This window comes from Bradyrhizobium sp. AUGA SZCCT0158 (genome assembly GCF_018130065.1).
Lineage (GTDB): Bacteria > Pseudomonadota > Alphaproteobacteria > Rhizobiales > Xanthobacteraceae > Bradyrhizobium.
The window spans coordinates 1-53,916 of sequence record NZ_JAFCME010000018.1 but is presented as its reverse complement, the minus strand read 5'-3'; the positions used below and the strand labels follow the sequence as shown (position 1 = coordinate 53,916).

The window sequence follows — 53,916 nt, the reverse complement described above, 5'->3', positions numbered from 1 at the left end:
CAGGACCATGCCGGTGCGACTCTATCACAAGCTGGCGTTCGGCGCCGACGGCGTGCCCGGCGCGTCGCGGACGCTGGTGATCAGCCGCGCGCGCGACGAGCATTCCGACCCCGAGCGCGCCGCCGAAGTGCGCTTCATGCGGTTCTTCGACCATACGCCGATGGCGATCGCGACCGTTGACCGCGCCGGCGCGGTGGTGCGCGCCAATGCCCGCTTCGCCAAGCTGGCGCAAAGCCTGGGCGCGGACGGTGCCGCCAACAAATCGATCTTCCGCAGCGTGAACGCCCGCGACCGCAGCCTGCTGATCGCGGCGATCAACCAGGCCGCCGAAGGGCAGGGCGACATCGCGCCGGTGGAAGCCATGCTCGACGGTGCCAAGGAGCGCTGGGCGCAATATTTCGTCACCGCGGTCGAGGAGGACGAGCGCGAAACCGAAGCCGCCATCGTCTACATGCTGGAAACCACCGAGCGGCGCACGCTCGAGAACCAGATCAACCAGTCGCAGAAGATGGACATGGTCGGCCAGCTTGCCGGCGGCATCGCGCACGATTTCAACAACGTGCTCTCGGCCATCATGATGGCCAACGACTTCCTGCTGAACGCGCACAAGCCGACCGACCCGTCGTTCCAGGACATCATGCAGATCAAGCAGAATGCCACCCGCGCGGCGACGCTGGTGCGGCAGCTGCTCGCGTTCTCGCGCCGCCAGACCCTGCGCCCGCAGGTGCTCGATCTCGGCGACGCATTGAGCGACCTCACCATGCTGCTGCGCCGCCTGATCGGCGAGAAGGTCAAGCTCGACCTCGTGCACGGCCGTGATCTCTGGCCGGTGAAGGTCGACGTCTCGCAATTCGAGCAGGTGATCGTCAATCTCGCCGTCAACGCCCGCGACGCGATGGCCGATGGCGGCAAGCTGACGGTCAAGACCAGCAACGTCACGACGGATGAAGCCGCGCTGTTGTCCTATAAGGGCATGCCGGCTGCGGACTACGTGCGGATCGACGTCGCCGATACCGGCACCGGCATCCCCGCCGAGATCGTCGACAAAATCTTCGAGCCGTTCTTCTCCACCAAGGAGGTCGGCAAGGGCACCGGCCTCGGGCTGTCGACCGTCTACGGCATCGTCAAGCAGACCGGCGGCTTTGTTTACGTGGATTCGAAAGCGGGGGAGGGCACCACGTTCCGCATCTTCCTGCCGCGGCACCGTCCGGAACTGGAAGCCGCACCCGAACCGCAGGTCACCAATGGCGCCGCCAAGGAAGCCGCCGCCGAGCCGCCGAAGCCGCAGGCCGATCTCACCGGGCAGGGCACCATCCTGCTGGTGGAAGACGAGGACGGCCTGCGCTCGCTCAACGCGCGCGGTCTTCGTTCGCGCGGCTACAGCGTGATCGAGGCCGCCAACGGCATCGAGGCGATGGAAGCGCTGGAAGAGAAGAACGGCGCGGTCGATCTCGTCGTCTCCGACGTGGTGATGCCGGAAATGGACGGCCCGACGCTGCTCAAGGAAATGCGGCAGCGCAATCCCAACCTCAAGATCATCTTCGTCTCCGGCTATGCCGAAGAGGCGTTCGACAAGAGCCTGCCGGAAAACGAGCAGTTCGCCTTCCTCGCCAAGCCGTTTGCGCTCAGTGCACTGGTCGCGAAGGTGAAGGAGACGATGACGGCGTCGTGAGGCCGCTTTCGGTCTTCGGTCCGGATTTCAGGATTTGTTGCGAGGCCGGAACGGCCGCGTCCCCACCGTTTGGGCCGGAAAACCCGCGCCACCATACATTTGCCGTTCTGAACGGGGTTAAGGTGTCCGCTTACGGCACCGACGCTGCTCACGAAGGCAAGTTGCATGACCGATCCTGCCACGGTTCCCGAGACGGCTGACGCCGCGGAAACAGCGTATTTTCTGCGCCGTTTCGCCGACATGATGTCCAACGGGCAAAACGCCGAAAATCTGCTGCGTGCGGCCGATCTGATCGACGGCCTGATGGCGCGCGTTACCGGCGCCTTCGATGAGGAACAGCTGTGGCGCTACAAGTACGAAACCGTGAGCCACCAGAACGACGAGCTGGAAACCGAATGCGAAAGCCTTCGGCATGACGTCGAGAGGCACGTAAAGCTTTCCAGTTTCATCATCACCGAGCGCGATACGCTCAAGACGACGCTGCAGGGGCGGGAGGCCGAGCTGCTCGAACTCGGCGACACGCTGAAGCGAGCGCAGGAAACCTTGAAGAGTGCACAGGAGGAGGCCGCGACGAAATCGCAGGCGCATGAATCCGCCCTGGCCGAGCTTGGTACGAGCTTCGATCAGGAGCGTGTCGCGCTGAAGGCAAGCCTGGAAGCGAGCATCAAGCAAATCGAGCAGCAGCGCAGCGAGCATCTGCGCGAGCGCGACGAGCTCTCGGCAAAGCTGTCGCAGAGCGAGGCCGTCATGGCCGAGTTCAGACTTGCGTTTGATCGTGAGCGTGACGATTGGCAATCCAGGCTGCGATCACGCGAGGACGAACTTGCGACGATCCGCGTCGCGACCGCCAACGAACACGAGGAGCTGCAGCAAAGGATCGAGGCGCTCGAGGCCAAGCGGGAGGAGCTTCGGTCCGCCTTTGACCGGATCAGCCAGCTCGGCGTGGCCGCCACCGACCCGCGCGCGGAAGCCCAAGTCGGCTCGCCTCCGGTTCAACCGCAAGAGCGGGATTCAGCGCCCCGGGATTCTGCGCCCGGGGAAAACAGTGCGGTCGTGCCGAAAGAGACCCTGCGCCAGGCGCGGGCGCAATTCGAATTTCTGGCCAGGGAATGTGTTCGCCGCGGCGATGTCGCGACCCAGGCCATGTGCGAGCTCGGGGCCCACACCATGGATCAGGCCCTCGTGGCCGTCGAAACATCGCATCCATCGCCGGTCGGTGAGGTGGCGTTAAGCATCCTCGGGCCGATTCTTGGACCGGCCCTTGGACCGACCGCCGCCGATCCTCATCCGACTCGCCAGGTCAGCGCGGAAAACTTCTGAATTCCAACGGGTTCAAACCCACAACCGGCCTAATCGTCACATCCCCGCGACTGAGGGCCGCAGCGCTTGTTCCCGTTTACGGCTTCACTTTTAAGCAGCTCTGCCCATCTTAGGGGCTGCTTCCCCATGCCGGGGAATTGAGGAAACAGATATGAATTTCACGCAACGCACGCGCGGAATTGTTCGGGCCTTCGCCATCGTCCTGTCGCTGGCGGTTCCCGCCGCGATGGCCATCACGGCGGCTGACGCCCGGGTGGGCGGCGGCAACAGCTCCGGTTCGCGGGGGTCGAAGACCTATTCGGCTCCGCCCAGCACCACCACGGCGCCCAATGCGGCGCAGCCCATGAACCGTACCTTCAGCCAGCCGGGCGCACCGGCGGCCGCTGGGGCCGCCGCAGGGGCAGCCAAGGGCGGCTTCTTCAGCCGGCCCGGTATGGGCATGATGATGGGCGGTCTCGCCGCAGGCTTCCTCGGCGCCGGCTTGTTCGGCATGCTGTCCGGTGGCGGGCTGCTCGGCGGCCTCGGCGGGATTGCGTCGATCATCGGCCTGATCCTGCAGATCGGCCTGATCCTGATCGTGGTCAAGCTGGCAATGTCGTGGTGGCAGCGCCGCCATACCCCGGCGACCGCCTATGCCAATTCCGCTGCCGGACCGGCCGCGGGTTCAGCCCCGCCGCAGACCGGCTTCGGCTCAGGAATGGGCTTTGGTCTGGGATCGAGCGCCCCCGCGCCGCTTGAGATCGGGCCTTCCGACTACGAGGCGTTCGAACGGCTGCTTGGCGAAGTCCAGGCCGCGTGGTCGAACGAGGACGTCGCGAAACTGCATACGCTCGCAACGCCCGAGATGGTGTCGTACTTCACCAAGGACCTCGAGCAGAACAAGGCCAACAACGACCTTAACAAGGTGTCCGACGTCAAGCTGCTGCAGGGCGACCTCGCAGAAGCCTGGCGCGAAGGCCAAACCGATTACGCGAGCGTCGCGATGCGCTTCTCGCTGGTCGACAAGACCCTGGAGCGCGGCACCAATCGTCTGGTCTCGGGCAGCGAAACCCCGATCGAGGCCACGGAAGTCTGGACCTTCGCCCGGCAAGCCGGCGGACATTGGGAACTCTCGGCGATCCAGCAGACCAACTGATCTTCTGCTGAACGCTAAAAGATTGAAGGCGCCGCGGTTGATTCCGCGGCGCCTTTTGCTTTGCCGGTATGGATCCGGAATAACGATTGTCGCGGCGGGGAATCCTGGGATTCCCCGATGCGCGATGCGCATCTGAGATACGGTGCTTGTGCACCATTCCGGAATGACGGAACGAGTCCATGAAGATCATCGACGCGCAGGTTCATATCTGGTCGCAAACCGTGACGCCGACCTCCGGCCTGCACCGCAAAGTCGAAAAATTCACGGCCGAGGAAGTCTTGGCCGAGATGGACGAGGCAGGGGTGGACGCCGCGCTCATCCATCCGCCGGCCGGCTGGGATCCCGATTCCAACGCGCTGGCGATCGAGGCGGCCCGGACTTATCCAGACCGCTTTGCCATCATGGGCAATTTTCCGCTCGAAGATCCTGACAACCGCAAGCTGGTCCACGGCTGGCGCGCGCAGCCCGGCATGATGGGCCTGCGCTGGCCGCTGCTGCTGGAAGCGCACCAGAAATGGCTCTACGACGGCTCGCTCGACTGGCTGTGGCCCGCGGCCGAACAGGAGGGGCTGCCGCTGGCGATGATGGGCGGATTGTTCCTGCCGAAGTTTCGCGAGATCGCCGAATGCCATCCCGGCCTGAAGATGATCCTGGATCATTGCGGCCTGAACCGGCACGGACGGGACGCCGAGGCGTTCGTCCATCTCGATGAACTGGTGGCGCTCGCGCAACTGCCGAACGTCGCGGTCAAGGCGACCGGTGCGCCGCATTATTCGACCGAGCCCTATCCGTTCCGCAACATCCATGACGGGCTGCACCGCATCTTCGATGCCTATGGGCCGAAGCGGATGTTCTGGGGCACCGACATCACGCGGATGCCGTGCAGCTACCGGCAATGCGTCACGTTCTTCACCGAGGAGCTGCCGTGGTTGAAGGGCGCCGATCTGGACGACGTGATGGGCCGCGCGCTCTGCGCCTGGATCGGCTGGGATTATGCGAGCGTGCGCGGCTGAGACATTGTTCGGTTCGGTGGCCTCATGGTTCGTCCGGCGATGCCCAGCATCGTCCGGAGACGCGCGAAGACGCGCTCCTCACCTTGAGGAGCTGAGATTTCATCCTGAGCTAGTGGACCTCATCCTGAGGAGCCGCGCGCTTGCGCGGCGTCTCGAAGGATGCAAGCCCGGATCGCCTCGTTCAGGAAGCGTTAGCGATGTTCGTCAAGGTAAATATTCTTTTCAAGTTGACGCTTGGTGTTGCTCGGCTAGATCATTCAAACGGACGAAGTTGCGTGCAACTTCACGAATTTTCTTCAAGCCAGCAGGTATTGTCATGTCTCGCGTTATTGCCGCCGCCTTCGCCACCGCGCTCGCCGCCATTGTCGCTCCGACCGCCGCGTCGGCTGGCTGCTATTCGTGCTACCAGCCGCAGCCCTGCTGCGGTCCGCAATACGTGCAGCAGGTGATCCCAGCGGAGTACCGCACCGTGCAGGAAACCGTGATGGTTTCGCCCGGCCGCGTCACCGCGTATCGCACCCCGGCGCGCTATCGCACTGTGATGGTGCCGAAGACCGTGATGGTCTCGCCCGGCCGCGTCCACTATGAACGGATAGCCCCGCGATACGCCGTCCAGCAGCGCGTTGAAATGGTTGCGCCGGCCCGTGCCTATTATGCGCCGGTCGCGCCGCGCTGCGCCACCTGCGGCTATTGAGCCTCACGCCAGCCGCGATTCCCTGACACCGTCGCCCTGTCCGGCGACGGGCCTGCGCGATCGCGGCGCTGATGCTCGAAGAAAGCTATGCCCGGCTTTGAGGCCGCCTTTCAGGCGGCCTTTTTCTTTTACTTTTTCTTTGACGCCTTCCTGGCGCTCTTCTTTTTGGCCGTTTTCTTTTTCGCTGCCTTTTTGACGGTCTTCTTGACGGTCTTTTTGGCGGCTTTCTTCTTGGTCGTTTTCTTCTTGGCCAGATAGGCGCCGACGTTTCTCGACGAATGCCCGGCGGCAGCGACGGCAGCCTTCAGTTTCGCCGGGGTGACCTTGAATTTCTTCGACCAGTAGCGGACTTCGTGGGGCTGGCTGATGGCGATCAGGGCGCGGTCGGCGGCCTTGTGCTTCTGCTCCCCGATATAGGCTTCCACTTTCCTGGCTGAGTGGCCGACCTTCTTGACGGCGGCTTTCAGCTGGGCCGGCGTGATCTTCAATTTCTTCGACCAATAGGCGACTTCGTAAGCCTCGCTCATTGCGATCAGCGCGGCATCGGCACCGCCGCGCTTCTTCTTGTTATCCGCCATCCCATGCTCCTTCGTGTTGAGGAATCCGGCACCCAGCAAGAACCTAACACGGCCTCCCGCCTTCGGACAGATTCGCACCTGTGGAGAATTCAGGCCGTGCGAAACGCAGTTGTGTGGCGACGGGCGTCAGGACCGGCCGGCATTGCGACGAACGAAATACGGATTGATGTGTTATGGCTGCAAGCAGGGTTCTTGCTACAGGTCCTTGCTACAGGTCCTTGGAGATGCCGTCGATGCGCTATCAACTGTATTACTGGCCACATATTCAGGGCCGCGGCGAATACGTCCGGCTTGCACTGGAAGAAGCCGGCGCGGCCTATACCGACGTGGCGCGAAGCGGCAACGGCACCAGCACGATGATGAAGATGATGGAGACGGCAAAGGGCACGCCGCCGTTTGCGCCGCCGTTCCTGAAAGCGGGAAACCTCGTGATCGGCCAGACCGCCAACATCCTGCTCTATCTCGGCGCGCGCCATGGGCTGGCGCCGAAGGCGGAAGCGGCAAGACTGTGGGTGCACCAGTTGCAGCTCACGATTACGGATTTTGTGCTGGAAGTTCACGACACCCATCATCCGCTTGGTCCGTCGCTCTATTACGAGGAGCAGAAGGCGCCGGCCAAAAAGCGCACCGCCGAATTCTGGAAGTCACGGGTGCCGAAATATCTGGATTATTTCGAGGGGTTGCTGGCCGCGGGTGGCGGCGGCTACGTCACCGGCCGGCGCCTGACCTATGTCGACCTGTCGCTGTTCCAGATCGTGGAGGGGCTGCGCTACGCCTTTCCCAAGCGCATGAAAGCGTTTGAAAAGAACATTCCCGCCCTGGTCGAGCTGCATGACCGCGTGGCCGCGCGGCCGAACATCAAGGCCTATCTCGCCAGCGAGCGGCGGATCGCGTTCAACGAGGACGGGATATTCCGGCGCTACAAGGCGCTGGATGTGTGAGAGGCGCAGGTCTCGTCATGCCCGGGCTTGACCCGGGCATCCACGTCTTTCTTTTTGATCTGAGCGAAAGACGTGGATGGCCGGGGATAGGCGAGCGGAAGCGACGCCGTCCTTCAGACGGCTATGTCAGGCCATGACGGTGTTCATAGCCGTCACCTGCTCCGCCCGTCCACCGGCGTCATCGTCAGCTTCGATAGCTCGATGCCGTCGATGCAGCTCACATTGAGCGCCACCACGTCGCTGCCGTCGGGCCTGGTGCCGCGCGCAAAGACGTGGACGCCGCAATCGATGCAGAGCTGGTGGCGGATCGCGTGCTTGTTGAAGAGATATTCGCGCAAATTGTCCTCGCCGGCGCGGAGGTGAAAGCTCTTCGGATCCAGGAAGGTGATATGCAGGCCCTTCTTGGTGCAGATCGAACAATTGCAGGCGGTCACCATTGCGAGGTCGGTCGTGCATTCGAACCGAACCTGGCCGCAATGGCAGCCGCCCGTGTAGGTCTTGCTTTCAGGCATGTGTCCCTCACCAGATTCCCGGAACCAGACGATAGCGCACGCGGGCGGCGTAGTCAGCATATCCCGGCAGGCCCGCGATCAGCGTGCGTTCCTCAATACGGGCGCGTACCGCAAACAGGATGGCGAACAGCGGCGCCAGCGCCACGCCCCACCAGGATCCCAGCAGCAGCGGCACGCCGATGAAAAACAGCATGATGCCGCTGTACATGGGATGACGGACGAAGGCGTAGGGCCCCGTCGAGATCACATGATGGCCGCGCGCGGCCTGTACCTTGATCACGGGGGCCGCGAACGAGTTTTCGCGAAACACCCACATGATGAAGCCGGTCGAGAGCAGGTACATGACAAGGCCCAGCACCTGCAGGGCCAGGGGGACATCCGAGGCCTGCATGCGCCGGTCCAGCCCCATCGCGACGAACCAGATCAACCCCGTGGCGGCGAACACCAGCATAAATTTCTTGTCGGCGGCCGGCTGTTCCTCGCGTGCCGTCAGCCGCATCCGTTCGGAGAGCAGCGCGGGATCGGTTTTCGCAAGCCACAGGCCGCAGGCCGGGCCGAGCACCGCCGAGGTCGCAAGGCATGCCCACGCGCCGGGCCAATGCAGCGTGCCGGCGGAGGCAAACAGCAGCGCCCCCATCCCGACGACGAACAAAGCGTTCTGCAGCAACAGCTTCGCGATCATGCGGTATCCCCATTGCTGGGGCATCATGATCGCGCGATTTTTCGGCAAACTTGCGGCGTTTGGCCCGACAAGGCCAGGGCGAGCAGGCTCTAAGCGAGCTGGTCGACCCGCGTTCCCTGTCCGGGCGGCAGGGCGGCAAGCAGCGTCGGCTTGGGCAGGCGCGTGCCGTCGGCGGCGGCGCCGTTTTGTACGTCGGCGGGCTTCACTTCCGTGAGCTTTAGATCAGTTTTGGGCGCGCTGGCTTCAGGCGGCTTGATCTGCACCGGCGCGGACACAGCAGAGATATCCATCGGCATCATCCTTTTCGTTGCCTCCGACACTGGAGGCATTGAAGCGAACGATGTGTGAATCCCGGCCGGCGATCCCGCCTAATGGTGAACGGGGCGCTCGAAAATTCATTAGAACGCAGCGGATTCCCGAAGGGGCGCCGCTACTCGTCCTTGCCGCGGGTGACCGCAATCGAGGCCTCGGTCTTGGTCCGCGTGCATTCCATGTTGAGCCGGCGGAAGCGCATCGAGACCTTGTCGCCGCGCAGGATGCCCATCCGCTTCATGCAGCGCGTCGAGCCGGTCACGACATCGGGCTTTGGAATGGTGAAGACGAGCGCGCCGGCGTTGGCGACCAGTGCAAGGAATTCCGGTTTGAATTTCCGGTCGGTCTTGGCAAAGAGCTCAAGCGAGTAATTCTGGCCGCGGCAGCCGATCGAAAATTCCTTGGTGGCGGGATGCGTCAGATAGACGATGTTGCGGGCCTTGAAGTTGACCTTGACCCCGTCGATCTGGCCGGCGAGCTGCTTGGCGACGTCGTCGCAGCGGTCGGCGCGGGCCGGCGAGGTTGAGAAAGCGGCCAGCGCCAGCGCGCCTGCGAGCAGGACCGATCGGCGAAAGTGTCGTCGTGGTATCATTCGTAAATGCCCCTCTGGGCCCCATTGAAGCTTGCGCGGCAGCTTCCTGCAAGAGGCCTATTCGAATGTCAATCAGAAGCCGCGCGTAGTCATTGCGATAAAGAACGCCATCGTGGTGAACAGGTTGAGCAGGGTCGGCGTGCTGACCAGCGCCGTGGCGGCCCCGAGCCGCTGGTCGCGCGCCGCACAGGCGATGGCAAAGGCGGCCACCAGCGGGAACAGGATGATTTGCACTGATGTTTCCAGCGCCGCGTAAGGGCCGTTGAAAGCGAGCCCGTGCCTGATCACCGAGGGCATGTAGCTCAGCCAGGTCATGAGCATGACCGCGCCGAGCGCCATGACCGCGTGGCGCACGTAACCGATGGCCGCGAACAGCAGCGCCGACAGCGCCAGCACCGGATGGACGGCAAGGTGCAGCTTGACGATGGCCGCGCCGATACCGTGACCCGGGATTTTCGACATATCCTCCAGCAGCGTCGGCGCGCTCGACATGCCCCAGGAGAGCTCCAGCAGCGCGATCACAGACAGCGCGACGCGCAGGCCGATCCGGCGCGGCGCTGACGTGGCAGGCGCGGTCCCGGCCGCCGGGGCAGGCGCGCGCATCTCGGCCGTTGTCATCGGTTTCCCCTTCATCTTGCCGGCGTTGTGCATCAGGTCCCGCGCATGGCGAGGCCGATGACAATCGCAATGATGGCGGCGATGTTGAACAAAGTGGGAAGGCTCACCAGTGCGGTCGCAACGAGCAGGCGACGGTCGCGCGCTGCAAGGCCGATCGCACAGACAGCCACTAGCGGAAACGCGATGATCTGCGCAGGCGACCAGATCGCGCCGAGGCCGACCGCGTCTAATCCTGACGACATCACGGTTGGCATGTATTTCAGCCAGGTCACGATGATGACAGCGCCGAGCATGACAATCGCAGGCCGCACGCGCCCGAAGGCGGCGAATACCAAGGCCGCCAGCGCCAGCAACGGGTGGATTGCGCTGGCAGCGGCGCTGATGGCTGCCACCTCGATTTCAGGATCACCGAAGATCCCCCATGCCACCGAAATGCCGTCGAGGAGTTCGAGCACCGCGATGATGATCAGGGCGATGCTGAGGCCGGACAGGCTAGCAGCCGGCGGGACCGGGGGAAGGGCGGCCACTGTCTCGGTCGACACTGCGGTGGGAACAGTCGTCATTCTCGATTTCGATTGCTGATGGCCATTCGGGAACCTTCCTTTTGTGTCAAAAGTCCTTAGAACGGTTCAAATGCCGGGGTGTCCCGTGGACGCTTCCGCCCCCAAAAACCTTGCGAGCCAGCCATGAACGCCCCGACCGCTTTCCCCGACCAAAAGCCCGTTCCGCCCTACAAGCACACGCCGCTGTTTCCGCTGGGCGCGGACACCACGCCCTACAAGAAGATCACGACGGATGGCGTGCGGGTCGAGAAGGTGCTTGGCAAGGACATGCTGGTGGTCTCGCGCGAGGCGCTGCGGGCGCTGTCCGAGGCCGCCTTCGGCGACATCAATCATTATCTGCGCCCCGGCCATCTGAAGCAGCTGGCCAACATCCTCGAGGACAAGGAAGCCAGCGACAACGACAAGTTCGTGGCGTTCGATTTCCTGAAGAATGCCAACATCGCCGCCGGCGGCGTGCTGCCGATGTGCCAGGACACCGGCACCGCGATCATCATGGGCAAGAAGGGCGCCCGCGTGATCACCGATGGCGACGACGAGGCCGCGCTCTCGGAAGGCGCGCGCGACGCCTATTTGCGCCGTAACCTGCGCTATTCGCAGGTGGCGCCGATCTCGATGTATGAGGAAAAGAACACCGCCAACAACATGCCGGCGCAGTGCGAGATCTACGCCGAGGGCGGCTCTTCAGAAATAGACTTGGCCTACAAGTTCATGTTCATGGCCAAGGGCGGCGGTTCCGCCAACAAGAGTTTTCTGTTCCAGGCGACGCCGTCGGTGCTGACCAAGGATCGCCTGCTGGCGTTCCTGAAGGAGAAGGTGCTGACCCTCGGCACCGCCGCGTGCCCGCCCTATCATCTGGCGATCGTGATCGGCGGCACCTCGGCCGAGCTTTGCATGAAGACGGTGAAGCTGGCGTCCGCGCGCTATCTCGATGCGCTGCCCACCCATGGATCGGCCGATGGCAACGCCTTCCGCGATCTGGAGATGGAGCAGGAGATTTTGAAGATGACGCAATCGCTCGGCGTCGGCGCGCAGTTCGGCGGCAAGTATTTCTGCCACGACGTGCGCGTGATCCGGATGCCGCGTCACGGCGCGTCGCTGCCCATCGGTCTCGGCGTGTCCTGTTCGGCCGACCGCCAGGTGCTCGGCAAGATTACGAAAGACGGCGTCTATCTCGAGGAGCTTGAGCACAACCCCGCGCAATATTTGCCGGCGGTCGAGCAGGCGCTCGGCGGCGAGGTGGTAAAAATCGATCTCAACCAGCCGATGAAGGATATTCTGGCGACGCTTTCAAAGCATCCGATCAAGACGCGGGTCTCGATGACCGGCACCATGATCGTCGCGCGCGATTCCGCCCACGCCAAGTTGCGCGAGCGGCTGGAGAAGGGCGAGCCGCTGCCGGATTATTTCAAGAACCATCCGGTGTATTACGCCGGTCCCGCCAAGACGCCGGACGGCTACGCGTCCGGCGCCTTCGGGCCGACCACCGCGGGACGCATGGATTCCTTCGTCGACCAGTTCCAGGCGGCTGGCGGATCGATGGTGATGGTCGCCAAGGGCAACCGCGCGGTCGCGGTGCGCGAGGCCTGCAAGAAACACGGCGGCTTCTATCTCGGCTCGATCGGCGGCGCCGCGGCAAACCTCGCCGAGCACTGCATCAAGAAGGTCGAGGTGGTGGAATATCCCGAACTTGGCATGGAAGCGATCTGGCGCATCGAGGTGGTGGATTTCCCGGCCTTCATCATCATCGACGACAAGGGCAATGACTTCTTCAAGGAATTGAATTTGGGGTGAGGGCGCGTCATTCAAGAGCATCGAGGGCAGCATGGTCGAGTGGTTCGACGACCTGAAGGTCGGTATGCGCTTCAAGACCGACACCGCTGTGGTGTCGAAGGAAGATATCATCCGCTTCGCCCAGGAGTATGACCCTCAGCCGTTCCACCTCGACGAGGAAGCGGCGAAGAAGTCCATCCTCGGCGGCCTTGCCGCGTCCGGGTGGCATACGGCCGCGATCGCGATGCGGCTCGCCGCCAACTCAAAGCCGTTCGGGCCGCATCCGCTGCTTGGCGCCGGCGTCGACGATCTGCGCTGGCTGAAGCCGGTGCGGCCCGGCGACACCATTCACCTTGAAGGTGAGGTGGTGGAGCTGACGCCCTCGCGCTCAAAACCGCACGGCGTCGCCCGCGTGAAATGGACCGCCTACAATCAAAAGGGTGAGGCGGTCTACACCTTCAATCCGATTGCGATCGTGCCAAGCCGGCCGAAGTGAGCGCGGGCGGGAGCTGCAGTGCCGTCGGCCTTGATGGATTCAGCAACGGCTGGGTCGCCGTGCGTCTTGAAGGCGGCAGACACGAAATTTCCTTCCATCGCGATGTCTCGGAAGCGTTGTCTCGCCCGTTCGATCGGGCGGGGATCGACATCCCCATCGGCATGGCCGATGACGGCGAGCGCGCGTGCGATCTGCTTGCCCGCGATAAATTGCGCCCGCACACCTCGCGCGTTTTCACGGGCGCGCGGCGCTGGATTTGGCAAGACTTCGACAATCCCGACGAAGCGAACAGGGAATGCCTGCGGCGCGGCCAGAAGCGCGTGTCGCGCCAGCTCTGGCATCTCGGACCGAAGATCATGGAGGTAGATGCGTTCCTGCGTGCGCATCGCGCGCTTGATGTCCGCGAGGTTCATCCCGAATTGGTGTTTCTGCGGTTGAACGCAAACAAACCCTTGCCGTCGAAGAAATCCGAGGAAGGAGATTCGCATCGTCGGATGTTGCTCAAACGAAGCGGGCTCGGCGATATCGACCAATGGCTCAGCAAGGCGCGGATCGGCACCGGCGCGAAGCGTGACGATGTGCTGGACGCCTGCGCCGTGGCGATTGCCGCGCGCGAACCTGCAGGCAGCGTCGGATCGCCGCGGCAGGACGCGCACGACTTGCCGATGCAAATTTGGTTTTAACTGAGCTGCCTCAACTGCAATTCGTCACCTGGTTGGAGCACAGGCTGCGCCACCAGCCGCGCACGCCGTCCTGGCTTTCGACGAGGCCCCACCAGCCGTCCTTGAAGCCGATGATGCGGAATTCGGTCAGCCAGCCGTCTTCGGGCGTGTTCTCACTACCACCCATCTTCAGGCGATAGGGCGGCGGCAGCGTGCCGAGCACGCGCGATTTCACCGACGGCTCGGTGCGGACGTTGAGGCCTTTTGGATCGCGATCTTCCGACCAGGCGCCGAGATTGCAGGGCTCGGCACCATCAGGCAGCTTCGCGCGCTTGGCCGCGAGTTCGGCGTGCGATTTTGCGAACTCGCTTTCCTGACCGTCGGGATCGGTCATCGTGGTGTCGCGGTTGCCCCGCGTGGCGTCGCTGCGCGGCTTCAATTCCGCGGACAGCGCGCGCCCGTCCTTGTCGAGCCTCACGACAAGCACCTGGCGTGCCGCGAACACGCTGGCAGGGGACTTGGGGTCGTTTGCGTTTGCCGGATAGACCACGAGGTATCCGGTCATATCAGCGGTGCGGTAAGCTTCGCCGGCGATAAAGCCCGCCGGCACCAGCGCCAGCGCGCTGGCGCGCCATGCCGGCTCGGGCTCGGGCGCGGATTGTGCGATCGCCGCCGTCACCAGGGAGGCGACGACGGCGATTGAAAGCAGTGCAGTCTTTTGCATGGATCGAACAGCGAGGGAGCGAAGCCGCTCCCTCGGTATCAGGCGGCCCGGGTGCCCGTGAACGGAAAGCTTCCCATCGGGCCGATACCCATTTCGCCGGACATGCTGTCGCCGGAAACTTTTCCGGTGAAGGCGAGCGTCAGCGGCATCGGGTTGGTGATGGAGATCTTCCAGGCGACGTCGTCGCCATTGGCGGTGCCGTCGAAGATTTCGCCGGAATTGCCGTCGGCGCCTTGCGTGCCCGTCAGCGTGCCACCGGAATTCTTCAACGTCAGCGTCGCCTTGCGCTCGCCCATCGGCGTGGTCATGACGATATCCCAGTTTCCGTCCACGGCCATCTTGGTCTCCCCAATACATTTCCCAGCAACCGGAATGGTTCTGAGTTCTCCCGGCGGCGGTATAACCCATCTTGCCGCGCAAGCCCAACCCTGTTGTTTTACCGTATTACGCGCGGGCGGCCGCGCGGATGCGGCTGCCGACCAGGACGCGGAACGCGACATATTGCACGGCGAACAGAGCAATCTTGGCCCCGATCAGGACGACGGTCACATAGAACGTCCACAGCTTCATGTCGCCGGTCATCGCGACGCCGATGGTGCCGGCGGCGAGCACGAAGCACAGCCCGGCCCAGACGTAGCCTGCGGCGGTGACATATTCCGGAATGGTCTGGGTCACGATCGGCGGCATATAGCGCAGCATCCAGCCGCGCTTGAGCATGATGACGCCGATTGCAAAATGCCCGATCGCGGGTTTCGCTAGAACGAAGCGCGGATCGTGGGTCAAGAGCGTGGCGCCGCCGAGCACGATCACGAGCCCGAGGCTGGCCCAGGTCATGTAGCCGAGTTCCTTGCCCTTGATGCGGGAGTAGATCACCTGGCCGATGGCGCCTGCGATCGCGACGCCGGTCGCCAGCAACACGTTATCGGTCGCGAGATAGATCGCGATGAACACGATGGTGGAGAAAAAGTCGGCGCCTAATCTTGCGAATACGTCTTTCATCGCGCTGCCTTCTGTTGAATGCGGTGGCTCGGAGAGATCGATATCTTGGTGTGTCTCAGGCAAGGCGCTGGCGGGCGTACTTCGCCTTGCGGTATTCGGGATACCATTTGGTGAAATAGACCGCGCTGTTGCGCGCGGCACATGCGACCAGCAGTCCCGCCCACAGCGGCAGGCCCGGCACATAGATCAGCGCGGCATTGCCGGCCATCATCAGCAGCATCGCGCCGGTCCATGCCCAGGTGATGATGTAGTTTGCCTTGATGAAGCCGGGCAGTTTCGCGGTTTCGGCGTCGACCACCTCAAGCGCATATTGCAGCGTGAAGGGTTTGCCGGCCACGATCGAGCCCAGCGTGACCAGGAACATTCCGGCATCGACCGCGAGCTTGACGCCGGAGACGCTGAGGTCGGGATCGATCTCGGTGACGTAGCCGCCGATCGCGGTAAAGACCACGACGGAGCCCACGCCCAGGATCTTCAGCGAGCGTCCGCGCGCCATGTCGTATGCAATCACGGCGAGGCAGATCGCGGCGGCGCCGAACAGGGCGACATCGGCCGAAGTCACCAGCATCAGCAGTGCGAAGGCGCCGTAGGGGGCGAGAATCAGGAAGATCGTCATGGCAGCCTCTCAGGGCTATCTTTACATCGTAAAGATACCCTAGGGGCAGGCTGAGGAGTCGTCAAGGAAAATCTTTACAGTGTAAAAATAAATGTGGTCGGATCAAAAAACAATAAGTAATTGCAATTGGTTGTGCAGCGAACAGCGTTGCGCAGCTTGATGTTGTCGCAATCGTCGAACACGACGCGATCTCAATCAGAGTCTAACCGAAAAAGCATTCGGGCGCTCCCTAACTGTCCGAAAATGATTCGCTTTTCGTCATGGCTTGTCCCGGCCATCCACGTCTTTCCTGCTTCATGGAAGCCAAGACGTGGATGCCCGGCACAAGGCCGGGCATGACGACGTTCGATATGGGGCGCTATTTCATTGATCGCTTTTGAGTCAGACTCTCAGGTCGTACTCACCCAATTGCCATGGAAACCATCGGGCACGCGATGCCCGAGATGCACCAGCGCCACCGGTCCGGCTTCGACATCTTGCGCGTTGAACACCGCAAGGTCGCTGCGGTTTTCCCGTGCGCGCCAGACCGCTGATAGCAGCCAGCCGTCGCCCTCGGCGGCGTCTTCGCCGCGCTCGACGAAAACCGGTTCGGAAATGGTGTCGCCGGCGGGCAGGTGATATTTGCCTTTTCGATTGCCCTTGCCGTTGACATGCACGATGCCGGACAGCGCGCCGAACATCGGCAGGTCAGGATTGGCGCAGGCGTACCAGCCGTGGTTGCTGGCAAGGCCCGCGCGCCGATCGTCGATGCGCGGGAATTCGCCGGTGAGGTCGTCGAGATAGGTTTGCGTGAAGCGGTCGGTATTCCCGGAGAGATCGAAGGTCCAGCGGCAATAGCGTGCGCGCGATTTTTCGGGGTCCGTCGGCGAGCCGTCGGGGTGGGTGAACAGCGGCGCTTCCTCGAACTGCATCACGTCGGCGATGATGCGGCCGCCTTCCTCCCACGCGTTCATGACGTGGAACACGTAGCAGCTCTCGGCGCGGAACCAGACGATGTCTTTCGCCGAACCGGTGCGCTTCATGACGCCGACATAGGCGCCTTTCTCCGGCTCCCAGGCGTAAGGCGGCTTGCCGCGCATCGCCCGCTCCATGCTGCCGGTGATGGGGAGGATCGGAAACAGCATGTGATTTTCGGTGACGATGAAGTCGTGCACCATGCTGGCATAGGGCGACTCAAAACGATCGAACCGCGTCACTACGCCTGACGCGTTGACCGATCCGAACGACAGAGCAGGGGTCAAGGGGCCCGCGGCGTTGTAGCCGAAGAACACCATTTCGCCGGTGACGGGGTCGATCTTGGGATGCGCCGTAAAGGGGCCTGCGATCGCGCCCTTGTAGTCGCAATAGCCCATACGCTCGAGGGTACCCGGCTCGATCTCGGTCGGCATATGGCCTTCTTCCAGCGCGAGCAGGCGGCCGCCGTGGAAGATGATGTTGGTGTTGGCGACGCCGCCGTCATTGGTGACATCAGCGGGCGCGCCCGGCAGCTTGCGGCCGAAGCCGCCGAACAGTGCGCGGCCGGCATCATGCTCGGCCTGCCATTTCGGGGTACGGACCCAGCGGTTGCGATAGCTGGCGCGGCCGTTCTCGAGATGGAAGGCGTGCAGCATGCCGTCGCCGACGAACCAGTGGGCGCCGGGCGCCTCGAATTGCGGGTTGGGGCCGTTGCGATAGAGCGTGCCGTTGAGCTCGCGCGGCAATTCGCCGGTGACCTTCAGGAACGGCGCGTCGCATTCCATCGGTATCGGCGCCAGATTGGTCCGCGCCGCGTTGGTCGCCACTTGATCGAGCATCGTCGCTTCCTCCCGGTTTGATCTTTACAACGTAAAGATATGACTACAGGGCATGCCAGCCATCGTCAAGCAAAATCTTTACAGTGTAAAAATTGCGGCTATAAGGATTCGCAAGGGGTTCAAATGGCAAAAACGTCGAGAGAAAACAAAGTGGTCCGCACCGTCGCGCGGACGCGCAAGCCGGCAAGGGCGGCTGCCGAACGGCCCGCCGTGCGGCGGCGCAAATCTGCGGGCGATACGCCCTATCATCATGGCGACCTGCGCGAGGCCCTGCTGCAGGCGGCAGAGCGGGTGCTGGAACGCGACGGGCTGGCGGGGCTGACGCTGCGCGCGGTGGCGCGCGAAGCCGGCGTGTCACATGCCGCACCGACCCATCATTTCGGCGATCTCACCGGCCTCGTCAGCGAACTCGCGGCGATCGGCTTTCGGATGTTCAACGAGGCCATGGTCGCCGCCGGCAACAGCGAAACGCATCCGATGATGAAGGGGCTGGCAAGCGCCAAAGCCTACGTCGCCTATGCGCAGGCGCATCCGGGCATGTACGGCGTGATGTTCCGCAGCGCACGACTGGATTATTCGCGCCCCTCGCTGCATGAGGCCTCCGATGCCGCGTTCGCGGGGCTGACCCGCGGTGTCGGTGCCAGCCGGCACGAGCAGATTCCACAGGATGGGTTGTCGCTGGATCAGGCCGCCGCCATCGCGCGCGCGTGGTCGCTGGTGCATGGTTTTACCACGCTGCTGCTTGACGGCCGGCTCACGGGCATTCTGGAGCGGTTGCCCGAGGGCACGTCGGCCGACCAGCTGCTGGACGCGATGCTGCGCGGGTCCGTGCCCCGGCCGCCGGGGGCCTAGGTGGCAGCATACCAGCTATCGGGCATGTGACTTCCGCGTGACTTCCCTGAGGTCGGCGCTCTATAAGGTGCGCCTTAAATCGTTTCTAATATCGACCGAACGAGCCCCGCCGGGAAGGAACTAGCTGTGACAAATTCGAAGCCCGTCCTCATCGACCGCCATCCCGGCCGCACGGCCCAAACCATCGGGATTGCGCGCGAACTGGGCGTCGATCCGGACCTGATCCACGAGCCCTCGGTCGGCGTGGTCGGCACCAAGGGCGACAGCCAGTGCTACATGGGGGTGATGGCGAAGGTCGATGCGATCCATGCCAGCCTGAAGAGCCATGTCGGCAAGGGCGCCGGCCAGATGAAGCTGCGCCTGGTGCAGCCGGAATACACCATTGCGACCTCGGACGGCATCCGCAACGGCACGCGCGAAATGCGCTACTCGCTGATCGGGCGCGAAGTGACGCACGACGCGCTGTGCGAACATCTGGAGGCCACCGGGCTGCTCGGCACCATCGCCGTGGTCGCCTGCGACAAGCCGCCGGTCGGCACCCTGGCCGCGCTGCTCGAGCACAATCAGCCCGCGATCATCATGTCCGACGGCGCGATCCATCCCGGCACCGATCCGAACACCGGCGAGAAGCTCGACATCGTCAGCGCCTACCAGGTCGCCGGCAATCCCGACGCGGAATACCGCCACCACATCGCCTGCCATGCCTGTCCCGGCTACGGCAGCTGCGGCGGCATGTTCACCTACAATACCATGCAGACCTTCATCGGCGTCGTCGGCATGCAGCCGCTGCACATGGTGGCGCCGCCGTCCGACGATCCCCGCCGCCTCAAGGAGTTTCCGGACCAGCTCGTCGGCTACCTCGCGCAGATGATCGCGAAGGGCCTCAAGCCGCGCGACATCGTGGTGCGCGACTCGATCCGCAACGCCGTGATCGTCGCGATGGCCATCGGCGGTTCCACCAACGTCACGCTGCATGCGCCGGAGATCGCGCGCGCCGCAGGCTTTGCCGACTTCTGGAAGGAAGTGATGACGCCGGCCGAGTTCAACCATCTGTCGCAATACGTCGTGCCTGTCCTCACCGACGCCCGGCCGTACGGCAGATATTCGATGGTCGACATCGACGCCGTCGGCGGCGTGCAGGTGATCGTCCGCGAACTGCTGGAAGCCGGACTGCTCAACGGCGACGTGATGACCTGCACCGGCGAAACCCTGGCCGAACAGGTCAAGCGCCTCGAAACCAAACCCGCCGACGGCACGGTCATCTACACCGTTGCCAAGCCCTACAAGCCGACCGGGGGCCTGCGCGTTCTCGGCGGCAATCTGTCGCCGGAATTTTCCGCCATTCTGAAACTGGCGGGCGTCGAGGGTGGTCTGGAAGACAATCTGTTCCGCGGCAGAGCGCGCGTGTTCGAAGGCGAGCGGGGACTGCTCGAGGCGCTCGACAAGACGCCCGACCTTTTCCAGAACAACGACATGATCATCGTGCGCTACGAGGGTCCGAGCGGCGCGCCCGGCATGCCGGAAATGCTCGATCCCACCTCGCGCATCACGACGCTGTGCCGCGAGCGCGGCATCGTGGTGGCGCTGATGACCGATGCGCGGTTCTCCGGCGGATCGGTCGGCCTCGTCATCGGCCATGTCGGCCCTGAAGCCGGCCTCGGTGGCCCCATCGCCTTCGTCGAGGACGGCGACGAGATCATCGCCGATCTCAACAAGAACGAACTCAACTGCACGGCGCTGGCGGATCCTGCCGTTCTGAAGGCGCGCAAGGCTGCCTGGGACAAGGTGGTGGCGGCCAATGGCGGCCTGCACCCGAACTGCGGCGTCGCCGACACCCGCCTGTTGCACCGCGCGCGGCTCTCTGCCGTGCCGGCCACCCGCGGCGGCGGCCTGCACCCCAACCGCGAGGTCTGGGTGCGCGAGCAGCGCGAAGCGACGCGCTCCGGCTTCGTGCCGAAGAACAAGCACCGGCCGGACGCCGCAAAGGCGTTCTAGAAGCGGCCGATTGGATGTACTGGAAGCCGCGCCCTCCGGGGCGCGGAGGGACCTCAACCTATCCGATTGAGGGTGCCCCTGATGCTCGTGAACATCTCGCCGATGTTCTTGCGCATTGAATCGAGCTTCTGAAAGTCTTCGAAGATCCTGGAAATTCTCGCGTCGAGCTCGGTCTTGTTGGTGGCGATCGCTTCCACGCGCGAGGCCAGCCCTTCATCACCCTTCAGTTCGATCTCGCCGAGCGTCTTGCTCAGGATCGCGTGACCGATATTCACTTCAGCGATCAACGCCTCGATGCCGTAGACCGGCCCTTGCAACGGCGCCAGTCCGGCCTGCGACGTGGCCAATTCCTCCTTGAACTGGCCCAGCGTCGCCGAAAAATCCTGCAGGTTCCTGAGGCGCAATCGGCATTCGACGATGAATTCGTTCAGCGCGTTTTGGCGGTCGAGCAGGCTGGCGCCGCTGGAATCCGTCTCAATCGCCGCAAGTGAGCGCTCCAGATGCTTCCGACGCTCCCTGAGCTCTTCCAGGTCCAGCCGAATGGCGTCAAGAATATGGAAGCAATCATCAATGTGCGCGACCCGCTGCTCGATCTCGACTTTGTTCTTCGAAAGGCTCTCGACCCGCAGACTGAGCTTTTCGTCTCCGCTGGATTCGAGTTCATCCAGCATCCTGGTCAACTGGTCGCCGGATGAGCGCAGTTCGGTGATGAGGGCGTTGATCCCGGTTTCCGGCGTGCGGACGGGAACAAGCTCGGCGTGGGTCTTGGCCAGCTCTTCCTTGAAGCGGTTGAGTGTCGCCAGTGACTGCTGCAGCATGCCATGACGGTTGTGAATCGCGGATACGCTTTGGTCCAGTTCGTTGACGCGATCGCCGAGATTTTTCTTGTTGTCGTCGGCCTCGAGCTCAGTGAGCCACCGCTCAAGCTGACGCAGCCGGTCCTTCAATTCGCTGAATACCGGCTCGGCAACGCGCCGCTTTTCCGATACGACGCCGATCGTCTCCCGAAGCGCCTGCTGGCGGCGCCGGATCTCTTCAAGCCGCTCGTGGAGATCGACGGAATGGTACCGACTCTGCTGTTCGGCGATCCGTTTTTCAGTGTCCGCGAGCGTCGTCTGCAGCGATACGATGGCTTCTTCGGGGTCGCTCTTGGCGAGCGACTGGACCGAGGAGTCGAATCCGGCTTGCGCATCATGCGCGGCCACAACCCCTTGTCGCAGGCCCCTGAGGCGCTCCCGCAATAATTTGTTCTGGCGCGCCAGGCCGTAAGCCTGCCAGACGGATGAGCCGATCAGCGCTAGAGTGGTCAACATGATGGCGCCGAGCGCGAACCGCTGGGGACCTGGCAACGCCGAAAGCTGAACCGATATCTGGGCTGGATCGAGTCCCAATGTCGCGCCTGCAAAAAACGCGCAAGCGCTGAACAGCACTATCCAGGCGATGATCGGAAACCACATACCGTGATCTAATCAGACTGTGTCGTAATCGATTGAAGGGGTGTTTTTTGAGGGCAAACCGGGTCGGATGCCCGTTTCCACAAATCCACGTCCCCCTTTTGGTCGGGAACCATAACGGCTTTTGAGGTCCTGCGGTAGTCTTACAGCGCCGGCACACGCGACTTGGCGCCGCAACCCTGGCGCGTCCATGGAGAGAAGGCCGCTGGGGTCGCGTGGCGGCGGCGCCGGGCGCCAGACTTCATCCGCTAGCGCTTCGCCATGCTCGCGGCGCGGCCGGTCTCGCCGATCACCTTCACTTCATCCTTGCCGCACGTAAAACTGCGCGCGAGCTCGTCGGCGGCCTTGCGGGCAAGCTCGTTGGGATTTGGGTTGGCCTGCGCGTCGATATAGGCGACGTGGCAGACGGCGCCGGGCGGCAGCCGGGTCACCGCCAGCATCGGCTTGGCGGTGGGGCGGCCTTCCTTGTCCGGATCGCTGTTGTCGGCGATGTGCCAGCGCTGGATGATCGCGAACGGCTTGCCGTCCACCGCCCGCCATTCGACGGTGTTGGTGGTCGAGTTGAACGGGCCGAACCAGCTTTGCGCGGCCGGCTCCCTAGCCGCCGCGGCGCGGTTGCGGCCGACCGAGACGGTTTCGCGCAAGTCGCCTTCGCTGATCAGCACCACCAGACCCGCCGTGCCGGGGCATACCCGCGTCGTGCTGCCGTCGAGCTCGCTGGGCTTGCCGATCATGCGGCAATCCTTCGGCGCCGCGGACGTATAGAGGCTGCTGAATGTCTGGGCATTTGCCGGTGAAAGCAGGCCAAGCACGGCGCCTGCCGCACCGGCCAATGCCGTCAAATGGTGATATTGGAGACGTTTCATCCCTTGGCGTCCCTCGACGTCGTCCCCTCGGCCATATCAGGCTTCTGGGAACCATGACATTCAGACGACCGCAATCTGGGGAAGGTTCACCGAAAGCCTGCGAAATACCTGACAGGGCCGCGGAATCGTCCTAGAAGAGCAGCTTCGCCATTCCTTTCACTCACCAGCGTGTCAGTAATTCAATCGTCATGGCTACAGTATCTGCGAACAAACCCTATCGCGTCGGCCGCTCCCGAACCGGGCTTGGCCTCTTCGCCACCAAACCGATCAAGAAGGGCGCCAAGATCGTCCGCTATTTTGGGCCGCTGCTGGATTCGAAGAAGAAAAAAGACGACGCGATCGAGAACAAATATCTTTTCGAGCTGACCAACCGCTGGACCATCGACGGTTCGGTGCGCGCCAACGTCGCCCGCTATATCAACCATGCCTGCAAGCCGAACGCGGAATCCGACGTCAAGCCGCGCAAGCGCAAGGTCATCATCCGCGCCATCAAGAACATCGAGCCGGGCGAGGAGATCAACTACGATTACGGCACCGACTATTTCAAAGCCTATCTGAAGCCGATCGGCTGCAAATGCGTGGCCTGCGAAAAGAAGCGCAAGAAGAAGCGCGCCGAGGCGAGGGCGGAGAAGCTACGCCTCAAGGCCAAGGCGGAGCGGAAGGCCTTGAAGGAAGCCGAGAAGCAAAAGGCGAAGGCTGCCAGTGCGCGCAAGGCCAAAGCAAAAGCCAAGGAAAAGGCCAAGCAGAAGCTGGTCGCCAAGAATAGCGCCAAGGCGAATGGGGCCACGACGAACGGCGCCAAACTCCACGGCAAGCCCTTGAACGGCAAATCGCTGAACGGACACGCCCGCAAGACCCCCGCTACAAAGTCCGGTATTCTGGCAAAGCCGCAGCAGGCCAGGGAAAGTCGCGCGACGGCGTAAATCGTTGCCGTCGGTTTTTTCGTCATTGCGAGGAGCGGAGCGACGAAGCAATCCATACTTTGCTCGTCGCGCTATGGATTGCTTCGCTTCTCGCAATGACGACCTAACTCCTACCGAGTCTCGGTCGTCAGCCCGGCTTCCGCAGCGATCTCGGCAACGTCGAATCCCCAAAATCTACCGCCGAGCGCTGAATGATCGCGCCCGACGCGTCGACCACGACGCGAAAGCGTCGATGCTCTGAGAAGAACGTCAGCCGATGCCGGCCCTGATCCGCATCGACGCCGCGCTCGGAAACGCTGGTAATCGTGCCTGTGCGCATGCCTTCCTTGAGCCGCGGCAGCGCGATGCCGAGGCCTTCGGCGACGATCGACGCGTCGATCTCCACTTCGCCATTGGCAAACTCGATCGGCTTCATGCCGCACCTCGCGCCGGGCTCGCTTTGGATCGCGCGGGATAGGCGCATTCCGCCAGCGTGGTGCCGTCGAGTTCGCGCATGAAGGCTTCGCGCGCGGCGGCGAGTTTTCCCTTCAGGCGGCAGCGCGGCAGCAGGGAGCAACAACCGCCATCCTCACGAAAACACTCGACCAGCGCTTCGCCTTCCAGCGCGCGCACGACTTCGCCGAGCGTAATCGATTGCGGCGGCCGCGCCAGGCTGAACCCGCCGCCGACGCCGCGTTGGGTCGAAATGAAGCCGCCATCGGCGAGATCCCTCACCACCTTGGCGAGGTGATTGCGCGAGATGCCGAACTCGGCCGCGATCTCGCTGGTGGCGAACGAGCGCGCCGGCTCGCCCGCCAGCCGCATCAGGGCGCGCAGGGCAAAATCGGTGAACGAAGTCAGGCGCATGGGAGGCCCTCAAAATGTGACTTGGCAGAGCATCTATAGCCCTCTAAATAGGTATTTGAATTGCCTATTTAAGGAAAGCCGCGAATGACAGGGGCAGAACGGCGTGAGGCGATCACCGCCGAGATCATGGAAAGAACCGGCATCACGGAAGCCATGATCGAACGGCTGGTGCGGGGCTTCTACGCACAAGTCCGCAGCGATCCGATGCTGGCGCCGGTATTCGAGGCGCGCATCACGGATTGGGAGCCGCATCTGCAGCAGATGTGCGCGTTCTGGTCATCGGTGGCGCTGATGTCGGGCCGCTATCACGGCACGCCCATGGTCAAGCATATGCCGCTGCCGGTCGACGCCGGTCATTTCGACCGCTGGCTCGAACTGTTCGAGGCTGCGGCGAGCGAACTCTGTCCGCCGGTGGCCGCGGCCCATTTCGTCGAACGGGCGCAGCGGATCGCGGCAAGCCTTGAACTCGGCATCGCCGGCGGGCAGGGCGTCATGCTCGCACCCGGCGAGAGATATCGGCGCAGCGAAACAGGAGCCCTGCAATGACCAACCAGACGCGTGCGATAGCCGCCAAGGATCAGGCCGATCCGTATTCCGGCAGCAGCCTCGTCCCGATGCTCGTCATCGGGCTGGTGCTGACTCTGGGTGGAATGTTCGCGGCGTTGGCGTTGAGCTAGCCGCGAGCGCGTGTAGCCGGACCAGGCTAGCGGGCTTTTTTCTTTGAGCTGTTCAGCGCCGCCGCGGCGCGGATCAGCGTCTTAAAGGCATCCGCATTGATTTCAACGCCTTCATGGATATCGATCGCGCGCCTGGTGTTGCCTTCGAGGCTGGAATTGAACAGCTTTGACGGGTCCTTGAGCGAAGCGCCCTTGGCGAAGGTCAGCTTGACCGCGCTCTTGTAGGTCTCGCCGGTGCAGATGATCCCGTCGTGCGACCAGACCGGAACGCCGCGCCACTTCAACTCCTCGACCACATCAGGCACGGCCTGTTTGATCAGCGCGCGGACACCGGCGAGCGTCTTGCCCCTCCAGTCGCCCAGTTCCTTGATCTTGATGTCGATCAGCCGGGAAGGGGAATCGCCTTCATTTCCTTCCTTCGATGAACTCTTGCTGATCTTCCTGGTTGATGTCGCTTTCTTCGCGGTCATTTTCCCTCGTTCCGTTTCGTTAGTCACTACGCGCGGGCTGCTCAATTGGTGTCCGCTCATCGCTCGTCCCTCGCTCACATTCGCTCACCGGGCAATTTGCTGGCCTGCTTCACCCAGGCCGCAAGCTGGGCTTCGTCGAGTTCGTCGTCCTCGTGGATGTCGAGATAGCGCACTTCCTTGTGCTTGGACACGCCGGGAGGAACGGGGCGCAGCGACGTGCCGCGGAAGAACGCCAGCTTGACGTATCTCGTGAAGACATGGATGCCGAGGAACCAGCCCTGGCCCTCGATACCGTATAGCGGCGAGTTCCATTTGACGGCCTTGTACACGCCGGGGAAGGTGCGCGTGATGAGCGCGTCGAGGCGGCGCCCGACATCGCTTTTCCAGCCCGGCATGGCCGCGATGTAGGCTTGCACCGGCGCGTCGCCATAGGCTTTCGCGATTTGCGGATTGCCGCCCGACAGCAGCTTGGGCTTCGCGGCGACCCGCTTGGCGACGGTTTTCTTTGTGACCTTCCTTGCGACCTTCTTCGCCGGTTTCCGCGACGTCTTGCTCGACTTCATGTCCGCCCCTTGCGTCAACCGCTACGCCACTTGGTGGCATAGGGCAGCGCGAACAAGTACAGGCCGCTGAACAGGAGCAGGAAGAGCGGTGGCAGCGCCAGGAAGCCCAGCCAGTCGGCATGCGTCCCCATTGCCACGGCGATGAAGTTGATGATGACGGTCACCGTAAAGGCAATGGACAGCCAGCGGTGGGTCTGTCGAATCCAGACGTTCCAGTTCAATGGAATCTCCTCTTTGTTACGTGCCTGAATGTTCACTCAGCTCTAGCCTGCGGCTTCACTCAGCCCGCGCCAGCATCTGTTCCAGCTTTGCAAAGAACTCCTGCCAGCCCGCCTTGGCGCCGCCATAGGCCTGCGGCTGATCCGGCCGGAAGCCCGACTGCTCCATGCGCAGCAGGGTTCCGGTGCGCGTCGGCGTAAGCGTCCAGGCGACGACGCTCGACAGATTGTAGGCCGCTTGTTCGTGCTTGAAATTCCAGGTGTAGGTCAGCTTTTTATTCGGCTCGACGGCGAGAACCTCGCAGTCCAGCACGCCGCCCCACTCGCCGCGCAGATTGAAATTGTGACCCACGACCGGTTTGAAGTCGTTCTTCATCAGCCACTCCTCGATCAAATGCGGTTGTGTCAGCGCGCGCCAGATTTTTTCCGGCGGATGCGGGATCTCGCGTTCGACGACGACGGAGCGTGTTTCGGTCGCAGTGTTCATTGGTCCATCCTTTTGAGGAGATCTTCGAGGTCGTCGAACCGGTTCTGCCAGAAGCCCGCCATCTGGCTGGTCCAGTCGATCAGCGGGGAAAGCGCGCCGAGCTGCGCGCTGTAATGGGTCTGTCGTCCTGCATGGCGGTCGCGCACCAGCCCGGCCTGTTTCAGGACGCCGAGATGCTTTGAGACCGCCGGCTGCGAGACGCCAGCGTGCGCCGTCAGGGCCCCGACCGTCTGCTCGCCGTCGCGACACAGCCGCTCGAAGATCGCCCGCCGCGTTGGATCGGCGAGGGTTCTGAACAGCACGTCGTGAACGTTGGGCATGGATCGATAACCCGTTGGCTATGGATAAACGTATAACCATCGGGATATATGTTAGTCAAGCAGGGTAATGAGGTGCAGCTTGGCGAGGAAGCAGGTCCGCTCACCATGCCCCGTTGGTTATGCATCAGGCGGGAGGGCGTCTGCACGAGAGAAGCCAACGGTCCACGCGAATTCGCGCCCGATGACAAGGCCTGTCATCGGGCGCGCTTTCAATGCACGTCAAGCTCAGGCGGTCACCACGCTGTCGCTCTTGCGCAGTCCGATATATTGCAACTCGGCAAACACGCCGGTCGCAATCGCCTGTGCGACGGCGAAGGCGATGCCGAGCAGGTTCGGGCTCACCGCGCCCGAGAACAGCAAGGCGATACTGCCCAGCGTCCACGCGGCGTTGCCGACGATCACCAGCAGCACCAGCGCTTTGAGCACCGATTGCCGCGTGCCGAGCCAGCCGACCAGCGCGGTGTAGGCGATGAGAAACAGCCCGCTCTCGCGCAGCAGGGCTTCCGGCAGATTGAGGAACGGCGCGAGCACGCCGGCACCGAGCGCAAGGGCCACCGCCGCTACGCCGCTGAAGACGGCGTCGGCAAGCAGAGCGCGGCTCAGGAATGAGGACGGGTTGATCATAGTTCTCTCCTTTGGTTTTACGGGGTGGGTGGTTGGGGTTAGCGGAACCAGGACCGGAACTGACGCCAGCGCCGCATCGGGGACAGCGCCTCGCCGATCCGGTTCTCGATCGTCTGCACCTGCGCGACCACGAAGACGCCGGTGTCGTGCACCAGCGGTTCCGGCATGTTGAGGGAACGGGCCAGCACCCAGACCGCCAGTCTGTGCAGGGCGCGAACGATGAGCAGAAACAGAGGAAGCATCAGCATGGGTCATCTCCTGTGACTGCGAAGATGACCCCGTCCGCGACCCAATTCGATTACGTCGGAGGTAATGGAAGCTGAGAAATTCGCATGGTAGGTTTTCCACCATGAACGCACATGCTTCCACGGCGCGAGCCGAACGTCCCCAGCCCGTCCATATCGGCGATCACCTGCGCGAATGGCGGCAGCGCCGTCATCTCAGCCAGCTTGATCTGGCCGGCGATGCCGAGATTTCGGCGCGTCATTTGAGTTTCGTCGAAACCGGCCGCGCCGCGCCGTCACGCGAGATGGTGCTGAAACTGGCCGAACGCCTGGAGGTGCCCTTGCGCGAACGGAACGTGTTGCTGGTGGCGGCCGGCTTTGCACCCGCCTTTCCGCAGCGCTCGCTGGATGATCCCGCGCTGAAGTCGGCGCGGGCGGCGATCGACCTCGTCCTGAAGGCGCACGAACCCAATCCGGCGCTGGCCTATGACCGGCACTGGAATCTCGTCACCGCCAACCGCATGGTGGCGCCGCTGCTCGAGGGCATTCCGGCGCGGCTGCTGGGCCAGCCGTTCAATATCCTGCGGCTGGCCTTTCATCCCGAAGCGTTGGCGCCGCGCACCGTCAATCTCGCCGAATGGAGCAGTCACCTGCTGGAACGGCTGCACCGCCAATGCGAGGCGACCGCCGATCCCGAACTGCTAAAGCTCTACGCGGAGCTGAAGGCCTTTCCGATGCCGGCGCGCTCCGGCCCGCTGTCGCCGGACAATGTCGCGATCCCGTTCAAGCTGCGGCTCAATGGCGAGGTGCTGAGCTTCATCTCGACCACGATGATCTTTGGAACGCCGGTCGACGTCACGCTGTCCGAACTGGCGCTGGAGACGTTCTTTCCGGCGGATGACCTGACCACGCAGCGGATGCGGGAGATGGCGGCGGCGCTCACGTAGGATGGGTGGAGCGAAGCGATACCCATCATCTTCGGCAATGGTGGTGCCTAGCGCCGATGGGTATCGCTGCGCTCCACCCATCCTACAAGTAGCGATTTACAGCTGCATCCGCCCTTCGCATAATCGGCGGATGGACTCCCGCCAACATGCACCGTTACGCACCAACCCGGTCGGCGATCTCCTGCGCGGCTGGCGCAACCGCCGCGCCATGAGCCAGGCCGATCTGGCGTTCGAGGCGGAAATCTCCATCAAGCATTTGAGTTACGTCGAAACCGGCAAGGCGGTGGCGAGCCGCGAAATCCTGCTGCAACTGGCTTCCGCGCTCGGCCTGTCGCTGCGCGACCGCAATGCGCTGCTGGAATCCGGCGGCTTTGCGCGGCAATATGGCGAACGCGATCTCTCAGCTCCCGAAGTTGCCGACGCCAAGCGCGCCATCGATCTGCTGCTGCGCCGGCACGAACCGTTTCCCGCCATCGTCACCGACCGGCGCTGGAACGTGCTGCAGGCCAACGGCGCGGCGACGCGGCTGATGACTATGCTGCTCGGGCCGGAGCGCATGCAGCGTCCGCTCAATCACATGCGGATGTTTCTCTCGCCGGATGAATTGCGGCCCTATGTCGAAAACTGGCCGAAGGTCGCGTCCGCGTTGCTGGTCCGCGCCCGCCACGAGGCGATGGCCGCGCCGCTCGATCTGGCGCTGCAATCGACCTGGCGTGAATTGCTGAAATTGCCCGACCTGCCGGCCACGCAGTTCGACGAGCACGAAACCCCGAGCCCGCTATGCGAGGTGCGCTTGCGCAAGGGCGATGTGGGCATTGGCTTGATCGGCGCGGTGCTGACGCTCGGGACGCCGCAGGACGTCACGCTGCAGGAACTGCGCGTGGAAATGTTCATGCCGGCGGATGAAGCGTCGGAAGCGGTTCTCACCGCGCTGGCGGCGTAGCTTAGTTCGCCTTCTCGATCAGGCTTTCCAGCAGGCGCTTCAGATCCGCGGTGGCCTTGTTGCCGTAGTTCTCGGCGATGAAGGCCTCCTGGCTCAGCGCCAGCGAGTTGAGGCGCTGGGTCAGCGCCTTGCCGCGGTCGGACGAGAACATCAGGACCTTACGCCGGTCCTCGGCGTCCTGCACTCGATAGACGAGGGCGTCGGAGACCATCCGGTCGACCATCTTGGTCAACGTCGGATGATTGAGCAGCACCGCTTCGGCAAGCTCACCCATCGAGTGTCCCTTGCCGTCAGACAACACCTTCAGGATGCGCCATTGCTCGACCGGCACGCCTTCCTTGCGGAAGCGCGCGTCGAGCTGGCGATTGATCTCCCGGTTGGCCTGCGCAAGCAGGTAGGCGAGATGTTCGGTGATGGGTTTACTGGGCGATTTGGCCAAGGCTTTGAACTGCGTAATGGAGTTTTCGATGAATATTTAGCGCTCTTGCTTGAACTCTATGCACGGGAATCGTTGAATATTCAATATTTTCCACTAGGATTTTTGTTGCCGATCACCTCGCCGATGGTAGTCTGATGGCGCCGGACTAAAAGAAGCTGAAAGGAGAGCGAATTGCTCTCGCTGCCGCAATTACAAAAGTTCGGTGGGCCGCCGATGCCGCCGGAACTGCTGCTCAAGGGGTTTCCGGGGACGGGAACGGGCACCTCGGAGCCGGCGCTTGGCCCGTTTCGGGCGCCGCGCGATCGCAAGAAGTTGCGGATTGCCAATTTTGTCGGGCTGTCCGGCCCGTCGGGAATCTGGGGTCCGGCCTCCATCAACAGTACGCTGCTGGGCATTTCCGAGATCAATCGCCGCGGCGGCATTCTCGGCCGCGAGATCGAAGTCGCGTTCCATGACACCGGCGGCGATATTGACGACGTGACGCGCACCGCTTCCGACATTGTCGCGGCCGAAGACGCCGATCTCATCATGGGCTCGCATATCAGCGCGGTCAGGGTGGCGCTGCGCAAGGTCGTCGCCGGACAGATTCCCTACCTCTACACGCCGGTCTATGAGGGCGGCGAGCGAACGCCCGGCGTGATGGCCATCGGCGAGACGCCGGGGGCGCAATGGCGCCCGTCCATCGAGTGGCTCGCCAACACCAGGCGAGCGGCGAACTGGTATCTGATCGGCAGCGACTATGTCTGGCCATGGCTGTCCCACAGGGCGATCAAGAAATACATAGCTGACGCCGGCGGGCGCGTCGTTGGTGAGGAGTTCGTGCCGATCGGCGAGCACAATCACGGCAACCAGCTGGCGCGGATCCGGGCCGCGAAGCCCGACGTGGTTCTGATCACGTTGATCGGCGCCGACAGCGTCGTCTTCAACCGTACCTTTGGCGAGCAGGGGCTCGGCACCCGAATGCTCCGCCTCGCCGGAGCGATGGACGAGACGGTGCTGCTCGGGATCGGCGCCGACAACACCGAAAACCTGTTCTGCGCATCCGGCTATTTCATCGACAAGGCCTCGCGCGAGAACGACGCTTTCCGCTGCCAATACGAAGCCTCGTTCGGCCGCCACGCGCCGCCGCTCGGCTCGATCGCGCAGTCGAACTATGAGGGCTTGCGGTTTCTGGAGACGGTCGCCGCGCGCGCAGGATCGCTGGCGCGGAAGCCGCTGCTCTCGGCGGCTGCGAATGTGGACTACCAGGGCGCGCGAGGCACCGTCGGCATTCGCCGCGGCAGCGCCAGGATGCCGATCTATCTAGCAGCCGCCAACGGGATCGACTTCCGGCTGATCAAACAGTTCTGACCGCGAACGCGTAACGCTCCGCAAAAGGAGGTGTTGCAAAATAATACTTGAAAAGGAAAACATTTCCGTTTCTAGTGATGGGCGTGGGGTTGGGGCCCTCAGCAAATTTCCTTCGCGAGCCGTCAAAGAAACAGGAGAATCCATCGTGACAGTAGCGCTTCCTACTCCCGACCAACTGCGCGCGGTCGCCGACCAATGCGGTCTGGCCTTGACCGATGAGGACGTCGCTTCCTTCCGTGGGTTGATGCAGGGCTCGGTCGATGCCTACAACGCCGTCGGCGCGATGGCCGACGAAGTCCCGATCGTGAAGTACCCGCGGACCCCTGGCTATCGCCCGTCGCCGGAAGAAAATACGCGCAACGCCTGGTATCGCAAATCGACCGTCAAGGGCGCCGCCAGCGGCAAGCTGAAGGGCAAGGTCGTGGCGCTGAAGGACAACATCATGCTGGCCGGCGTGCCCATGATGAACGGCTCCGCGACGCTCGAAGGCTATGTGCCGGATTTCGACGCCACCATCGTCACGCGCATGCTCGATGCCGGCGCCGAGATTGCCGGCAAGGTGCATTGCGAGAACTTTTGTATCTCCGGCGGCAGCCATACCAATGCGACCGGTCCGGTGCATAACCCGCACAAGATGGGCTATTCCGCCGGCGGATCGTCGTCCGGCAGCGCGGTCGTGGTCGCGCTCGGCGAAGTCGACATGGCGATCGGCGGCGACCAGGGCGGATCGATCCGGATGCCGTCGTCGTTCAGCGGCACCTACGGCATGAAGCCGACCTGGGGTCTGGTGCCCTATACCGGCATCATGCCGATCGAGATCTTCGTCGATCACACCGGGCCGATGACCGCAAACGTCGCCGACAATGCCTTGCTGCTCGAAGTGATCGCCGGTGACGACGGCTATGATCCCCGGATCAAGTCGCCCGAGGTGCAGAACTACACCAAGGCGCTGGGCGCCGGCATCAAGGGCATGAAGATCGCCATCGTCAAGGAAGGTTTTGAGCAGGCCGGCGCCGAAGCCGACGTCAACCGGAGCGTGATGGAAGCGGCGAAGCGGCTGGCGAGCCTCGGCGCGACAGTCGAACAGGTTTCAATCCCGCTCCACATGGTGGCGCCGGCGGTCTGGACGCCGATTGGCGCCGAAGGCATCGCCCAGACCATGATGTTCGGCGACGGCTATGGTCTCAGCCGTGCCGATCTGTACTCGACGTCGCTGATGGATTTTCATCGCGGCTGGCGCGGGCAGGCGGACTCGCTGTCGGAAACGACAAAACTGTTCCTGATGCTCGGCGTCTACATCAACAATAATTTCGGGCCGCGCTACTACGGCAAATCCGTCAACATCTCGCGGCGTATCACCGCCGCCTATGACAAGGTGCTGGCGAACTACGATCTGCTGTTGATGCCGACCACGCCGATGAAGGCGACGCCGCTGCCGGCGCCCGGCGCCTCCCGGGAGGAGGTGTGCCAGCGCGCTTTCGAGATGATCACCAACACCGCGCCGTTCGACATCACGCATCACCCGGCGATGTCGATTCCCTGCGGCATGGTCGACGGCCTTCCGGTCGGGCTGATGCTGGTCGGCCGGCATTTCGATGAAATGACCATCTATCGCGCGGCGCACGCCTTCGAGCAGGCGGGAGACTGGAAGAAAATGTAAGCAGCCGAACGCCGCAATGCTGCTGGTGATGGCATATGGATAACCTGTTCGTCGCACTGTTCGAGATCCTGAGTTTCGGCGCGATCGTCGTTCTGGTCGTGCTGGGACTCGGAATCATCGCCAGCATGATGGGCATCTTCAACTTCGCGCAGGGCGAGTTCGTCCTGCTCGGCGCTTACGTCACCTATATCGTGCACAGCGCGGGCGCGCCGGTCTGGATCGGCATGGCGGCCGCCCCCTTCGTCGTCGGCGCGCTGGGATTTGTGCTGGAGCGGAGCATCGTCCGGCGATTTTACGCCGCACCGATCGTGGCGATGCTGGGCACCTACGCGCTCGGGCTGATCATCCGCGAAATCGTCCGCGGTCTGATCGGCGGGCTCTATCTGTCGGTCCCGGAGCCGCTCGGCGGTTCGGTCAATATCGGGACCATGCATTTTTCCAGCTGGCGGCTGGTGATCATCCTGATCACGGCGCTGGTGATGATCGGCAGCTATCTGCTGCTGGCGCGCACCGCCTTCGGACTGCGCATTCGTGCCTCGCTGGAAAACCCCGCGCTGGCCCGCGCCTCCGGCATTTCGACCAATGCGATCTATGGCGCCACCTTTGCGTTCGGTGCCGCGCTTGCAGGCCTTGCGGGGGCGCTGATCGTGCCGGTGTTCTCGCTGTTTGCCGATCTCGGCCTGCGTTTCCTGATCCAGGGCTTCGTCGCCGTCATGGTCGGCGGAGTCGGCTCGTTCGCAGGACCCGTCGCGGGCGCCGGCGTGATCGGCACGCTCGCCGCGGCACTGCCCTGGATCATCCCGCCCGTGATCGCCGACGTCCTCGTGTTCGTACTTGCCATCATCTTCATCAAGTTTCGGCCGCAAGGCCTGATTTCAGGAAAAGGGGTCTAGTCCATGTCCAGCGATCACAGCCATCTCAACCGCCGGCGGTTCCTCTCCAACTTCGCCTTTGCCAGCACCGCCATTGCCACCGGTGTCGGCAGCTGGGTCGTTCGCCCCGATTGGGCCAACGCGGCGGGGCCCCCGATCAAGGTCGGCATCGCCACCGACTTGACCGGCCCGATCGGTTACGCCGGCAACGCGGATGCGAACGTCGCAAAGATGGTGGTCAAGGAAATCAACGATTCCGGCGGCTTGCTCGGCCGGCCGCTGGAATTGTTCATCGAGGACACCGCGTCGAATGAATCGGTCGCGGTCGGCAACGTCCGGAAACTGATCCAGCGCGACAAGGTCGATCTGGTGCTGGGCGGCATCACCAGCTCGATGCGCAACGCCATCAAGGACGTCATCGTCGCGCGCGGCAAGACGCTCTACATCTACCCGCAGCTCTACGAGGGCAAGGAGTGCACGCCCTATCTGTTCTGTACCGGCCCGACGCCGGCGCAGCAGTGCGACGAGTTCATCCCCTGGCTGATCAAGAACGGCGGCAAGCGGTTCGCGCTGCCGAGCGCCAACTATGTCTGGCCGCACACCCTGAACGTCTATGCCCGCAAGGTGATCGAGGCCAATGGCGGCGAGGTGGTCTTCGAAGAATATTATCCGCTCGACCAGATCGACTTCAGCGCCACGGTGAACCGGGTCATCTCCAACAAGGTCGACGTGGTGTTCAACACCGTGATCCCGCCTGGGGTCGGGCCGTTCTTCAAGCAGCTTTACGAGGCGGGGTTCCTCAAGAATGGCGGCCGGCTATCCTGCGTCTACTACGACGAGAACACGCTCAACATCAACCAGGCGGCCGAGATCGAGGGACTTGCGAGCTGCCTCGACTATTTCAAGGCGCTCACGCCTGAAGACCCCTTCAGCGCCAAACTTCATGCAGCTTACGAAAAGCAGTTCCCGGGCACGTTCCTGTTCGCCGCGGGCAGTGCCGCGACCGGGACCTATCGTGGCCTCAAACTGTGGGAGGCGGCGGTCAAGGAGGCCGGCAAGATTGATCGCGACGGGGTCGCGGCGGCGCTGGATCACGCCAAGATCGCCGAAGGTCCCGGCGGGCCCGCGGAAATGGTTCCCGGCAAGCGGCATTGCAAGATGAAGATGTACACGGCGGTTGCCAAGGGCGGCAATTATGAGATCGTCGCGCGCAGCGCCGGCCTCGTCGATCCCAAAGAATGCTGATGTAATGCTGAGCGTGGCGCTGCGGCGGCCGAAAGCCACCGTTAACTCCGGAGCAGGTTTGCTGGCCATTTGATGACAGAAACGACACAGACGACGTCGCTGCCGCTTCCCGGTCGGGTCGGCCGCCAGCGCCGATGGCGAGTGCTGCCGATCATTGAAGTCGCGGTACTGGTGATCGCCGTGCTGCTGCCGTTCGTCCTCAAGGACTATCTGACGATCTACGCCACGCGGGTCCTGATCCTGTGCCTGTTTGCGCTCTCGTTCGATCTGGTGTGGGGATATGCCGGCATCATGAGCTTTGGACAGGCCGTGTTCTTCGGCACCGCCGGTTATGGCGTGGCGCTGATTGCGCGCGACCTCGGCGTGACGTCGATCCTGCTCGTCCTGCCGGCCGGGCTTTTGATCGGTTTTGCCTTTGCGCTGCTGCTCGGCGGGTTTCTGCTGCTCGGACGTCATCCATCCAGCGTGATTTTTGTCTCATTGGGCACGCTGACCGGCTCCTACGCGGCCGACCGCGTGGCGCGGGGCTGGTATTATCTCGGCGGCCAGAACGGCATTCCCTCGATCCCGCCGATGACGCTCGGCAGCTACGACATCACGGAGGGTCCGGTCTATTACTACATGACGCTCGGTATTCTGCTGGCGGTCTATTTGCTGTGCCGCTTTCTGGTGCGATCGCAATTCGGTCTGGCGCTGGCAGGCTTGCGTGAGAACGAGCAGCGGATCGCCTTCTTCGGCTATCAGGTGCAGCGGCTCAAGGCGATCATCTTTTCCTTTGCCGGCGCCGTTGCGGGCCTCGCGGGCAGTCTTTATGCGTTTCACGAAGGGTTCGTTTGGCCCAACATGCTGGGCGTGGTGATCTCGACGCAGGTGGTGCTCTACGTGCTCTTCGGCGGCTCCGGCACGCTGATCGGTGCGGTGATCGGCACGGTCGCGATCGAGGCGGTCAGTTTCTGGCTGTCGAACTCCTATCAGGACATCTGGCCGATCATCCTCGGCGTGTTGCTGTTGCTGGTCATCCTGTTTCGCCCCGCAGGTTTGGTCAGCCTGATCCTGAGCGAGCGCGAGCGTGTCGGCAATTTCGGCCGGCTGCCGGAGGAGGGCGATCGTGGCTCTTCTTGAAGCACGCGGACTGATCAAGATTTTCGGCAAGCTGACGGCCCTGAACGGCGCCGATCTCACTGTTTACGAGAACGAATTCCACGGGCTGATCGGACCCAACGGTTCGGGCAAGAGCACGCTGATGAAATGCGTCGCCGGCGCGGAAATCCCGACGTCGGGCACGGTGACGTTCGGCGGCCGCGATATCTCGCAGGCGTCGCCGGCTGAGCGGGCGCGCGCCGGCATGAGTCTGAAGTTCCAGATCACCAGCGTGCTGCCGGCGCTGACGCTGTACGACAACATTCTGCTGGCGTTGCAGGCGCAATGCTCGCTGCCCAGCCTGGTGTTTTCGCGCAGCCGCGGGGTGCTGCACGATCGCGCCATGGCCATGCTCGAACAGTTCCGTCTGGTCGACCGCGCGGCGGAGCCTGCGTCCGCGCTGTCGCACGGCCAACAGCAATGGCTTGAAATCGCAATGGCGCTGGCGCCCGAACCAAAACTTCTTCTGCTGGACGAGCCGACCGGCGGCATGAGCCTCGAGGAACGCCGGGTGACCGGCGAACTCCTGCAGCCGATCAAGAAAAAATGCTCCCTCGTTATCGTCGAGCACGACCTCGATTTTATCAGGGACATCTGCGACCGGTTGACCGTGCTCGATCAGGGCAGCGTGCTCGATTGCGGTTCGGTGTCGCATATCCAGTCGAGCGCCCGGGTACAGGAGGTCTATCTCCGCCGTGCCTGATAAGGACAGATATCTCGACATCCAAAGCGTCGACGCCGGCTATGGCCGCAGCCAGGTGCTGTTCGGCGTCAGCATGGCCGTGCCGTGGCGCGGCGGCGTTGCGATTCTCGGCCGCAACGGCGCCGGCAAGACCACGCTGATGAAGGCCATCGTCGGCGAGTTGCCGCTGCTCGGCGGCGCCGTCAGTCTCGATGGCCGCAGCGTCGGCGCGCTGCCGACCGAGCAGCGCATCCGCCTCGGCCTCGGCTACGTCCCGCAGGAACACTCGGTGTTCGGCAGGCTTTCGGTGCGCGACAATCTCGCCGTCGGCGCATTGACCAACCGCGACAGCCAGGCCGTCAACCGCGTGCTGGAGATTTTTCCAAAGCTCGGCCAGCGCATGGACCAGGTCGCCGGCACATTGTCCGGCGGTGAACGCAAGATGCTGGCGATCGGCCGCGCGCTGTTGTCGAACCCGCGCGTGTTGTTGCTGGACGAGCCGACCGAAGGCGTCTGGATCGGCGTGATCGAGGAAATCACCGAGCGCCTGATCCTGCTGGCCAAAGATATCGCCATCGTGATCGTCGAGCAGCATCTCGACCTCGCGCTCCGCGTCGCGGACCGCGCCTTCGTGCTCGACCGCGGCCGGGTCGCGCTATCAGGATCGGCGCAGGAAGTCCGCGACGATCCGAGGCTGCTGCAGTATCTGGCGCCTTAAGACGCCTGCGCTTGTGCTTCGCGCCGCTCGAACGTCATCGCCTGCAGCACTTCGGCGAACGCGCCCTTGCGGTCGCTGAGCGTTGCCATGGTCAGACCCGCCCCATTGGCGCCGGCGCGGGTGCGCGAGCGGATCAGGATCCATTCGCCCTTCGGCGGGCGGAAGAAATAGAGGCTGATCTCGGGATTGATGAACGTCCATTCGCGCATATCGACGATCTGGCCGACGCCGCTGGCAAAATCCGCGGCCTGCACCGCCTGCAGCAACGGCGTATTGGTCTCGCCCTCGACCATGGGCACGTCGAGCCGCATCCATGCCGCGGCCGGCCCCGGCTTTTCCAGCGCGCCTTCGATGAGCCGCACGGACACGTTCTGGAAATAGCGGCTCCATTTCTGCGCAAACGCCGGCGGCGGTGTGCCGGATTCCGGCGGTGCGTCGCTGACCGAATTTTTGGAGAACGGATCAGCGGGCGACTCATTGCCTTGCGCCGTCAAGAGCGCCGTGCAGCGGCCGATCTCGGTCTCGCCGTCTGTGAGCCGCACCTGGATGGTCTTGGCCTTGCGGCCGTCGCGCAGCATGTCGGTCTCCAGGCCGAAGGCGCGCAAGCCCGCGGGCCGCCACAGGTCGAAGGTGAGGCGGCGCACGGCAAATCCGCTATTCTCGGCGAGCCGTTCGACCTCGCGCGTCATCAGCGCGGTGGTCGCGCTGCCCTGCAGCATATCCGGCGACCACGGCCCGCCGGCATGCTCGGTGGCGCGAAAGAGAGGGCCTTCCGGCTTGAAAATGGCGGTCATATCGGGCTCCGCAGTTGAATTGTTGCCCGATTTCTACGGAGGCCTGTCCGCGGCCACAATAACCGCGGAGGTTATGTAATGGCGGCATGCGGCGCGGGGCCTTGCCCCGGGCCTCAATCGGCTTACTTTCCGGCCATCGTTTGAAGCCCGAGGACGCGCCCATGAGCACCATCAAGCCACTGAAGATCGACATCGTCTCCGACGTGGTCTGCCCATGGTGCTATATCGGCAAGCGCCGGATCGAGAACGCGCTGGCGCTGGTGCCGGACGTGCCGGTCGAGGTGCGCTGGCGGCCGTTCTTCCTCAATTCCTGGGTGCCGCGCGAGGGCATCAGCCGCGACGAATATCTCACCGCCAAGTTCGGCTCGGTCGAGGCCTACAAGGGTATTGCGGGCCGCGTCGTCACGGCGGCAGGCGAAGAGGGCCTGACCTACCGGCCTGAGCTGGTCAAGCGCCAGCCCAACACCACCGATTGCCATCGCCTGATCCACTGGGCCGAAGCGCAGGGCAAATCCGGCGAGATGAAGCAGCGCCTGATGGAATTGTATTTTCGCGATGGCGGCGATCTCACCGATATCGACGTGCTGGTGCAGGCCGCCGCCGATGTCGGCCTCGATGCCGACGACGTGCGCAAGCGCCTCGCGACCGACGAAGACGTCGCGCTGATCTCGGGCCAGGCGCAGGAAGCGTCCGAGAAGGGCATCTCCGGCGTGCCGACCTTCGTGCTGGCGCAGAAATACGCGATATCAGGCGCCCAGCCCGCCGACCAACTCGCCCGCGCCATTCGTCAGGTGTCGGGAGAGATCAACGCGCAGGCGGCCGAATAGACCTGTGTCCCGGACGCGGTGCAGCGTTCTTTACGCTGCTCCGCAGAGCCGGGACCCACGCCGGCGCAAGATCGACCCCGGATCAGCAGCGCACCGCTACGCGCTGCACTGCATCCGGGGGACGCCACGCCAATATCCAGCAAAAAAGAGGAAACGAACCACCATGATCTACGAATTGCGAACCTACACCGTAAAGCCCGGCACGCTCGGCGACATGGTGAAAGCGGCGAGCACGGTGTCGGCCGACATCCGCAAGAACGACTACGGCAAGCTCGAAGGCTACTGGATGACCGAGATCGGGCCGCTCAACCAGGTCCTGCACATGTGGAGCTACAACAGTTTCGAGGAGCGCGGACGCCTTCGCGCCGAGCTCGCCAAGAACCCGCGCTGGACAGCCGAGTATATTCCGCTGATCCGTCCGCTGCTGCTGCGCCAGAATGTTCGGCTGATGAATGCGATCAAGCCGCCGGTGGCTCCGGCATCCTCAGGCAATGTCTATGAACTGCGCAACTACCGCGGCAAGCCGGCTGGTGGCCTCAAGCAATGGCTCGATGCGTTCACCGCCGTACTGCCGGCGCGCGAGAAATATTCCAAGATTGTCGGCCTTTGGCAAACCGAGGCGGGCGAGCCCAACGAGGCCTGCCACATCTGGGCCTATCCTGATCTGAACGCCCGCGCGGAAGCGCGTGGCAACGCCATGAAGGATCCGGCCTGGCAGGAATTCCTCGGCAAGGGCCCGGGCTTCCTCGAGGAAATGCACTCGACGATCATGCTGCCGACGCCGCATTCGCCGCTGAAGTGAGGTGAGGTGGTAACGGCGACTGCTTCAGCAAGCCCTCGCGCAACAAACACCGCCGTCATCCTGAGGTGCTCGCCGTCTTCGGCGAGCCTCGAAGGATGGCTACGGGCTCGAACTGTCATCCTTCGAGGCTCGCAAGCGCTCGCACCTCCAGCGACAACGGCGAAGCCGTTGCGCGGGGATGACGACCGGTGCTTGAAGCTAAGTCCCCTTCAAATAATAATTCGCACGCTTCCCCAGCGCGATGCGGCGCAGCACGCGGCGCATCGCCATCGAGGCGCGGAGCGGTTTGATCGCCGTCGTCACCGTGCGGTAGAAGGCGAGCTTGAGCGCGTCGCGTACCGGCTGCTTGCCGGGCGGCTGCTGCGGCATACCAATGCCGCGCAGCATCGAATTGAAGAAGTGCAGATCGTTGAGGCGGCGCACCTCGCGCGTCTTCCAGGTGATCGCCATCGAAATCGAGAATGAGTCAGCGGTGCGCACCCAATGCGGCCATTGATACGGCACGTAGCAGCCGTCGCCCGCGAACAGATGAAACTCCTTGCCGCGGGCGGCAAAGCGCTCGTCATATTTCAGATTGCGGTGCTTGGTCATCGAGCGCTCGATCTCGTCGTCGGAGACGATGCTGCGGTCGGTATTGTCCAGGATGGTGAAGAATTTTTCGCCGTGGATATGCACGAAGAAATTGTCTTCGCTGTCGAGATGGAACGGCGTGGTCGAATTCGGCGAGGACACGAACAGGAAACCTTCGAGCTGTTCGAAGCCGGCGTCGCCCAAGCTGTTGAAGCCGCGGGCGCGCGCCACCGAGAGCAGGGTGTCTTCCAGCAGCTGGCGATATTCCGGCGAATTTTCCACGCGCTTGAGCACCATCCAGGCGCCGGCGGTCTCGATGCTCTTCACCACTTCCACGGGATCGAGATCGACCGAGGGAATGGCGTCGGGATCCTGGCTGATCGCGACCTTGCCTGAATTGTATTCGATCAGATCGCGCGGCAACTCAGCAGCCAATTGCGCGATGCGCGGCAGCATCAGAAGCGGATGGCCGGCCAGCTTGTGGCGGATCGCGAACGGTTTTAGCGGAAAGTCGCGGCGCAAGGCATCGTTGTCGGCTGCAATCACCGGCGCTACGGCGGTCTGGGTATTCATGAGGATTTCTCCTGGCGTTCTCTGATAAAACGGATGGCGCGGCGCGCCGGCTCGCGGGCGAGCTTGCGCAAGCTCAAGGCGGTTTGCGCCAGCGTTGCGACCACATCGCCCCGCCGCAGCGGAATCAGCACATCGCCGATCGCGAGCCGTCCGCGCCAGATCGGATTGATCATGGGGTGGTCGGCATTGGCGGTGGAATCGACCAGCGTAATTGTGGGATCGGCGCAGAGATGCCGGGTCAGATCGAGCGTCAGCTGCACGCCCGGCGAGAATTTCGAAAAGCGTTCGTCGACGCCGAGCTTGAAATAGAACGCACGGTCCTGATGCCGCAGCACGATGGCTGCTGCCACCGGCGTCTCGCCGGCGCGCAACGTCACGATCTCGCATTGACCGGTGGCCGCAAGATCAGGCGTCGCGCGGCGGATAAAGGCGGCATCGCCGGCGTGCTGCACCAATGCCGTGCCGCGCTTGGCTTTCCAGCCGCTGGCTTCCAGGTTGAGGAACGTCTCGAGCGCGGCCGTAACCTCGGCGGGCGTGCGCGCAACGTTGAAATGCACCTCGCCATGGTCGCCAAGCCGGTTACGCTGCCGGCGCAGCTCTTTCAGTTTCTTCGGTCCCAGCCCGTCGCGCAGCAACTCATCGGGGTCGAGGGTGGCATCGAGCGCGGCGCGGACATGCGACTGCAGCACGCGCGGCGTGAGGCCGTCGCGGGCCAGGACAGCGGTGAAGGCCTTCATCGCGGCGCCGTCCAGCGACATGTCGCGCAGCATCAGCGCGTGAGCGCCGGCCTTGCGCGCGCCGTCCAGCAGGCGCCCGGCAGCTTGCTCGGCATGATCGCGGCCCAGCAGCGGCGTGGACAGCGAGCCATAGGGATCGGCGCTGACCCAAACGGGCAGCGGAATCCTGTAGGCGCGCCACATCGAAATAACCGGCATCAACCCGGTCAACTCAGCGGTATCGCTCCAGGCACTCAATGCAGAAGCACCGACGCGTCCGCGCGCGGACGCGTTGACCGCCAATTCCCATTCCGGGAGGTAATAGCCGTTGGGCTCAGTGACGCGCTCCGACAGCGCGCGCCATTGGGCGGCGGGGATGTCGGCCAGCGGCGTCAGCGCACCGGCAGGCGCCACCGGCGCGCGGGTGCGTGCGGCATCCCCTGGCGATGCACGACGGACTAGCGATGTCTCTGCAATCTCGGCCACTTCCCCGTTTCCCCGGTCGCGATGTCGAGCGCGGCACCAACAGGGTGCCGCCTGCTTCCATCACGTTCTGGGAGCAACGCTAGCGTAGAGAAATGGAAAATGCCGGTGGGACCACGCTCGGATTTGAGCGGTTATGTTAACGGCTGATTCAGCATGCCGCCGCGGCAGGCTGCGAGGATAAGCGTTCAACCATCTCCGGCCGGGCAAGCGGCTGTTTTGACGGCCCGGATCGCAGGAGTGGGGACGTAGCCCCCGCCGGCGTGAACCGGCGGGAAATATCTTCGTTAGCCAACTCTCAGATTTTCAGCCGAGGTCTTGCCGCGGTTTTCTTTTTCTTCGTAGCTGACCTTGGCGCCCTCATTCAGGGAACTCAGTCCGGCCTTTTCTACCGCCGAGATATGCACGAACACATCCTTGCCGCCACTGTCGGGCTGGATAAACCCGAATCCCTTGGTTGCGTTGAACCACTTCACAGTACCTGTCGCCACGTCCGCACTCCCTAGTTTTGATCGAGGAGGCACCCTAGGTCCGTCTGAGGGTGCTCCGCAAGGCCCTCTGGAGCGAATCGGCGGTCGGCAGGGACCGTCAGCCATCTGCTGGAACAGCTGGGGCTGTCGTTGGCCATGCGCGGATCCATGGAGCGAAACCATCGACACCGCTTCCTTGGATCCATCCATTGCCGGAAGCCAACGGGTCCCGCGAATGCGCCCGACGATAAACTCCGCGATATGCGGGTCTTGGGAAGCACCCGGATGTCGCTGCGCATCCGGGGGCTACTGTGGCTGCGCGCCGTTCATTCACCCGCTTCGGCCATCTCGTACCGGACCGGCGTGTGGTGCCAGCCCTCGTCGTGCTTCTTCCAATAAATATCCTTGAGCCGCGTCGAGATCGGCCCGGGCCGGTCGTTGCCGAGGATGCGCGCGCCGATGCGCGACGCCGGCATGACGCCGCCGGCGGTGGTCGCGAGAAAGACCTCGTCCGCGTGGTCGAGCGCCGATCGCGGGATCGGCTCGACCGCCGCCTCGATGCCGAGTTCGGCGCACAGTTCCAGCACCGATTGCCGCGTGATCCCGCGCAGGCTGCCGCGATCGGGCGTCGTCACCCGTCCGTCGCGCACGACGAAGACGTTGAAGCCCGGCCCCTCGGTAAGAAAACCCTGCGCGTCGCACAGCACGGCGGTGTCGAAACCGGCATCGTGCGCCTCCATCAGGCCGGAGGTCAGGTCGTTCCACTGGTAGTTCTTCACCGTGGGATCGACCGAGGCGTCGGGCACGCGCGGCGTCGAGGCGATGAAGACATGCGCGCCGCGCGCCTGCACATCTTTCGGCACGACGTCGATCCAGGGCAGCGCATAGGCGATCAAATGGTTTTCGCAATCCGCCGGCCGGCGCGATCCCATCACCCGCGGCCGTCCGCGCGAGGCCACCATCGCGACATAGGCATCCGCAAGACCGGTGAGCGCGACACAGCGATGCAGGATTGCCTCGATCGCGGCGCGGTCTTCCGGCGGATGGATTCGCCGCTTTTCCATCGAGCGCTCGAACCGGTCGAGGTGATCTCGGAGCCGGAAGAATCCACCCTTGAATACATGCACGACGTCATAGACGACGTCGGAGCGCGTAAAACCCCAATCGGTCACCGGCAGCGTCGCCTCGGCGATCGGAACATAGCGTCCGCGGACGTAGCCGGCGCCATCGGGGTAGGGGGAGGTGGTCATGATTGTCTCCCGAGGAGAGGGATGTTCCGTGTGGCGACGTATGCATAGTACGCAAATGCAAGATACGCCGCCAGCGCAACCAAAGTCCCCGTGGCAGTTCGATCAAATCGATGACCGTCGTTGCAGTCAGGCGTATCCGATCCGATGTGGCATCCTGAATACCCCTGCGGCGATATAGCCCGCCACAAGACCGGCAATAACGTTGAATTGTTTCGCCATGAGAGGATGAAGGATATTTTGTGCAATCGGCTCGACCGGTAGACTTTCGGACGGCATTGCCGGACCAGGACCTGTTCGTGGAATAAGCCCGGCATTGGATCCGCTGATGACCATCCCCACGCCAATTCGACGTGCCGCGCCGCCTCCTCGAGAAGGAGGGCTGCCGATCACGTGGCTGCTGTCGCTAACTCTCATTGGACTTGTGCTCGCCGCGGTGCTTCCCGTCGTAGCGCTCGGCTATTACGCCGCGCGAGAGAACACAGGCCGTCTGCTGCGCGACCGCTCCGAACTTGTGCTGGATCTGGTGGTCGAACGCTTGAGCGCGCATCTGGATCCGGTCCGCGCCCAGATGACCTACCTTGCCGCGGCGATCCGCGAGGGCCGACTGGATCCGAACGACGACGCAGGCATGGCGCGTTTTGTCCTGGGAGCGTTGGCGGCGACGCCGCAGGTGGTGGGCATCTCGGTGACGCGATCCAATTTTAGCGTGCGCCGCTACGATCGCGCGGACGGCCGCAGCTACGACACGTTGGATGCGTCGGTTTTTCCCGCGGTCGTGCGCAGCGTCGAGGACGCACTGGTCGATCCCGAGCCGCGCTGGTTCGGTCCGCTGGTCAGCCCGCTGCTGGCGCAAGGTCAGGTCATTCTCGCACTGAGAATGCCGCTACGCGGGCCGACTGAGAACGCGGCCGGCGCAAGTGAAGATGACGCGGGGCCGTTTCTTGGCGTCCTGGTGGCCGCGATCTCGGTCGCGGAATTGTCGCGCTACGTTGGCGAGATCGGAGGCGCGATCGGTCAAACGCCCTTCATCCTCTCGGGCCGCGACCGCGTCCTCGCCCACCCGGCGCTGTCGATGCCAAAAACGATTGCGGGCGCCAGGGTGGAAGATCCGCTGCCCCGGGTCGATGGCTTCTACAAGGACAATGCGCTTGCCAATATCTGGGCGCGCGCGCCCAACCCGCTGTCCTCGCTCGCTCCGTTCAGGCGTTCTGAAGGTCATTTCTCCTGGATGGGCGACGGCGGCTTCGACAGCCACGTTTATGTTTACCGGCAGATTGCGGGCTACGGCGATGTTGGCTGGATTGTCGGGGTGCATTATCGAGGCTCGGATACGCGCCAGGAGCGTTGGCTCGTGCTTGGTGCCGGGCTCGGCGGTCTGGTGCTGCTCGCCCTGGCGGTGGGGGCGGCTATCATCATCGCGAGGCGGCTGGGAAGGCCGGTGCTCGGACTTGCAGAGGCGGCGGCGCGCATCGAGGCGCTGGAATTCGACGGCGTACGGCGGCTCCCGCGCGGACGCGTGCGTGAACTCAACCGGGCGGCCGGCGCCTTCGAGCGGATGGCGGCGGGTCTGGTCTGGTTCGAAACCTATCTGCCCAAGACGCTCGTGCGCCGCCTTGTCGCTCATGGCATGGCCGGGGCGCCGGAAGCCGAGACGCGCGAGGTCACGGTGCTGTTCACCGACCTTGAGAACTACACGGCGTACTCGGCCGACCGCCACGCCGCCGAGGTGGTTAGCTATCTCAACCAACTCCTGTCGCGCGTCGGGCCGCTCATCGAGGAGAGCGGCGGCACGATCGACAAATACATCGGCGATAGCATCATGGCCTTTTGGGGCGCGCCGGAGCCGCGCACCGACCACGCCGCCGATGCCTGCGGTGCGGCGCTCGCCATAGCCGCAGAGGTGAGCGCCTTCAACGCGGAGCGCCGTGCCAATGGCCTGCATGCCTGCCGCATGCGCCTCGGGCTCCACAGCGGTACTGTCGCCGTTGGCAACGTCGGATTTTCGGGCCGGGTCGACTACACGATCATTGGCCGTACCGTCAACATTGCGCAACGCCTGGAGCAGTGCGGCAAAGAGGCGGCGGCGGAGGCTGAGGTCGTGGTGCTCGTATCGGAATCGACGCAGGCTCAGGCAGGTCCGCACTTTGAATTCACACCATGCCCGTCGCTCCGCCTGGACGGCGCAGGTCTGATCGCACGCCTCATCAGGCGGATCCCTCGCGACGAAACATCGCCAGCGTCTTGAGATCCTTATCGCTATCAATTTCGCCTGGTTTACTGTCGCATAACGCTCCCTCCGCGCAACGTCCCTCGCTTTCTCCATACCCGCAAATCAGCCATGACTTTTATGGTCGCCGCAAGGACCAGCGCGCAAAGCGCGGCCTTCGTCATCGTCTCCATCGTCCCCTCGATCAGGATGCCGTGGACCACGCTGCCGACGACGATGACAATCGCGAGGGGCATATGGACGACACGCCACGTTCGCGCTCGCAGTCCCAATCGCCGGCGAAGTGCCGCTATGATTGCGACGGCGAAGATGGCCCACATGGCGACCACACCCCACGGGGAAAACGGCGTTGGCGATGAGAACAGAAGGGCGTCAATCATATCAGGGGGACTGGTGATCCAGAGGCCGGCGACGTGGACCACCACCGCCACGACCAGCGCGCCTCCGATCCAGTGATGTGCGCGTCGTCCACGATAAGCCGACAGTCCCGGCAAGTATCCGCCAATCAGCAAAGGCTGAACGAGCACAAGACCCAGTGCGATAATCCCTGCGAACCCGGCCAGTATGTAGAGCGGATCGCGCCATGCGAGCAGCGGGCTCGCTGCTGCAGCGGCGATCGGCACGCAAATGGCTGCCGCAAGGGCGGCCCAGATCAGGGTCACCTTCGCCAATCTCATCCCCGTGTTCCCAACTCGGTCAGGCCGGCTGAAGGACGAAGTGCGCCTCGAGGCTGGTATCTTTGGCGCTGCGCATCACGGGACGTAGAAAGACGGTTTTGAATTCACCACTGTCATAGGCGAGGTGACCATGTGGCTGGCCGAAGATCGGAATGATCTGCGGCATCTCGAGGCGGAACGCCCCGTTCTTGTCGGTGAGCGTGGCCCCATGACTACGCTCATCCCCCTCCCGCCCTTCGGTCGTGTGCGCCCAGATCTGAATGCGCTGCCCGGCAAGCGGGGCGCCGTCGCCTGCGCGGCGTACGGTGCCGGTCATCCAGAAGCCACCCTTGCCGATCCGATTCACGGTCGGCGCGCCCTTGAGGTAGTTGTTGGCCCCGCCCGGCATCGAAGGGGTCGGTGCGAGGCCTTCCGCGCGGGCGGGCACCAGCAGCCCGGAAACGCCGGTTGCCAGGACGGAGCCGCCGGCGACGAGGAGGTTGCGGCGGTTGAGTACGAACGTGTTCATGTAAGCTTCTCCTGCGACCGTGCAGTTGTTTCGCCGAGAATACAACAACACGCGCGAGAGGCCCAGTTGCGGGAGGCGAAGCGCGCGACAGGGCGCAATAACAGTGTTGTGAACGGATGTGCCGGCCGCTCAACCGGCGTCGTTGACGAGGCGCAGGAACTCATCCGGGAACGTGTAGCTCTCTTCCCGTCCAGCGTTTTGCTTGTGACGAGCCGTCCGCAAAACGAGGAACAGCCGAATTCCCCGCTGATGACAATTGGCAGCCCAGGCGGCAGACACTATTTGCAAACCTGGCTCTCGGCCGCACACATTTACAGTCATCTCGAGCAATCAACAGGGAGGAGCACAGTGAAAACAAAATATACAGTTGCGTTGTCGATGCTCGCTGGCATCGCAGTGGCGCCGTCGCTATCCAGGGATTGCAGCGATGACGCGAACCGTTAGTATCACGCGGAATGATCGCAATGTCCGCCTTGGCGCGTAAAGCGGACATACAACGACGTATCATGAGAAGTTGAGAGGGAGACCCGTTACATGAGCATCGCCGATCCCAACAAGACGATCCTGACGGGCGAGAACCCGTTTATCCGCTTGAGTCCGAAGGACGGCGAGCCGAACTCGACCGAGGCGAGCTATTGGCGGATCATCTTTTCGCCGGCTGGTCCCGGACACGTTCTCTACTTGAAGAGCGAGCTGACGGAAGGTCGCTGGCGCATTTACTCCGACAACATCGCGATGGCGCGGTGGCTGCAGTCTACCGTACAAGGCATGCTCAATACCGAACTTTCCGACACAACTATCCCCTGTGCGGACGCGCAATTCTCCAAAGCGGGAGATCCGCGCTACTTCTGGACTGAACACATCAAGTCGCACGGCGAAGACATCTCACTTACCTGGTTCGATATCGGCGAACCGCTGCTCATCCACTCGCAGCCGAACCAGATTCCCGACCGGCGCTACGGCGTGTGCACCGTGCTGATCCCGGCGCTCGGCACCCGTCTCGTCCGCAACGGCGTCGAGGCGAAAGGGCGGTCCTGGCCGCGGGAACGCGAGGGGCGGCCATTCTCGACGTCGGCGTTGGCATTCTCGGAAAGCTGGACGGAAGCGGTCTGAGGCAGAGCTGCCAATCAGATCCCTAACGGTAACGGCCTGTTTGCAGCTACACCACAGCCCTTTGCCCCTGCGCAAAGGGGCTGAGACCCAGCCATTGCTGCATCGATCTGGCGATCGAGCTGTCGCCGGTGACCTTGATGCGGCCGGCTTCGACTTCGCTGTGGAGCTTGGCGACGCCCATCCACACCGCAGTCATGGCGCGCAGGGGACAGCTGACATAGAGGTCGACGTCGTAGCCGGGATCGGTGAGGCAGAGGTCGACCTTCTCGCGCTCGACCACCAGCCACCATGATTTCCGGTCCGGCCGCATTTCCGGATAGATGAAATTGATGGTGGTGCGGCGCGGCGGCAATGGCGTGGGCTGCAGGTTGCGCCGCATGTCCCACATCAACAGCCCGGGATCGAGATTTTTCAGCGACAGCGTCGACTCGACCCAGCGCTGCCCCCAGAAACCGAGCGACATGACGATGCCGCGCAGATCTTCGCCCGCCTCGGTCAGCTTGTAGTCCATCACGCCGTGCTGACCGGTGGGGACCGCGACGATCACGCCGGCTTCTTCCAGCTCCTTCAGCCGCTTCGACAGCAGCGTCGGCGACATCCGCGGCACGCCGCGACGCAGTTCGTTGAAGCGCGTGGTGCCGCAGAGCAATTCGCGCAGCACCAGCGCGGTCCAGCGGTTGCAGAAGATCTCTGATGCCATCGCCACCGGGCAGAACTGCCCATAGCTTCCGCGTTCGCTTTTGTCGGGCAACGGGGATCTCCTCATGCACGCGCGGGGGCAGTACAGATACTATACCGCTCTGGCCTGCCGGCGGCCATAGCGAAGCGAATAATCCAATGTTTACAGTGGCCTGTTTTCCAGGCGGCGCATCGCCGCCGCGGCAGTACACTTCCTGAACTGGAGGGATCTTGCGCCCGGGCCTAGTTTCCGGGGCATTAGACATCTCGCTTACTCGCGGATGTCCCAATGAATGGAGGGATGACCATGAGCAGCAACACCGCACGCGCCATCGATGCGACAACGCACCGCAGCCCCATCGAGATCGCCCGCGAACTTGGCCCCGTCTTCGCCAAGCGCGCTGAAACCGCCACCGACGAGGACCAGTTCGTCGCCGAGAATTTTGCCCTGCTGAAGGAAGCGGGCCTGGTCGAGGCCGGCGTCCCCACTGAACTTGGCGGCGGCGGCGCCAGCATCGATGAGCTCGCCGAAATGCTGCGCATCCTCGGCCAGCATTGCGGCTCCACCGCGCTGGCGTTTTCCATGCACACCCATCAGGTCGCGATTCCCGCCTGGCGCTGGAAGGTGCAGAAGGCGGCGCCCGTCGAGCCCTTGCTCAAGCGCATCGCTGCCGAGCGCATCTTTTTGCTGTCGAGCGGCGGCAGCGACTGGATCGGCGGCTCCGGCAAGGCCGAGAAGGTCGACGGCGGTTATCGCATCACCGCGCGCAAGGTGTTTGCCTCCGGCTCGCCGGCCGCGAACCTGTTCATGACCACTGCCGTGCTGGAGAGCGAAGGCGAACCGGCGCAGGTGTTGCACTTCGGTCTGCCGATGAACTCGCCGCAGGTGAAGGTGATGGACAACTGGCGCACGCTTGGCATGCGCGGCACCGGCTCCAACGACGTCTTGATCGACGGCCATGTGGTGCCGGAGGCGGCCGTTGCGGTGAAGCGCAAGGCCGGCGAATGGCATCCGCTGTTCCAGATCATCGCAACCATCGCGTTCCCGCTGATCTATTCGGTCTATCTCGGCGTCGCCGAGAGCGCCCGCGACGTCGCGGTTGGTGTCGCGAAAAAGAAGAAGGTCGACAACCACATGATCCAGCTCGCCGGCCGCATGGACACCGAGCTGGCTGGTGCGCGCCTTGCTCGCGAACACATGCTGGCGGCGGTGCGGCTCGATGCGCCTTCGGCCGAGACCATCAACCAGGTGATGACGGGCCGCACGCTCGTCGCGCGCCACGCCATTGCCACCGTAGAGCTTGCGATGGAGCTCGCCGGCGGCGCCGGCTTCTACCGCGCCACCGGGCTGGAGCGTCGCTTCCGCGACATCCAGGCCGCGCGCTACCACCCGCTGCAGGCCGGCCCGCAGGCACAATACGCCGGCTCGATGGCGCTCGGCCTGCCGGTGGACAAGGTGTACTAGGATACGCACGGCTCCCGAGAGAAGCGCTTGAGGGGTCTGTCTCCGAAGGAGGGGCCCTTCACCCGCTCGCGATTTTTACTCTTGCGCGCGCAAAGAGAGGCATTGGAGCAGCCCGAGTGTTGATTGATGGGATGCACTTTCTCGGGAGATGGCGGACAGCGCGTGATCAACGGTTAGCTGGCTAGCGCGACGCCGTTGCGCCGCCGATGATGTCCGTTTCAACGGGCAGGGCGGACCTCACCACTGCGAGCGCGTTGACATTCGAAAATGACCCAATACGGACGTGTTCCAGAAATCCCACGCTGCTTTTCCCGACGTGCTATATTCTCGCCTGCCGAGCGGCTCGAATTCCGGTGAACGACCATGAGGCGGCGCGATTTTATTGGCTTGATCACGTCTGCAGCGGTATCGCTTCCACGGCTGGCGGTCGCGCAAAAGAAGCCCGTGCGGATCGGTTGGCTCGTATTCGGCGGTGGATCGCTGGGGCGGATCGATCAGTCGTTGAAAGAGGCGCTTTCGCAGGGCGGCCTTGTTGACGGCAGCAATCTGCAGATCATTTACCGTTATGCGAACGGCCACGCCGCGCGCCTGCCGGAGTTGGCGGAGGAACTTGTTGCGCAGAAGCCCGACCTTCTGCTTGCGGTTGGCGGCGACATTCTCAAGGCGCTGTTTGATGCAAGCAACGGCACCATACCTGTCGTCGGCGGCGTCAGCGACAGTCCGGTACGTTCAGGACTAGCCGTGTCACTGGCCAACCCGGGCAAGAATTTTACCGGTGTGACATTTCTTACCGATGAAATGGCAGCCAAGCGGATGGAGCTGCTAAACGAGGTCGTGCCGGACGCAAAGCGGGTGAGCGTAATTTTCAATCCGCAGCATCTCGATGACGAGCTTACCTTCGCACGGAAAGGAGCCCAATCGTTTAGTATCGATGTAACAGCGCATCCCATCAGCAACCCGGAAGAGCTGGAAGCCGCGCTTCGTTCAGCAAGTGCCAGTGGCGCGAACAGTTTGTTTGTGGTCGCTTCGCGACTGACTAGTTTGGTTGCCCCGAGAATTGCTCAGTACGCATTGGAGCAGCGGCTCCCGGTCATCGCTGCGTGGCGCGAATTTGCCGCCAGCGGGGCCTTGTTGTCCTATGGACCGGATAGGATCTTCGAGGCCAAGCGGCTTGCAGGTTACGTGCAGAAGGTGTTGAGGGGTACCAAACCGGCCGACCTGCCGATCGAGCAACCTGTCAAGTTCGAGCTTGTGCTCAATCTGAAAACAGCACGCATTATAGGATTGCCGATTAGCCGAGATTTAATGCTGCGCGCAGATGACCTTATCGAATAGCTACGACGGATTCCGCTTGTGGCACTTTTGGGATATGCCCGCCGATCCTGAGAATGTCCGTTCACCGGAGCAGCAAGACGGGCCGAAACCGTAACGCATGAGCGAGTGGCTGAAGTCTCCCGGCTTACAGCCGCCGAAGTAATTGGCAATGGCTGCTAGCTATTACGCCTACGTCATTGGTCATGACGGTAGTATCCGGAACCGCATCGAAGTCCTCTGTGATAGGAGGCGTGACGACGGGACGGAGCGCCCCGGCAGGATCACTCGGCCGAGTTCACGCGGATTTCGGATTGGACGAGCCTGCATCCCTTAGCTTCGGCGCAGCGGTCCATCGGAACAACAAGCATCTCCCTCAACCTGCGTTGCTTCTCTTCTTGGGAAAAAGGGGGCGCTAACTGGTCGGCTCTTCTCCGAATCTCGCTTTCCAAAGCGGCTCGCTGGTCAGGAGCAAGAGCCTTCCCAGCCGTCATTAAGAGGAAACCAACCAGGTCATGCCGCCGTAAGTCCAAATCCAGAATGATGAGCCCGAAAGGACCATCGGGGATGCTCACCCGCTTAAAAATGCAAGCGTAGCTGTCCTGGCAAAGCGAATATTGCTTCAGGTTCACGTACCGCATGCTGCATTCCGGAGGCGTTTCCATACGAACGACGCAGACCGCCAGATCCGGCGCATTTTTGTTGATGGCCGTCGGAGCGCGCGCCCCGCCAAGGCCTGGAATGCCGTCCCAAGGTTCTCCGTCGGCCTTCGTGGGGTCGGCCGCCACGGTGATGCTGATGGGTTTCCCTTCACCGGCCAGGCAGTTGGCGGGGAACACCAAAATAAACAAAATGGCCCACAACGACCGTCGGTTTATGCGCGAATGCCAACTAGCGACTCGGTGAGAGCGCCTGAACAAGCACAACCGGCGTAGTTGCATATAGGGCATCCGACAGGTTTTTCCTGACACGGGCCGCTTCATTGATGATCCTTTTGCGAGATCAAGATATTCTCGCGTACGGATGCGTCAACACCTTAGCGACAGCTCAGGAAAATCAGTGGCGCATCGGCATCCCGTCCTAAGCAGAGAGATTTGACGCCTGTGTTGCGGCGACCGGTTGAGCCGGCACGCCAGAAGCGGACGTTCCGGTCAGGTCGGCTTCTGACCCTGGCTGTGTGAAAACGCCGCTGCTTTGCTATTATTCTCTCGTGATTCTGCGGGGGAAGCTGATGCGGCGCTTCGT

At 63.2% G+C, this 53,916-nt stretch carries 62 protein-coding genes (1 of these 62 only partly in view); 29 read left to right on the top strand and 33 right to left on the bottom strand.

From position 1 onward, the window contains the following. The 5 genes from cckA to JQ574_RS24280 form a co-directional block, all read left to right on the top strand. Positions 1-1,672, top strand: the 3' portion of a protein-coding gene (cckA, locus tag JQ574_RS24300; RefSeq protein ID WP_212204371.1) for a cell cycle histidine kinase CckA. Its footprint begins 893 nt before the window's first position; 1,672 of the gene's 2,565 nt are visible here — the last part of the coding sequence; its start codon lies beyond the left edge, outside the window; the stop codon is at positions 1,670-1,672. A 303-nt stretch (positions 1,673-1,975) separates the two neighbouring features. Beyond that, the gene (locus JQ574_RS24295; RefSeq protein WP_212204372.1) at positions 1,976-2,992 is read left to right on the top strand and encodes a hypothetical protein; all 1,017 of its coding nucleotides are present in this window, start codon (positions 1,976-1,978) and stop codon (positions 2,990-2,992) included. A 151-nt stretch (positions 2,993-3,143) separates the two neighbouring features. Then, positions 3,144-4,127: a Tim44-like domain-containing protein gene (locus JQ574_RS24290; RefSeq protein WP_212204373.1), complete on the top strand. Its 984-nt coding sequence runs from the start codon at positions 3,144-3,146 to the stop codon at positions 4,125-4,127. Between the two features lie 179 nt (positions 4,128-4,306). After that, the gene (locus tag JQ574_RS24285; RefSeq protein ID WP_212204374.1) at positions 4,307-5,140 is read left to right on the top strand and encodes an amidohydrolase; all 834 of its coding nucleotides are present in this window, start codon (positions 4,307-4,309) and stop codon (positions 5,138-5,140) included. Positions 5,141-5,456: 316 nt separating this feature from the next. Continuing rightward, the gene (locus JQ574_RS24280; protein ID WP_212204375.1) at positions 5,457-5,834 is read left to right on the top strand and encodes a hypothetical protein; all 378 of its coding nucleotides are present in this window, start codon (positions 5,457-5,459) and stop codon (positions 5,832-5,834) included. A gap of 128 nt (positions 5,835-5,962) precedes the next feature. On the opposite strand, the gene JQ574_RS24275 is transcribed toward JQ574_RS24280, so the two are convergent. Next, positions 5,963-6,412: a DUF3606 domain-containing protein gene (locus JQ574_RS24275; protein WP_212204377.1), complete on the bottom strand. Its 450-nt coding sequence runs from the start codon at positions 6,410-6,412 to the stop codon at positions 5,963-5,965. Positions 6,413-6,645: 233 nt separating this feature from the next. Here JQ574_RS24275 and JQ574_RS24270 point away from each other — a divergent pair, with 233 nt between their 5' ends. After that, positions 6,646-7,353: a glutathione S-transferase gene (locus JQ574_RS24270; RefSeq protein WP_212204379.1), complete on the top strand. Its 708-nt coding sequence runs from the start codon at positions 6,646-6,648 to the stop codon at positions 7,351-7,353. Positions 7,354-7,505: 152 nt separating this feature from the next. Here the strand turns inward: JQ574_RS24270 and JQ574_RS24265 are convergent, their stop codons facing one another. The 6 genes from JQ574_RS24265 to JQ574_RS24240 form a co-directional block, all read right to left on the bottom strand. Further along, on the bottom strand, positions 7,506-7,865 hold the full coding sequence (locus JQ574_RS24265) for a GFA family protein (protein WP_212204380.1): 360 nt from the start codon (positions 7,863-7,865) through the stop codon (positions 7,506-7,508). Positions 7,866-7,872: 7 nt separating this feature from the next. Continuing rightward, on the bottom strand, positions 7,873-8,547 hold the full coding sequence (locus JQ574_RS24260) for an isoprenylcysteine carboxylmethyltransferase family protein (RefSeq protein ID WP_212204381.1): 675 nt from the start codon (positions 8,545-8,547) through the stop codon (positions 7,873-7,875). An 89-nt stretch (positions 8,548-8,636) separates the two neighbouring features. Then, a complete protein-coding gene (locus tag JQ574_RS24255; RefSeq protein ID WP_212204382.1) occupies positions 8,637-8,837 on the bottom strand; it encodes a hypothetical protein in 201 nt (66 codons plus the stop codon). A 140-nt stretch (positions 8,838-8,977) separates the two neighbouring features. Then, a complete protein-coding gene (locus JQ574_RS24250; protein ID WP_212204383.1) occupies positions 8,978-9,451 on the bottom strand; it encodes a hypothetical protein in 474 nt (157 codons plus the stop codon). A 72-nt stretch (positions 9,452-9,523) separates the two neighbouring features. Beyond that, positions 9,524-10,069 carry a hypothetical protein gene (locus tag JQ574_RS24245; protein WP_249119555.1) on the bottom strand — a complete coding sequence of 182 codons (546 nt, stop codon included), beginning with the start codon at positions 10,067-10,069 and terminating at the stop codon, positions 9,524-9,526. Positions 10,070-10,101: 32 nt separating this feature from the next. Then, a complete protein-coding gene (locus JQ574_RS24240) occupies positions 10,102-10,632 on the bottom strand; it encodes a hypothetical protein (protein WP_212383959.1) in 531 nt (176 codons plus the stop codon). Positions 10,633-10,755: 123 nt separating this feature from the next. Between JQ574_RS24240 and JQ574_RS24235 the strand changes: the two genes are divergently transcribed. Genes JQ574_RS24235 through JQ574_RS24225 form a run of 3 tightly spaced genes read left to right on the top strand, consistent with a single transcriptional unit; the run spans position 10,756 to position 13,581 of the window. Next, entirely contained in the window at positions 10,756-12,423 is a 1,668-nt protein-coding gene (locus tag JQ574_RS24235; RefSeq protein WP_212204385.1) for a fumarate hydratase, read from the top strand. A 31-nt stretch (positions 12,424-12,454) separates the two neighbouring features. After that, positions 12,455-12,898 carry a MaoC family dehydratase gene (locus tag JQ574_RS24230; protein WP_212204401.1) on the top strand — a complete coding sequence of 148 codons (444 nt, stop codon included), beginning with the start codon at positions 12,455-12,457 and terminating at the stop codon, positions 12,896-12,898. Next, positions 12,895-13,581, top strand: coding sequence for a DUF429 domain-containing protein (locus JQ574_RS24225; RefSeq protein ID WP_212204403.1), 687 nt, complete (start codon positions 12,895-12,897; stop codon positions 13,579-13,581). Before JQ574_RS24230 ends, JQ574_RS24225 begins: the two co-directional genes overlap by 4 nt. A gap of 10 nt (positions 13,582-13,591) precedes the next feature. On the opposite strand, the gene JQ574_RS24220 is transcribed toward JQ574_RS24225, so the two are convergent. The 5 genes from JQ574_RS24220 to JQ574_RS24200 form a co-directional block, all read right to left on the bottom strand. Beyond that, positions 13,592-14,284: an SH3 domain-containing protein gene (locus JQ574_RS24220; RefSeq protein WP_212383958.1), complete on the bottom strand. Its 693-nt coding sequence runs from the start codon at positions 14,282-14,284 to the stop codon at positions 13,592-13,594. 38 nt (positions 14,285-14,322) lie between these two features. Then, positions 14,323-14,622: a hypothetical protein gene (locus JQ574_RS24215; protein ID WP_212204407.1), complete on the bottom strand. Its 300-nt coding sequence runs from the start codon at positions 14,620-14,622 to the stop codon at positions 14,323-14,325. A 106-nt stretch (positions 14,623-14,728) separates the two neighbouring features. Continuing rightward, complete coding sequence (locus JQ574_RS24210; RefSeq protein WP_212204409.1) at positions 14,729-15,283, bottom strand: inner membrane-spanning protein YciB; 555 nt, start codon at positions 15,281-15,283, stop codon at positions 14,729-14,731. A 55-nt stretch (positions 15,284-15,338) separates the two neighbouring features. Continuing rightward, positions 15,339-15,899, bottom strand: a complete 561-nt coding sequence (locus JQ574_RS24205) for a hypothetical protein (RefSeq protein ID WP_212204411.1) — start codon at positions 15,897-15,899, stop codon at positions 15,339-15,341. A gap of 389 nt (positions 15,900-16,288) precedes the next feature. Next, positions 16,289-17,692, bottom strand: a complete 1,404-nt coding sequence (locus tag JQ574_RS24200) for a carotenoid oxygenase family protein (protein ID WP_212204413.1) — start codon at positions 17,690-17,692, stop codon at positions 16,289-16,291. A gap of 123 nt (positions 17,693-17,815) precedes the next feature. On the opposite strand from JQ574_RS24200, the gene JQ574_RS24195 reads away from it, so the two are divergent. Continuing rightward, complete coding sequence (locus JQ574_RS24195; RefSeq protein WP_212204415.1) at positions 17,816-18,544, top strand: TetR/AcrR family transcriptional regulator; 729 nt, start codon at positions 17,816-17,818, stop codon at positions 18,542-18,544. Positions 18,545-18,670: 126 nt separating this feature from the next. Continuing rightward, positions 18,671-20,539 carry a dihydroxy-acid dehydratase gene (locus tag JQ574_RS24190; RefSeq protein ID WP_212204417.1) on the top strand — a complete coding sequence of 623 codons (1,869 nt, stop codon included), beginning with the start codon at positions 18,671-18,673 and terminating at the stop codon, positions 20,537-20,539. 53 nt (positions 20,540-20,592) lie between these two features. Here JQ574_RS24190 and JQ574_RS24185 read toward each other — a convergent pair whose 3' ends face one another. Beyond that, positions 20,593-21,780 (bottom strand): hypothetical protein, encoded by a 1,188-nt coding sequence (locus tag JQ574_RS24185; RefSeq protein WP_249119554.1) that lies wholly within the window; start codon positions 21,778-21,780, stop codon positions 20,593-20,595. Positions 21,781-22,241: 461 nt separating this feature from the next. Then, positions 22,242-22,859: a hypothetical protein gene (locus JQ574_RS24180; protein WP_249119553.1), complete on the bottom strand. Its 618-nt coding sequence runs from the start codon at positions 22,857-22,859 to the stop codon at positions 22,242-22,244. A gap of 188 nt (positions 22,860-23,047) precedes the next feature. Between JQ574_RS24180 and JQ574_RS24175 the strand changes: the two genes are divergently transcribed. After that, complete coding sequence (locus tag JQ574_RS24175) at positions 23,048-23,782, top strand: SET domain-containing protein (protein WP_212204421.1); 735 nt, start codon at positions 23,048-23,050, stop codon at positions 23,780-23,782. 127 nt (positions 23,783-23,909) lie between these two features. Here the strand turns inward: JQ574_RS24175 and JQ574_RS24170 are convergent, their stop codons facing one another. Beyond that, on the bottom strand, positions 23,910-24,197 hold the full coding sequence (locus JQ574_RS24170; RefSeq protein ID WP_212204422.1) for a DUF6522 family protein: 288 nt from the start codon (positions 24,195-24,197) through the stop codon (positions 23,910-23,912). Then, positions 24,194-24,628: an Rrf2 family transcriptional regulator gene (locus JQ574_RS24165; protein ID WP_212204423.1), complete on the bottom strand. Its 435-nt coding sequence runs from the start codon at positions 24,626-24,628 to the stop codon at positions 24,194-24,196. The genes JQ574_RS24170 and JQ574_RS24165 overlap by 4 nt, the downstream gene beginning before the upstream one ends. A gap of 84 nt (positions 24,629-24,712) precedes the next feature. Here JQ574_RS24165 and JQ574_RS24160 point away from each other — a divergent pair, with 84 nt between their 5' ends. Together JQ574_RS24160 and JQ574_RS35560 are read left to right on the top strand one after the other, a co-directional pair. After that, on the top strand, positions 24,713-25,174 hold the full coding sequence (locus JQ574_RS24160; RefSeq protein ID WP_212204424.1) for a group III truncated hemoglobin: 462 nt from the start codon (positions 24,713-24,715) through the stop codon (positions 25,172-25,174). Then, positions 25,171-25,305 carry a hypothetical protein gene (locus JQ574_RS35560; RefSeq protein ID WP_283813770.1) on the top strand — a complete coding sequence of 45 codons (135 nt, stop codon included), beginning with the start codon at positions 25,171-25,173 and terminating at the stop codon, positions 25,303-25,305. The genes JQ574_RS24160 and JQ574_RS35560 overlap by 4 nt, the downstream gene beginning before the upstream one ends. Positions 25,306-25,331: 26 nt before the next feature. Here the strand turns inward: JQ574_RS35560 and JQ574_RS24155 are convergent, their stop codons facing one another. The 7 genes from JQ574_RS24155 to JQ574_RS24125 form a co-directional block, all read right to left on the bottom strand. Continuing rightward, positions 25,332-25,775, bottom strand: a complete 444-nt coding sequence (locus tag JQ574_RS24155; RefSeq protein WP_212204425.1) for a DUF1801 domain-containing protein — start codon at positions 25,773-25,775, stop codon at positions 25,332-25,334. A 74-nt stretch (positions 25,776-25,849) separates the two neighbouring features. Beyond that, positions 25,850-26,338, bottom strand: a complete 489-nt coding sequence (locus JQ574_RS24150; protein ID WP_212273261.1) for a DUF1801 domain-containing protein — start codon at positions 26,336-26,338, stop codon at positions 25,850-25,852. Positions 26,339-26,352: 14 nt separating this feature from the next. Then, entirely contained in the window at positions 26,353-26,559 is a 207-nt protein-coding gene (locus JQ574_RS24145; RefSeq protein WP_212383957.1) for a hypothetical protein, read from the bottom strand. Positions 26,560-26,614: 55 nt separating this feature from the next. Further along, positions 26,615-27,043, bottom strand: coding sequence for an SRPBCC domain-containing protein (locus JQ574_RS24140; RefSeq protein WP_212204427.1), 429 nt, complete (start codon positions 27,041-27,043; stop codon positions 26,615-26,617). After that, a complete protein-coding gene (locus JQ574_RS24135; RefSeq protein ID WP_212204428.1) occupies positions 27,040-27,363 on the bottom strand; it encodes a helix-turn-helix transcriptional regulator in 324 nt (107 codons plus the stop codon). Before JQ574_RS24135 ends, JQ574_RS24140 begins: the two co-directional genes overlap by 4 nt. A 225-nt stretch (positions 27,364-27,588) precedes the next feature. Further along, a complete protein-coding gene (locus JQ574_RS24130) occupies positions 27,589-27,987 on the bottom strand; it encodes a hypothetical protein (protein WP_212204429.1) in 399 nt (132 codons plus the stop codon). A gap of 38 nt (positions 27,988-28,025) precedes the next feature. After that, positions 28,026-28,235, bottom strand: a complete 210-nt coding sequence (locus JQ574_RS24125; RefSeq protein WP_249119552.1) for a hypothetical protein — start codon at positions 28,233-28,235, stop codon at positions 28,026-28,028. A 101-nt stretch (positions 28,236-28,336) separates the two neighbouring features. Here JQ574_RS24125 and JQ574_RS24120 point away from each other — a divergent pair, with 101 nt between their 5' ends. Both JQ574_RS24120 and JQ574_RS24115 read left to right on the top strand, forming a co-directional pair. Further along, on the top strand, positions 28,337-29,158 hold the full coding sequence (locus JQ574_RS24120; protein ID WP_212204430.1) for a helix-turn-helix domain-containing protein: 822 nt from the start codon (positions 28,337-28,339) through the stop codon (positions 29,156-29,158). A gap of 130 nt (positions 29,159-29,288) precedes the next feature. Beyond that, the gene (locus tag JQ574_RS24115; RefSeq protein ID WP_212204431.1) at positions 29,289-30,101 is read left to right on the top strand and encodes a helix-turn-helix domain-containing protein; all 813 of its coding nucleotides are present in this window, start codon (positions 29,289-29,291) and stop codon (positions 30,099-30,101) included. 1 nt (position 30,102) lies between these two features. Here the strand turns inward: JQ574_RS24115 and JQ574_RS24110 are convergent, their stop codons facing one another. Further along, a complete protein-coding gene (locus tag JQ574_RS24110) occupies positions 30,103-30,540 on the bottom strand; it encodes a MarR family winged helix-turn-helix transcriptional regulator (protein ID WP_212204432.1) in 438 nt (145 codons plus the stop codon). 213 nt (positions 30,541-30,753) lie between these two features. On the opposite strand from JQ574_RS24110, the gene JQ574_RS24105 reads away from it, so the two are divergent. The 7 genes from JQ574_RS24105 (at position 30,754) to JQ574_RS24075 (ending at position 38,207) form a co-directional block, all read left to right on the top strand. Next, positions 30,754-31,890, top strand: a complete 1,137-nt coding sequence (locus JQ574_RS24105; protein WP_212204983.1) for a substrate-binding domain-containing protein — start codon at positions 30,754-30,756, stop codon at positions 31,888-31,890. Positions 31,891-32,035: 145 nt separating this feature from the next. After that, positions 32,036-33,550, top strand: a complete 1,515-nt coding sequence (locus JQ574_RS24100; RefSeq protein WP_212204435.1) for an amidase — start codon at positions 32,036-32,038, stop codon at positions 33,548-33,550. A gap of 35 nt (positions 33,551-33,585) precedes the next feature. Continuing rightward, positions 33,586-34,443: a branched-chain amino acid ABC transporter permease gene (locus JQ574_RS24095; protein ID WP_212204436.1), complete on the top strand. Its 858-nt coding sequence runs from the start codon at positions 33,586-33,588 to the stop codon at positions 34,441-34,443. Between the two features lie 3 nt (positions 34,444-34,446). Then, positions 34,447-35,667 (top strand): substrate-binding protein, encoded by a 1,221-nt coding sequence (locus JQ574_RS24090; RefSeq protein WP_212204437.1) that lies wholly within the window; start codon positions 34,447-34,449, stop codon positions 35,665-35,667. A 72-nt stretch (positions 35,668-35,739) separates the two neighbouring features. Then, entirely contained in the window at positions 35,740-36,789 is a 1,050-nt protein-coding gene (locus JQ574_RS24085) for a branched-chain amino acid ABC transporter permease (protein ID WP_212204438.1), read from the top strand. Then, positions 36,776-37,510 carry an ABC transporter ATP-binding protein gene (locus JQ574_RS24080; protein WP_212204439.1) on the top strand — a complete coding sequence of 245 codons (735 nt, stop codon included), beginning with the start codon at positions 36,776-36,778 and terminating at the stop codon, positions 37,508-37,510. The genes JQ574_RS24085 and JQ574_RS24080 overlap by 14 nt, the downstream gene beginning before the upstream one ends. A gap of 73 nt (positions 37,511-37,583) precedes the next feature. After that, positions 37,584-38,207: an ABC transporter ATP-binding protein gene (locus tag JQ574_RS24075; RefSeq protein WP_249119563.1), complete on the top strand. Its 624-nt coding sequence runs from the start codon at positions 37,584-37,586 to the stop codon at positions 38,205-38,207. On the opposite strand, the gene JQ574_RS24070 is transcribed toward JQ574_RS24075, so the two are convergent. Continuing rightward, positions 38,204-39,001, bottom strand: a complete 798-nt coding sequence (locus JQ574_RS24070; protein WP_212204443.1) for a thioesterase family protein — start codon at positions 38,999-39,001, stop codon at positions 38,204-38,206. The genes JQ574_RS24075 and JQ574_RS24070 overlap by 4 nt on opposite strands. 161 nt (positions 39,002-39,162) lie before the next feature. Here JQ574_RS24070 and JQ574_RS24065 point away from each other — a divergent pair, with 161 nt between their 5' ends. Then, positions 39,163-39,828: a DsbA family protein gene (locus tag JQ574_RS24065; protein ID WP_212204444.1), complete on the top strand. Its 666-nt coding sequence runs from the start codon at positions 39,163-39,165 to the stop codon at positions 39,826-39,828. 163 nt (positions 39,829-39,991) lie between these two features. Then, positions 39,992-40,630 (top strand): NIPSNAP family protein, encoded by a 639-nt coding sequence (locus JQ574_RS24060; RefSeq protein WP_212204446.1) that lies wholly within the window; start codon positions 39,992-39,994, stop codon positions 40,628-40,630. Positions 40,631-40,828: 198 nt separating this feature from the next. On the opposite strand, the gene JQ574_RS24055 is transcribed toward JQ574_RS24060, so the two are convergent. The 4 genes from JQ574_RS24055 to JQ574_RS24040 all read right to left on the bottom strand — a co-directional run bounded on the left by JQ574_RS24055 (position 40,829) and on the right by JQ574_RS24040 (position 44,692). Next, positions 40,829-41,773, bottom strand: a complete 945-nt coding sequence (locus JQ574_RS24055; RefSeq protein WP_212204448.1) for a cupin-like domain-containing protein — start codon at positions 41,771-41,773, stop codon at positions 40,829-40,831. Next, a complete protein-coding gene (locus JQ574_RS24050) occupies positions 41,770-42,975 on the bottom strand; it encodes a GNAT family N-acetyltransferase (protein WP_212204450.1) in 1,206 nt (401 codons plus the stop codon). The genes JQ574_RS24055 and JQ574_RS24050 overlap by 4 nt, the downstream gene beginning before the upstream one ends. A gap of 284 nt (positions 42,976-43,259) precedes the next feature. Continuing rightward, entirely contained in the window at positions 43,260-43,463 is a 204-nt protein-coding gene (locus JQ574_RS24045) for a cold-shock protein (RefSeq protein WP_192734282.1), read from the bottom strand. Positions 43,464-43,768: 305 nt separating this feature from the next. Then, the gene (locus JQ574_RS24040) at positions 43,769-44,692 is read right to left on the bottom strand and encodes an aminotransferase class IV (RefSeq protein ID WP_212204453.1); all 924 of its coding nucleotides are present in this window, start codon (positions 44,690-44,692) and stop codon (positions 43,769-43,771) included. 325 nt (positions 44,693-45,017) lie between these two features. Here JQ574_RS24040 and JQ574_RS24035 point away from each other — a divergent pair, with 325 nt between their 5' ends. Beyond that, positions 45,018-46,937, top strand: coding sequence for an adenylate/guanylate cyclase domain-containing protein (locus tag JQ574_RS24035; RefSeq protein ID WP_212204454.1), 1,920 nt, complete (start codon positions 45,018-45,020; stop codon positions 46,935-46,937). 29 nt (positions 46,938-46,966) lie between these two features. On the opposite strand, the gene JQ574_RS24030 is transcribed toward JQ574_RS24035, so the two are convergent. Continuing rightward, the gene (locus JQ574_RS24030; RefSeq protein WP_212204456.1) at positions 46,967-47,596 is read right to left on the bottom strand and encodes a ferric reductase-like transmembrane domain-containing protein; all 630 of its coding nucleotides are present in this window, start codon (positions 47,594-47,596) and stop codon (positions 46,967-46,969) included. Positions 47,597-47,615: 19 nt separating this feature from the next. Further along, entirely contained in the window at positions 47,616-48,104 is a 489-nt protein-coding gene (locus JQ574_RS24025; RefSeq protein ID WP_212204458.1) for a Twin-arginine translocation pathway signal, read from the bottom strand. Between the two features lie 534 nt (positions 48,105-48,638). Between JQ574_RS24025 and JQ574_RS24020 the strand changes: the two genes are divergently transcribed. Beyond that, entirely contained in the window at positions 48,639-49,217 is a 579-nt protein-coding gene (locus JQ574_RS24020; RefSeq protein ID WP_212204460.1) for a hypothetical protein, read from the top strand. A 46-nt stretch (positions 49,218-49,263) separates the two neighbouring features. On the opposite strand, the gene JQ574_RS24015 is transcribed toward JQ574_RS24020, so the two are convergent. Continuing rightward, positions 49,264-49,917 carry a winged helix-turn-helix transcriptional regulator gene (locus JQ574_RS24015; RefSeq protein WP_249119562.1) on the bottom strand — a complete coding sequence of 218 codons (654 nt, stop codon included), beginning with the start codon at positions 49,915-49,917 and terminating at the stop codon, positions 49,264-49,266. Between the two features lie 285 nt (positions 49,918-50,202). Between JQ574_RS24015 and JQ574_RS24010 the strand changes: the two genes are divergently transcribed. Both JQ574_RS24010 and JQ574_RS24005 read left to right on the top strand, forming a co-directional pair. Continuing rightward, positions 50,203-51,360, top strand: a complete 1,158-nt coding sequence (locus JQ574_RS24010; protein WP_212204462.1) for an acyl-CoA dehydrogenase family protein — start codon at positions 50,203-50,205, stop codon at positions 51,358-51,360. Positions 51,361-51,723: 363 nt separating this feature from the next. Then, positions 51,724-52,695: an ABC transporter substrate-binding protein gene (locus JQ574_RS24005; RefSeq protein ID WP_212204463.1), complete on the top strand. Its 972-nt coding sequence runs from the start codon at positions 51,724-51,726 to the stop codon at positions 52,693-52,695. A 260-nt stretch (positions 52,696-52,955) separates the two neighbouring features. On the opposite strand, the gene JQ574_RS24000 is transcribed toward JQ574_RS24005, so the two are convergent. Then, positions 52,956-53,534 carry a hypothetical protein gene (locus tag JQ574_RS24000; RefSeq protein ID WP_212204464.1) on the bottom strand — a complete coding sequence of 193 codons (579 nt, stop codon included), beginning with the start codon at positions 53,532-53,534 and terminating at the stop codon, positions 52,956-52,958. Between the last annotated feature and the right edge of the window lie 382 nt (positions 53,535-53,916).

What these genes read in the sequence shown, in the direction of transcription:
- JQ574_RS24095 (WP_212204436.1), top strand. Translation starts at nt 33,586, where the DNA reads ATGGATAACCTGTTCGTCGCACTGTTCGAGATCCTGAGTTTCGGCGCG.
- JQ574_RS24235 (WP_212204385.1), top strand. Translation starts at nt 10,756, where the DNA reads ATGAACGCCCCGACCGCTTTCCCCGACCAAAAGCCCGTTCCGCCCTAC.
- JQ574_RS24155 (WP_212204425.1), bottom strand. Translation starts at nt 25,775, where the DNA reads ATGACCGCGAAGAAAGCGACATCAACCAGGAAGATCAGCAAGAGTTCA.
- JQ574_RS24245 (WP_249119555.1), bottom strand. Translation starts at nt 10,069, where the DNA reads ATGACAACGGCCGAGATGCGCGCGCCTGCCCCGGCGGCCGGGACCGCG.
- JQ574_RS24255 (WP_212204382.1), bottom strand. Translation starts at nt 8,837, where the DNA reads ATGGATATCTCTGCTGTGTCCGCGCCGGTGCAGATCAAGCCGCCTGAA.
- JQ574_RS24060 (WP_212204446.1), top strand. Translation starts at nt 39,992, where the DNA reads ATGATCTACGAATTGCGAACCTACACCGTAAAGCCCGGCACGCTCGGC.
- JQ574_RS24170 (WP_212204422.1), bottom strand. Translation starts at nt 24,197, where the DNA reads ATGAAGCCGATCGAGTTTGCCAATGGCGAAGTGGAGATCGACGCGTCG.
- JQ574_RS24020 (WP_212204460.1), top strand. Translation starts at nt 48,639, where the DNA reads ATGAGCATCGCCGATCCCAACAAGACGATCCTGACGGGCGAGAACCCG.
- JQ574_RS24035 (WP_212204454.1), top strand. Translation starts at nt 45,018, where the DNA reads ATGACCATCCCCACGCCAATTCGACGTGCCGCGCCGCCTCCTCGAGAA.
- JQ574_RS24140 (WP_212204427.1), bottom strand. Translation starts at nt 27,043, where the DNA reads ATGAACACTGCGACCGAAACACGCTCCGTCGTCGTCGAACGCGAGATC.
- JQ574_RS24180 (WP_249119553.1), bottom strand. Translation starts at nt 22,859, where the DNA reads ATGAAACGTCTCCAATATCACCATTTGACGGCATTGGCCGGTGCGGCA.
- JQ574_RS24105 (WP_212204983.1), top strand. Translation starts at nt 30,754, where the DNA reads ATGCCGCCGGAACTGCTGCTCAAGGGGTTTCCGGGGACGGGAACGGGC.
- JQ574_RS24200 (WP_212204413.1), bottom strand. Translation starts at nt 17,692, where the DNA reads ATGCTCGATCAAGTGGCGACCAACGCGGCGCGGACCAATCTGGCGCCG.
- JQ574_RS24215 (WP_212204407.1), bottom strand. Translation starts at nt 14,622, where the DNA reads ATGGCCGTGGACGGAAACTGGGATATCGTCATGACCACGCCGATGGGC.
- JQ574_RS24115 (WP_212204431.1), top strand. Translation starts at nt 29,289, where the DNA reads ATGGACTCCCGCCAACATGCACCGTTACGCACCAACCCGGTCGGCGAT.
- JQ574_RS24015 (WP_249119562.1), bottom strand. Translation starts at nt 49,917, where the DNA reads ATGGCATCAGAGATCTTCTGCAACCGCTGGACCGCGCTGGTGCTGCGC.
- JQ574_RS24085 (WP_212204438.1), top strand. Translation starts at nt 35,740, where the DNA reads ATGACAGAAACGACACAGACGACGTCGCTGCCGCTTCCCGGTCGGGTC.
- JQ574_RS24120 (WP_212204430.1), top strand. Translation starts at nt 28,337, where the DNA reads ATGAACGCACATGCTTCCACGGCGCGAGCCGAACGTCCCCAGCCCGTC.
- JQ574_RS24025 (WP_212204458.1), bottom strand. Translation starts at nt 48,104, where the DNA reads ATGAACACGTTCGTACTCAACCGCCGCAACCTCCTCGTCGCCGGCGGC.
- JQ574_RS24260 (WP_212204381.1), bottom strand. Translation starts at nt 8,547, where the DNA reads ATGATCGCGAAGCTGTTGCTGCAGAACGCTTTGTTCGTCGTCGGGATG.
- JQ574_RS24005 (WP_212204463.1), top strand. Translation starts at nt 51,724, where the DNA reads ATGAGGCGGCGCGATTTTATTGGCTTGATCACGTCTGCAGCGGTATCG.
- JQ574_RS24165 (WP_212204423.1), bottom strand. Translation starts at nt 24,628, where the DNA reads ATGCGCCTGACTTCGTTCACCGATTTTGCCCTGCGCGCCCTGATGCGG.
- JQ574_RS24275 (WP_212204377.1), bottom strand. Translation starts at nt 6,412, where the DNA reads ATGGCGGATAACAAGAAGAAGCGCGGCGGTGCCGATGCCGCGCTGATC.
- JQ574_RS24240 (WP_212383959.1), bottom strand. Translation starts at nt 10,632, where the DNA reads ATGACGACTGTTCCCACCGCAGTGTCGACCGAGACAGTGGCCGCCCTT.
- JQ574_RS24135 (WP_212204428.1), bottom strand. Translation starts at nt 27,363, where the DNA reads ATGCCCAACGTTCACGACGTGCTGTTCAGAACCCTCGCCGATCCAACG.
- JQ574_RS24210 (WP_212204409.1), bottom strand. Translation starts at nt 15,283, where the DNA reads ATGAAAGACGTATTCGCAAGATTAGGCGCCGACTTTTTCTCCACCATC.
- JQ574_RS24265 (WP_212204380.1), bottom strand. Translation starts at nt 7,865, where the DNA reads ATGCCTGAAAGCAAGACCTACACGGGCGGCTGCCATTGCGGCCAGGTT.
- JQ574_RS24055 (WP_212204448.1), bottom strand. Translation starts at nt 41,773, where the DNA reads ATGAATACCCAGACCGCCGTAGCGCCGGTGATTGCAGCCGACAACGAT.
- JQ574_RS24070 (WP_212204443.1), bottom strand. Translation starts at nt 39,001, where the DNA reads ATGACCGCCATTTTCAAGCCGGAAGGCCCTCTCTTTCGCGCCACCGAG.
- JQ574_RS24270 (WP_212204379.1), top strand. Translation starts at nt 6,646, where the DNA reads ATGCGCTATCAACTGTATTACTGGCCACATATTCAGGGCCGCGGCGAA.
- JQ574_RS24160 (WP_212204424.1), top strand. Translation starts at nt 24,713, where the DNA reads ATGACAGGGGCAGAACGGCGTGAGGCGATCACCGCCGAGATCATGGAA.
- JQ574_RS24130 (WP_212204429.1), bottom strand. Translation starts at nt 27,987, where the DNA reads ATGATCAACCCGTCCTCATTCCTGAGCCGCGCTCTGCTTGCCGACGCC.
- JQ574_RS24040 (WP_212204453.1), bottom strand. Translation starts at nt 44,692, where the DNA reads ATGACCACCTCCCCCTACCCCGATGGCGCCGGCTACGTCCGCGGACGC.
- JQ574_RS24220 (WP_212383958.1), bottom strand. Translation starts at nt 14,284, where the DNA reads ATGCAAAAGACTGCACTGCTTTCAATCGCCGTCGTCGCCTCCCTGGTG.
- JQ574_RS24280 (WP_212204375.1), top strand. Translation starts at nt 5,457, where the DNA reads ATGTCTCGCGTTATTGCCGCCGCCTTCGCCACCGCGCTCGCCGCCATT.
- JQ574_RS24010 (WP_212204462.1), top strand. Translation starts at nt 50,203, where the DNA reads ATGAGCAGCAACACCGCACGCGCCATCGATGCGACAACGCACCGCAGC.
- JQ574_RS24125 (WP_249119552.1), bottom strand. Translation starts at nt 28,235, where the DNA reads ATGCTGATGCTTCCTCTGTTTCTGCTCATCGTTCGCGCCCTGCACAGA.
- JQ574_RS24205 (WP_212204411.1), bottom strand. Translation starts at nt 15,899, where the DNA reads ATGACGATCTTCCTGATTCTCGCCCCCTACGGCGCCTTCGCACTGCTG.
- JQ574_RS24230 (WP_212204401.1), top strand. Translation starts at nt 12,455, where the DNA reads ATGGTCGAGTGGTTCGACGACCTGAAGGTCGGTATGCGCTTCAAGACC.
- JQ574_RS35560 (WP_283813770.1), top strand. Translation starts at nt 25,171, where the DNA reads ATGACCAACCAGACGCGTGCGATAGCCGCCAAGGATCAGGCCGATCCG.
- JQ574_RS24195 (WP_212204415.1), top strand. Translation starts at nt 17,816, where the DNA reads ATGGCAAAAACGTCGAGAGAAAACAAAGTGGTCCGCACCGTCGCGCGG.
- JQ574_RS24290 (WP_212204373.1), top strand. Translation starts at nt 3,144, where the DNA reads ATGAATTTCACGCAACGCACGCGCGGAATTGTTCGGGCCTTCGCCATC.
- JQ574_RS24150 (WP_212273261.1), bottom strand. Translation starts at nt 26,338, where the DNA reads ATGAAGTCGAGCAAGACGTCGCGGAAACCGGCGAAGAAGGTCGCAAGG.
- JQ574_RS24030 (WP_212204456.1), bottom strand. Translation starts at nt 47,596, where the DNA reads ATGAGATTGGCGAAGGTGACCCTGATCTGGGCCGCCCTTGCGGCAGCC.
- JQ574_RS24090 (WP_212204437.1), top strand. Translation starts at nt 34,447, where the DNA reads ATGTCCAGCGATCACAGCCATCTCAACCGCCGGCGGTTCCTCTCCAAC.
- JQ574_RS24065 (WP_212204444.1), top strand. Translation starts at nt 39,163, where the DNA reads ATGAGCACCATCAAGCCACTGAAGATCGACATCGTCTCCGACGTGGTC.
- JQ574_RS24175 (WP_212204421.1), top strand. Translation starts at nt 23,048, where the DNA reads ATGGCTACAGTATCTGCGAACAAACCCTATCGCGTCGGCCGCTCCCGA.
- JQ574_RS24075 (WP_249119563.1), top strand. Translation starts at nt 37,584, where the DNA reads ATGGCCGTGCCGTGGCGCGGCGGCGTTGCGATTCTCGGCCGCAACGGC.
- JQ574_RS24250 (WP_212204383.1), bottom strand. Translation starts at nt 9,451, where the DNA reads ATGATACCACGACGACACTTTCGCCGATCGGTCCTGCTCGCAGGCGCG.
- JQ574_RS24295 (WP_212204372.1), top strand. Translation starts at nt 1,976, where the DNA reads ATGGCGCGCGTTACCGGCGCCTTCGATGAGGAACAGCTGTGGCGCTAC.
- JQ574_RS24285 (WP_212204374.1), top strand. Translation starts at nt 4,307, where the DNA reads ATGAAGATCATCGACGCGCAGGTTCATATCTGGTCGCAAACCGTGACG.